The sequence below is a fragment of the Vibrio sp. ZF 223 genome (assembly GCF_003050585.1).
Classification (GTDB): domain Bacteria; phylum Pseudomonadota; class Gammaproteobacteria; order Enterobacterales; family Vibrionaceae; genus Vibrio; species Vibrio crassostreae.
In genome coordinates this window covers 230,687-288,357 of sequence record NZ_PIGB01000002.1, presented here as the reverse complement: position 1 = coordinate 288,357, position 57,671 = coordinate 230,687, and the positions used below count along the sequence as shown (strand labels likewise).

The 57,671-nt window shown below is 44.0% G+C and carries 47 protein-coding genes (2 of these 47 running past the window's edge); 19 read left to right on the top strand and 28 right to left on the bottom strand.

The features are described from left to right. Positions 1–1,711: the 5' portion of a methyl-accepting chemotaxis protein gene (locus tag CWO13_RS05995; protein ID WP_108082645.1), read on the bottom strand. 407 nt of this gene lie to the left of the window's left edge; only the first 1,711 of its 2,118 coding nucleotides appear in the window; it begins with the start codon at positions 1,709–1,711; its stop codon lies beyond the left edge, outside the window. A 498-nt stretch (positions 1,712–2,209) separates the two neighbouring features. Here CWO13_RS05995 and emrD point away from each other — a divergent pair, with 498 nt between their 5' ends. From emrD to xthA, 3 genes are all read left to right on the top strand, one after another. Further along, entirely contained in the window at positions 2,210–3,415 is a 1,206-nt protein-coding gene (emrD, locus tag CWO13_RS05990) for a multidrug efflux MFS transporter EmrD (RefSeq protein ID WP_108082644.1), read from the top strand. Positions 3,416–3,751: 336 nt separating this feature from the next. After that, a complete protein-coding gene (locus CWO13_RS05985) occupies positions 3,752–5,842 on the top strand; it encodes a S9 family peptidase (protein WP_181359911.1) in 2,091 nt (696 codons plus the stop codon). Positions 5,843–6,012: 170 nt separating this feature from the next. Further along, positions 6,013–6,819 (top strand): exodeoxyribonuclease III, encoded by an 807-nt coding sequence (xthA, locus tag CWO13_RS05980; RefSeq protein WP_019824400.1) that lies wholly within the window; start codon positions 6,013–6,015, stop codon positions 6,817–6,819. Positions 6,820–6,840: 21 nt separating this feature from the next. On the opposite strand, the gene CWO13_RS05975 is transcribed toward xthA, so the two are convergent. From CWO13_RS05975 to CWO13_RS05955, 5 genes are all read right to left on the bottom strand, one after another. Then, on the bottom strand, positions 6,841–9,720 hold the full coding sequence (locus tag CWO13_RS05975; RefSeq protein ID WP_108082642.1) for an ImpA family metalloprotease: 2,880 nt from the start codon (positions 9,718–9,720) through the stop codon (positions 6,841–6,843). A gap of 227 nt (positions 9,721–9,947) precedes the next feature. Continuing rightward, positions 9,948–10,625, bottom strand: a complete 678-nt coding sequence (locus CWO13_RS05970; RefSeq protein WP_048664666.1) for an ABC transporter permease — start codon at positions 10,623–10,625, stop codon at positions 9,948–9,950. 2 nt (positions 10,626–10,627) lie between these two features. Further along, on the bottom strand, positions 10,628–11,368 hold the full coding sequence (locus tag CWO13_RS05965; RefSeq protein ID WP_108082641.1) for an ABC transporter permease: 741 nt from the start codon (positions 11,366–11,368) through the stop codon (positions 10,628–10,630). 79 nt (positions 11,369–11,447) lie between these two features. Next, positions 11,448–12,218, bottom strand: coding sequence for an ABC transporter substrate-binding protein (locus CWO13_RS05960; protein ID WP_048659693.1), 771 nt, complete (start codon positions 12,216–12,218; stop codon positions 11,448–11,450). 136 nt (positions 12,219–12,354) lie between these two features. Beyond that, the gene (locus CWO13_RS05955; RefSeq protein WP_004736532.1) at positions 12,355–13,125 is read right to left on the bottom strand and encodes an ABC transporter ATP-binding protein; all 771 of its coding nucleotides are present in this window, start codon (positions 13,123–13,125) and stop codon (positions 12,355–12,357) included. 800 nt (positions 13,126–13,925) lie between these two features. Here CWO13_RS05955 and CWO13_RS05950 point away from each other — a divergent pair. From CWO13_RS05950 to CWO13_RS05930, 5 genes are all read left to right on the top strand, one after another. Further along, positions 13,926–15,467 (top strand): DUF3360 family protein, encoded by a 1,542-nt coding sequence (locus tag CWO13_RS05950; protein WP_108082640.1) that lies wholly within the window; start codon positions 13,926–13,928, stop codon positions 15,465–15,467. Between the two features lie 307 nt (positions 15,468–15,774). After that, positions 15,775–18,051 (top strand): formate C-acetyltransferase, encoded by a 2,277-nt coding sequence (gene pflB, locus CWO13_RS05945; protein WP_055319744.1) that lies wholly within the window; start codon positions 15,775–15,777, stop codon positions 18,049–18,051. A 200-nt stretch (positions 18,052–18,251) separates the two neighbouring features. Next, positions 18,252–19,253, top strand: a complete 1,002-nt coding sequence (locus tag CWO13_RS05940) for a lipid A deacylase LpxR family protein (protein WP_102432541.1) — start codon at positions 18,252–18,254, stop codon at positions 19,251–19,253. Between the two features lie 164 nt (positions 19,254–19,417). Beyond that, positions 19,418–20,158, top strand: coding sequence for a pyruvate formate lyase 1-activating protein (gene pflA / locus CWO13_RS05935; RefSeq protein WP_102432542.1), 741 nt, complete (start codon positions 19,418–19,420; stop codon positions 20,156–20,158). A gap of 221 nt (positions 20,159–20,379) precedes the next feature. Continuing rightward, on the top strand, positions 20,380–20,880 hold the full coding sequence (locus CWO13_RS05930) for a YfbU family protein (protein WP_017631241.1): 501 nt from the start codon (positions 20,380–20,382) through the stop codon (positions 20,878–20,880). A gap of 106 nt (positions 20,881–20,986) precedes the next feature. Here the strand turns inward: CWO13_RS05930 and CWO13_RS05925 are convergent, their stop codons facing one another. Beyond that, a complete protein-coding gene (locus CWO13_RS05925; RefSeq protein WP_108020650.1) occupies positions 20,987–21,742 on the bottom strand; it encodes a MipA/OmpV family protein in 756 nt (251 codons plus the stop codon). A 354-nt stretch (positions 21,743–22,096) separates the two neighbouring features. On the opposite strand from CWO13_RS05925, the gene CWO13_RS05920 reads away from it, so the two are divergent. From CWO13_RS05920 to CWO13_RS05910, 3 genes are all read left to right on the top strand, one after another. Then, on the top strand, positions 22,097–24,031 hold the full coding sequence (locus CWO13_RS05920; protein ID WP_048659697.1) for a PrkA family serine protein kinase: 1,935 nt from the start codon (positions 22,097–22,099) through the stop codon (positions 24,029–24,031). Positions 24,032–24,150: 119 nt separating this feature from the next. Further along, on the top strand, positions 24,151–25,422 hold the full coding sequence (locus CWO13_RS05915; RefSeq protein WP_108082639.1) for a YeaH/YhbH family protein: 1,272 nt from the start codon (positions 24,151–24,153) through the stop codon (positions 25,420–25,422). 11 nt (positions 25,423–25,433) lie between these two features. Continuing rightward, a complete protein-coding gene (locus CWO13_RS05910; protein WP_107898508.1) occupies positions 25,434–26,996 on the top strand; it encodes a SpoVR family protein in 1,563 nt (520 codons plus the stop codon). A 169-nt stretch (positions 26,997–27,165) separates the two neighbouring features. Here the strand turns inward: CWO13_RS05910 and sohB are convergent, their stop codons facing one another. Beyond that, a complete protein-coding gene (sohB, locus tag CWO13_RS05905) occupies positions 27,166–28,233 on the bottom strand; it encodes a protease SohB (RefSeq protein WP_181359908.1) in 1,068 nt (355 codons plus the stop codon). Between the two features lie 137 nt (positions 28,234–28,370). On the opposite strand from sohB, the gene CWO13_RS05900 reads away from it, so the two are divergent. The 4 genes from CWO13_RS05900 to CWO13_RS05885 all read left to right on the top strand — a co-directional run bounded on the left by CWO13_RS05900 (position 28,371) and on the right by CWO13_RS05885 (position 34,633). Beyond that, positions 28,371–29,111, top strand: coding sequence for a YciK family oxidoreductase (locus tag CWO13_RS05900; RefSeq protein WP_017629695.1), 741 nt, complete (start codon positions 28,371–28,373; stop codon positions 29,109–29,111). Between the two features lie 154 nt (positions 29,112–29,265). Next, the gene (gene imuA, locus CWO13_RS05895) at positions 29,266–29,973 is read left to right on the top strand and encodes a translesion DNA synthesis-associated protein ImuA (RefSeq protein WP_108082638.1); all 708 of its coding nucleotides are present in this window, start codon (positions 29,266–29,268) and stop codon (positions 29,971–29,973) included. A gap of 3 nt (positions 29,974–29,976) precedes the next feature. Then, a complete protein-coding gene (locus CWO13_RS05890) occupies positions 29,977–31,446 on the top strand; it encodes a Y-family DNA polymerase (protein ID WP_108082637.1) in 1,470 nt (489 codons plus the stop codon). 94 nt (positions 31,447–31,540) lie between these two features. Further along, positions 31,541–34,633, top strand: a complete 3,093-nt coding sequence (locus CWO13_RS05885) for an error-prone DNA polymerase (protein WP_108082636.1) — start codon at positions 31,541–31,543, stop codon at positions 34,631–34,633. Between the two features lie 328 nt (positions 34,634–34,961). Here CWO13_RS05885 and CWO13_RS05880 read toward each other — a convergent pair whose 3' ends face one another. Further along, complete coding sequence (locus CWO13_RS05880; protein WP_076656977.1) at positions 34,962–35,903, bottom strand: chemotaxis protein CheV; 942 nt, start codon at positions 35,901–35,903, stop codon at positions 34,962–34,964. Positions 35,904–36,070: 167 nt separating this feature from the next. Beyond that, the gene (mlc, locus tag CWO13_RS05875) at positions 36,071–37,288 is read right to left on the bottom strand and encodes a sugar metabolism global transcriptional regulator Mlc (protein ID WP_048607464.1); all 1,218 of its coding nucleotides are present in this window, start codon (positions 37,286–37,288) and stop codon (positions 36,071–36,073) included. Between the two features lie 319 nt (positions 37,289–37,607). Between mlc and pyk the strand changes: the two genes are divergently transcribed. Then, on the top strand, positions 37,608–39,053 hold the full coding sequence (gene pyk, locus CWO13_RS05870) for a pyruvate kinase (protein WP_048659705.1): 1,446 nt from the start codon (positions 37,608–37,610) through the stop codon (positions 39,051–39,053). Positions 39,054–39,200: 147 nt separating this feature from the next. Here pyk and CWO13_RS05865 read toward each other — a convergent pair whose 3' ends face one another. Together CWO13_RS05865 and cydH are read right to left on the bottom strand one after the other, a co-directional pair. Continuing rightward, positions 39,201–40,415, bottom strand: coding sequence for a patatin-like phospholipase family protein (locus CWO13_RS05865; protein ID WP_108020647.1), 1,215 nt, complete (start codon positions 40,413–40,415; stop codon positions 39,201–39,203). Positions 40,416–40,456: 41 nt separating this feature from the next. After that, a complete protein-coding gene (gene cydH / locus CWO13_RS05860) occupies positions 40,457–40,546 on the bottom strand; it encodes a cytochrome bd-I oxidase subunit CydH (protein ID WP_102432550.1) in 90 nt (29 codons plus the stop codon). Positions 40,547–40,691: 145 nt separating this feature from the next. Here cydH and CWO13_RS05855 point away from each other — a divergent pair, with 145 nt between their 5' ends. Next, entirely contained in the window at positions 40,692–41,285 is a 594-nt protein-coding gene (locus CWO13_RS05855; protein ID WP_048659707.1) for an outer membrane beta-barrel domain protein, read from the top strand. A gap of 93 nt (positions 41,286–41,378) precedes the next feature. Here the strand turns inward: CWO13_RS05855 and CWO13_RS05850 are convergent, their stop codons facing one another. From CWO13_RS05850 to yceD, 15 genes are all read right to left on the bottom strand, one after another. Next, complete coding sequence (locus CWO13_RS05850) at positions 41,379–41,783, bottom strand: hypothetical protein (protein ID WP_048659708.1); 405 nt, start codon at positions 41,781–41,783, stop codon at positions 41,379–41,381. A 228-nt stretch (positions 41,784–42,011) separates the two neighbouring features. Then, positions 42,012–43,442: a PTS glucose transporter subunit IIBC gene (gene ptsG, locus CWO13_RS05845; protein WP_017062145.1), complete on the bottom strand. Its 1,431-nt coding sequence runs from the start codon at positions 43,440–43,442 to the stop codon at positions 42,012–42,014. A 445-nt stretch (positions 43,443–43,887) separates the two neighbouring features. Continuing rightward, positions 43,888–44,655, bottom strand: a complete 768-nt coding sequence (locus CWO13_RS05840; protein WP_102530182.1) for a TatD family hydrolase — start codon at positions 44,653–44,655, stop codon at positions 43,888–43,890. Next, a complete protein-coding gene (locus CWO13_RS05835; protein ID WP_102530181.1) occupies positions 44,646–45,611 on the bottom strand; it encodes a DNA polymerase III subunit delta' in 966 nt (321 codons plus the stop codon). Before CWO13_RS05835 ends, CWO13_RS05840 begins: the two co-directional genes overlap by 10 nt. Positions 45,612–45,617: 6 nt before the next feature. Beyond that, the gene (gene tmk / locus CWO13_RS05830; RefSeq protein WP_048610583.1) at positions 45,618–46,250 is read right to left on the bottom strand and encodes a dTMP kinase; all 633 of its coding nucleotides are present in this window, start codon (positions 46,248–46,250) and stop codon (positions 45,618–45,620) included. A 10-nt stretch (positions 46,251–46,260) separates the two neighbouring features. Further along, on the bottom strand, positions 46,261–47,277 hold the full coding sequence (mltG, locus tag CWO13_RS05825) for an endolytic transglycosylase MltG (protein ID WP_017062149.1): 1,017 nt from the start codon (positions 47,275–47,277) through the stop codon (positions 46,261–46,263). After that, positions 47,274–48,152 carry an aminodeoxychorismate lyase gene (pabC, locus tag CWO13_RS05820; protein WP_102432554.1) on the bottom strand — a complete coding sequence of 293 codons (879 nt, stop codon included), beginning with the start codon at positions 48,150–48,152 and terminating at the stop codon, positions 47,274–47,276. Before pabC ends, mltG begins: the two co-directional genes overlap by 4 nt. Positions 48,153–48,256: 104 nt before the next feature. Then, positions 48,257–49,501, bottom strand: coding sequence for a beta-ketoacyl-ACP synthase II (fabF, locus tag CWO13_RS05815; RefSeq protein ID WP_019821243.1), 1,245 nt, complete (start codon positions 49,499–49,501; stop codon positions 48,257–48,259). 93 nt (positions 49,502–49,594) lie between these two features. Further along, on the bottom strand, positions 49,595–49,828 hold the full coding sequence (gene acpP, locus CWO13_RS05810) for an acyl carrier protein (RefSeq protein ID WP_004737381.1): 234 nt from the start codon (positions 49,826–49,828) through the stop codon (positions 49,595–49,597). Between the two features lie 166 nt (positions 49,829–49,994). Then, complete coding sequence (gene fabG, locus CWO13_RS05805) at positions 49,995–50,729, bottom strand: 3-oxoacyl-ACP reductase FabG (protein ID WP_029235138.1); 735 nt, start codon at positions 50,727–50,729, stop codon at positions 49,995–49,997. A 24-nt stretch (positions 50,730–50,753) separates the two neighbouring features. Further along, positions 50,754–51,677: an ACP S-malonyltransferase gene (gene fabD, locus CWO13_RS05800; RefSeq protein WP_017630537.1), complete on the bottom strand. Its 924-nt coding sequence runs from the start codon at positions 51,675–51,677 to the stop codon at positions 50,754–50,756. Positions 51,678–51,757: 80 nt separating this feature from the next. Next, a complete protein-coding gene (locus CWO13_RS05795; RefSeq protein ID WP_010437276.1) occupies positions 51,758–52,708 on the bottom strand; it encodes a beta-ketoacyl-ACP synthase III in 951 nt (316 codons plus the stop codon). Between the two features lie 5 nt (positions 52,709–52,713). Further along, positions 52,714–53,739 (bottom strand): phosphate acyltransferase PlsX, encoded by a 1,026-nt coding sequence (gene plsX / locus CWO13_RS05790; RefSeq protein WP_017062152.1) that lies wholly within the window; start codon positions 53,737–53,739, stop codon positions 52,714–52,716. A 9-nt stretch (positions 53,740–53,748) separates the two neighbouring features. Continuing rightward, complete coding sequence (gene rpmF, locus CWO13_RS05785) at positions 53,749–53,919, bottom strand: 50S ribosomal protein L32 (protein ID WP_004737376.1); 171 nt, start codon at positions 53,917–53,919, stop codon at positions 53,749–53,751. A gap of 35 nt (positions 53,920–53,954) precedes the next feature. Then, positions 53,955–54,482: a 23S rRNA accumulation protein YceD gene (gene yceD / locus CWO13_RS05780; RefSeq protein WP_046222705.1), complete on the bottom strand. Its 528-nt coding sequence runs from the start codon at positions 54,480–54,482 to the stop codon at positions 53,955–53,957. Between the two features lie 149 nt (positions 54,483–54,631). On the opposite strand from yceD, the gene CWO13_RS05775 reads away from it, so the two are divergent. Then, the gene (locus CWO13_RS05775) at positions 54,632–55,213 is read left to right on the top strand and encodes a Maf family protein (protein ID WP_102432555.1); all 582 of its coding nucleotides are present in this window, start codon (positions 54,632–54,634) and stop codon (positions 55,211–55,213) included. 266 nt (positions 55,214–55,479) lie between these two features. On the opposite strand, the gene rluC is transcribed toward CWO13_RS05775, so the two are convergent. Further along, entirely contained in the window at positions 55,480–56,424 is a 945-nt protein-coding gene (gene rluC, locus CWO13_RS05770; protein WP_102432556.1) for a 23S rRNA pseudouridine(955/2504/2580) synthase RluC, read from the bottom strand. 618 nt (positions 56,425–57,042) lie between these two features. On the opposite strand from rluC, the gene rne reads away from it, so the two are divergent. Beyond that, positions 57,043–57,671, top strand: partial view of a ribonuclease E gene (rne, locus tag CWO13_RS05765; protein ID WP_102432557.1) — the 5' portion only. 2,488 nt of this gene lie beyond the right edge of the window; only the first 629 of its 3,117 coding nucleotides appear in the window; it begins with the start codon at positions 57,043–57,045; its stop codon lies beyond the right edge, outside the window.

The following is a 57,671-nucleotide window of genomic DNA, read 5'->3' as shown; positions in this document are numbered from 1 at the left end:
CAAAACCTCGACCTTGTTCACCCGCCCTCGCCGCTTCAATAGCCGCATTCAATGCCAGTAAGTTAGTTTGCTCAGAGATCCCTTCAATAACACTTAATATCTCGGTGATGTTGCCGTTGTTTTTTGCCAATTCTTCAACAATAGGTACAGCGCTCGACATACGCTCCACCAGCTTTCTCATTTCACCAGCTGAGAGCTCAATGACTTGTTGCCCTTGTTGAGCTGAACGATTCGCTTCGCACGCTGCATCAACGGCCACTTCTGCATTTTGTACCACTAAGCCCGCAGTTTGAGTCATCTCTTCTGCCGCTGTTGCTACCAGATCGACTTCTTTAAACTGAGATTCACTACTCTCTCGAGTGCTTGATGCCGATGCTTTAGCCTGACTGGTCGTACTCGCCACTTGTTCAGTGGTATGGATAACTTCTTTGATCGTGTGTTGTAGCGTATCTAAGAATAAGTTAAACCCTTTAGATAACTGACCAATTTCGTCTTGAGATTTCACTTCCAAACGCTGAGTCAAATCACCTTCACCAGAAGCGATATCATTAAGTCGCTCGACCACTTGTCGAATAGGCTTAACAATTGAAAGTGAAGCAAATGCGATAATGGCTAGACCAAAGAAAGTGAACACGGTACCGGCAATTACTTCCGTCTTAATGCCTTCACTTAACTTAGTGCTAATGATGGAATCCAATTTATTTGCATCAGCGACAACACTCTCTCTTGGGATCTCGAACAACACGCCCCAAGTTTGGTTAGCCGCAACAACTGGAGCAAATGCGAGTAACCACTCACCGTTCTCACTCCATTGCGTTGTCACTTCGCCACCAAAGATAAAATCGGTCATCAAGTCGCTGTTTGTGTTGTTACTTTGGAAGCTCGAACCAACTGCAATGCTTGAATCATCAGAAGCAATAACAGAACCGTCTAGGCTCACCACGTAAACTGCACCTGCGCCACCGAACAAGCTTTGATCAGATTGAGTCACTACATTGGTTAAGCCATCTAACCTTAGGTCGATTCCTAAGAAACCAATCGCCATATCATCGACTAAGATAGGTACAGAGATTGAAGAGGTCAGTAAGGTTTTACCACCGCTGTTTACAACTCTTGGTGTACTAATACAGGTTTGCCCTGATGACAAAGGACAGTAGAAACGTTCACTGTTACTGTCATCACTCAATATAGATTCAGAAAGCACGTTCGGCAGAACATTCTCACCGTTGTCAGCCACCTTCCAATAAGGTGCAAAACGGCCTTTTTCGTTAGAGCCGACATAATCGGCATCCACATAGTTCGCGTCTTCACTATCGAGTAAGTCTGGTTTAAAGACTAAGTACGCTCCTTGAATCGAATCAAAGTTTAAAACTGAACGACGCACCATTTCGTCCAAAGCAGTACGAAGCTCTTCACTTGGCGTAAAGTTTTCATCTGCATTGTTCTTAAGAAACTGAGCATTCGCCGCTAGCATCTCAGCGCGATAAATCGCTTCGTCGACGTAACGTTGAGTTTCTTGAGCATTGAGCTGAGAAACAGACGCCAATAACTGCTGAGTTTTATTGATAACTGATTCTGAGCTTTGAGATTTGATGACTTGTTGATTACTCGTTGCGTTGTAGATCGAGAAACCAATAAGAGACAGTGAAGTAATGATTAGGCAACAACCTGCTAAGAGAGTTATTTTCCACTGTACCGATAGAGAGCGCATTTAATATCCTTATTTAAGCCAAAAGACTTCCATAACCATAACTATCACACCGACAACAAATTGCTGTACACAATGTAAAAGAGTTAGACGAATAGCTTAGCGAATAATTACAGCACAAATCGCTTACATATAAAACGAAAGTTTACATAAATGTTAACAAGCCATGCCTTTTACCTATTGCTTCTGCGATTTCAAAATAATCTACTCATACAATCATTGCCAATAGGCCTATTGCTCTAACATTTTGGGTATAACCTAGCATCGATATTTCAAGGAAGCTGACTCTCCCTACATCTTTAAAACGCCGCAATTTCGGATTACTTTTTCTAATCCAAGTTATAGATTTTTATCTTGATCAACTTCACATTTTTTGATTGCTAAGTCGGCAATCAAGCTCTAATATCTCGCGCCTAGATTCCCTGAATACTTTATTCTTTTGGCTCTCTTTAATGGAGTGCTAAGGCTTTTTACGTCTTTAATTTTTGGAGAGATACGCAAATGTCTGCCTCGTTTCCATTAGCGAAACTTACCTTTTTAATCGCTATTCTGACAGCCGTAGGTCAAATGACTCAAACGATGTACGTGCCTTCTATCGGTCATATGGCGGGTGAGTTCTTGGTTTCTGCGTCTTCACTTCAAGCTGTGATGGCGTGCTACTTGATCCCTTATGGTCTGTCGCAATTTGTCTACGGCCCGCTTTCTGATCGCCTAGGTCGTAAACCTATCATCGTGGTAGGTTTGATCATCTACATCATAGGTACTTTGGTAGCCTTATTCGCTCATGAGTATCAATGGTTCCTAGCGGGTAGCTTTATCCAAGGCTTAGGCATTGGTTGTGGCGGTGCGATGTCTCGAACATTGACTCGTGACTGTTTTGAAGGCGCAGAACTGCACCGTGCAAATAGCTTAATCAGCATGTGTGTGATTTTCTCACCATTGATGGCTCCTGTTTTGGGCGGTTACTTAACAGAAGCTTTCGGTTGGCGTTCTAGCTACTTGTTCCTCGCGCTGTTTGGTATCGCGGTTGTGATCACCATGATGACGAGCATGATGGAAACTCTGCCAAAAGAACGACGCAAAAATGAGTCTGTTGTAAACAGCTACAAATTCGTTCTGTCTGACAAACGCTTCCAAGGTTTCCTACTAGTTCTAGTAGCAACATTCGCGGGGGTCGCAGTATTTGAAGCCGCGGCTGGTGTATTACTTGGTGGCGTACTGGGCTTACCTGCAACCACAGTCAGCTTGTTGTTTGTTTTGCCTATTCCGGGTTACTTAGTGGGTGCTGGTCTATCGAGTTACATCGCACAACGTCGCTCTGAACGTCGCGCACTGAATATTGGCCTAGTGTCGATCTTAGTCGGTTCAGCCGTGGTGCTGATACCGGGTCTGTTTGGTCAAACAACAGCATTAACTTTGATTGGCGGTGCAACCATTTACTTCTTGGGCGCTGGTATCTTATTCCCAACAGCAACAACGGGAGCACTTTCGCCATTCCCATACCACGCAGGTACAGGAGGCGCGATCTTAGGGGGTATGCAGAACCTAGGTGCTGGTGTCGCAACACTATTGGCATCGTTCTTCCCAGCTCAAGATCAACTGCCGCTCGGTTGCCTGATGATTGCTATGTCATTTATCGTGATGCTTGGTTTACGTTGGGTCAATCGCAAGCCTGACCACTCAAACGAAATGCCATTGGCTATCTAAAGTAAAGCTCGAATCCAGCCCAAACGAAGAAAAGGGACATACTGATAAGTGTGTCCCTTTTTTGTTGCCCGTTTTCCCTCACCTCACGCCTTCCTAAATTTCATTTAACATTACTTTGATTTTTTGAAAACAATAACAGACACTTACGTTGAAAGTGCATATCCAGAATCCAATTATAAATAACATCACTGGAAGAAAACTAACCACTAACTAAAGGATGCTGGCATTAAAACGAGTAAGGTGCACACTAAGGATCTACAGATGCGTTTCGCTTTAACCACATTAGCCGTATCGGCCGCGCTTGTCGCCGGATGCAGCAATCAAGGAATAACAACCATGAAACACTACTCTCCATCGCAACTCGTCGCTCAGCAGACACAAGCTCCTGTTGCTAAGAAAGTCCCTCATGCAATGACGATTCATGGTGATACTCGAATCGATAATTACTACTGGATGCGTGATGATGAACGCCAAGATCCAGAGATCTTGCAACATCTTGAACAAGAGAACCAGTACGCAGAGACCGTGCTGAAGCATACAGAATCAACACAAAAACAGTTATTTGAAGAGATAAAAGGCCGAATCGCGAAAGACGACAATTCGGTACCGGTGCGCAAAGGCAGCTACTACTACTCGAATAAAGTTACAGGTGACAACGAATACCCAGTTCACTTGCGTGAAAAAGACTTTTTAGGCACAGACAAGCAAGTCATCTTAGACGTTAACGAACTAGCAAAAGAACATGAATTCTTCAGTATTGGTGGCTTAACGATCAGCCCAGACGAAAACTTGTTGGCCTATGGCGAAGATACGCTGAGCCGCCGCATTTACACCATCAAGATCAAAGACCTCACCACTGGTGAATACCTAAAAGATGAAATTGAAGGTGCTTCGAGTGCTATCGCGTGGCAAAACAATAACCAAGCCTTCTACTACATCAAGAAAGATCCACAAACGCTGCTGGGTTACCAAGTCTACCGCCATGTATTAGGCACACCTCAAACAAGCGATGAGTTAATCTACGAAGAAACCGACAGCGCTTACTACACCTCTTTGAGTAAAAGCAAAGATGGTGAACAGGTCTACATTTGGCACTCGAGCACAGAAACCAGTGGTGTTTCAGTCATAGATGCCAACAACCCAAAGGCTAAAGCCGAAGCTTTTTACCCAAAAGAGACAGGCATAGAGTACAGCATCGCTAAATTGAGTGATTGGTATTACATTTATACCAACTACCAAGCGGTCAACTTTCGTTTAATGAAAGTCGCAGCCGAAGAGATGCATGACCGCTCAAAATGGGTCGATGTCATTACAGCAGACGATAACACTCAGCTTGTTGATTTCGAGTTGTTTGATGACCATCTTGTTTACGAGCAACGTGCGGATGGCTTGTCTAAAGTCACGGTTCGCCAACTCTCAACAGGTAAAGAGTTCCCACTTAAATTTAACGACACCGCTTTCGCCGCTTACTTAACGAGTAACTATGAGTTAGATAACTCAAAAGTTCGAATCTATTACAGCAGCTTGACTACGCCTGGAACTTACTATGATTTCGACCTAAGCACGGGTGAGTATGAAATCAAGAAGCAAACACCAGTATTAGGTGATTTCGAAGCGGATAACTACCAATCAGAGCGAATCATGGTGACGGCTCGCGATGGTAAGCTAGTACCTGTTTCTTTGGTCTATCGCAAAGGTTTGTTCAAGAAAGACGGCACTAACCCAATTTACCAATACGGCTACGGATCTTACGGTTCAACCATTGAACCGACCTTCAGCTCGACTCGTCTCAGCCTGCTTGATAGAGGCTTCGTTTTTGCGATCGCTCACATCCGCGGTTCAGAAATGCTAGGGCGCCCTTGGTATGAAGACGGCAAAAAGCTGACCAAGCAAAACACGTTCAATGACTTTATCGATGTAACTAAAGGCCTAGTTGAAGAAGGTTATGGCGCTAAAGACAAAGTATTTGCGGTGGGCGGTTCGGCAGGCGGTCTACTTATGGGAGCGATCATCAACCAAGCTCCTGAATTATATAGAGGCATTGGAGCACATGTTCCGTTTGTCGATGTGGTAACAACCATGCTTGATGAGTCGATCCCTCTTACGACTAACGAATACGACGAATGGGGCAACCCTAACAATAAAACCTACTATGACTACATGCTGAGTTACTCACCGTACGACAACATTAAGGTACAAAACTACCCAAACATGTTGGTGACAACAGGCCTACATGATTCACAGGTACAGTACTTTGAGCCAATGAAATGGGTGGCGAAACTGCGTGAAATGAAAACAGACAACAATGTACTGGTGTTCAAAACCGATATGGAAGCCGGCCACGGTGGCGCTTCTGGTCGATTTAAGCGATTAAAAGAAGATGCTCTTGAATACGCCTTCTTTTTAGACTTACTAAAAACTCTGTAGACTCAGCGTAACTGTAGGTATTCACACAATTTAACGTCGCCATTTAGTCTCGACAAAATGGCGACAGAAATTACTAAGCATGGTTAAATACGATGAACCATGAAATCCACCAAATCAAAAAATCTTTGAAAACTCGCAGTGACAAAGGTTTACGAGAGGTATAAAAACAAATGAAAGTAATTAGCTTCAACATCAACGGCCTGAGAGCCCGCCTTCATCAACTGCAAGCTGTTATCGACAAACACCAACCGGACGTAATTGGTCTGCAAGAGATAAAAGTACACGATGAAGCCTTCCCTATTGCTGATGTTGAAGCAATGGGCTACAAGGTTTACTTTCACGGCCAAAAAGCGCATTACGGTGTGGCTATGCTGTGTAAGCAAGAGCCAATCTCAGTTCAGAAAGGTTTTCCAACCGACAATGAAGACCATCAAAAGCGTATGATCATGGCGACGTTTGAAGATGAAAACGGTGAAAAGGTTACCGTACTAAATGGTTACTTCCCTCAAGGGGATAACATCAAGCATGAAACCAAATACCCGTACAAGCGCGAGTTCTACAAAGACTTGATGACTTACCTAAACGATCACCACAACAAAGATGAACAAGTGATCGTGATGGGCGACATTAATATCAGCCCTATCGACGCAGACATCGGCATTGGTGAACCTAATGCAAAACGTTGGTTGAAAACCGGTAAGTGCTCTTTCCAACCTGAAGAACGCGAATGGCTAAAAACTCTAATGGATTGGGGTTTTGTGGATAGCTTCCGTCTACTGCACCCTGAAGTGAATGATCAATACTCGTGGTTTGATTACCGTTCAAAAGGTTTCGTAGACAACCGCGGTCTACGTATTGATGTAGTCCTAGCAACTCAGAAACTTGCTGATAAGTGTACTGAAGCAGGCATCGACTACGAACTACGTGGCATTGAAAAGCCATCTGACCACGCACCAATTTGGTCGACGTTTAAGTAGAAAATAGGGAGCTCATGCTCCCTATTTACTTTTTAGATTAGTTGATTGCCAAGGGGTTGTCCCGTCGATACTAATAGGTGCTGTGGCAAACTCATCGACACAATAACCTTGGTTTGAGCTCGCGAAGTACGTTAGTGGCATTAGTGGCAAATTCAGTGTCACTACTTGTTGTTTTGCTTTATCCGTAAAACTAAAGCCCCACATATCTAGATAATTCCGCATATCCCGCTCGTTGACATAACTCAGCGCAACCAACAGCCAATCGTCGTTCGTGATCTGATTTGCTTCCTCTCTTGAATAGCTGTCAAAGCCAATGGTTTGCCTATTTGCAACCCACAACTCGTCACTCGACTTTAAACGATTAAACTCACGCTCAATCAAGTGTAAACGCCCTAGCAAATGCCAACCAGAACTCAATACACCTTGCTGCTCAGTTAACATCATCATTTGAATGAAGACTCTCGCTCCCCAGCTCCAACCGGTTTGATTCTGAGCTGCCATAAAAGCATTTGGGTCAGATTGAGCTCGGCTCTGCTGCAAAAGTTCATACTGCCCTTTAAAATCTAAGCCTTGGCAAGACGATACTTTTCCGGTGTCTTTATAATATTTTGATTTACTAAAATACGAATAGTAGTTCGTTGTAGAGTGCCCATCCCAGCCGCTAAACCTAAATCGACCACGCTCTAAACCATGCCCTAACTCGTGAAGATCACCATGCCCTAATGGATGAAACGACCAATAGGCATCATACGGGTTTCCTGAACAACCATAGCCACAGTTAGCTTGGTCTGCATTCATATGCTTTACAATGTCAATGGTTGCAATTTCCCAGCCCTTGTCTTCCCCGTATTGGTGTATTTCAGCAATTTCATCAATACCCGGCCCTTTAAAGCCTGCAAGTGCATGAGGAAAGTTATGTACATAACGCTCTGTGGCAAGAGCCATATCATGAGGCTGAGCCCAATCAGCAGCACTGATAGACTCTTTCATTTTGTCTAGTTTAGAGTGGACTTCAAATCCAGGTGTTACCAGTTCTGCCCAGTCAAACTTTTCTTCTTCAAGTTGTGCCACAAAACTATCGTTGTCCGCCTCACTTCGCCAAACCGGGTGTTGAGCAACATTTTCAAAACGCAACTCCACATCGATATCATTGGTATCAAAATGAACCTGTAATGTTCCACCATAGGCTGAAGTGAGATAAATCGTCTCGCCTGGTTTCACTGGATAAGTTACCGAGGTTAAAAATTTCGGCCGAGCGTAACCGTCATTGCCTGAAAACTCGTGTGTCGCGCCACTACGCAATGTATTAAATGCAATAGACGTAGCCACTTCGTTACTGTCTAAGCGAGTCACCTTAATCGTCTCACCTGGCAATGCGTACACTCCAGCTGATCGAAAGTGTCTCTTGGACTCAAAGGCAATTGTTTTGGTGACGAGCGGTACGTTTTCAAAACTCTTGGTACTGAAATTGCCTAGACTTGGTTGCGCCGCGTTATACACGCGACTGTTGTAGGTCGCGTAATCACTGTAATAAGAGCGAAGAAAATCAATTCTCTCTGTCACGCCCTTACCCATTGGATACTGAACGTCTTGGCGATAGCGATCCGCAAGTAACAGTAACAACTTTTCATATTCGTAATCATCGGTTGAAAATAGGTCAACTTTGTTACTATCAAGTGATGTTAAGTGCGAACGAATACTGTTTGCTGCAGTATAGAACTCTTCATCCATATTGGATTCATCAGGGCAAGATTTGTCATCGCAGGTAGTCAAGTCAACGGTAAAACTATCATCTTTCAGTCTCTGTAAAAGCGCTTGTTGTTGAACAATGTTATCCGGCACCTGATTAATGAGCTGTGTAGAATCCCAATTAGACAGGCCAAGCTTGCGCCAATAGTTATCACCAACGTAGGTCATGTGCATTTCAGCAAACAAGGCATTACCTAAGTCCGTCAGACCGCCATCAAGATGTAGATATAACACTGGAATATTTTTGCTGAACGCCAAACGTAACCCTGAAATCACATCTTCAATGTCATCACCATCATTTAACTTTTGAGACAAAACTAGCAAGTCAGGGTTATTGGCTTCAATACATTGACTTAATTTACTACCATCACAAGTATTGTCAGCGTTGATAACCATAGAAGCATTAACATTGTCGGTTAACCAGTTTCGTGTTGCTTGATCATCAGGAAAATAATGAGACTGATCAAGCTGAGCTAACACAACATTTTGTGGCGAGTCAGTACTAGAAGTCCACCTAACTAAGTTCTTCAACCAAGTATCCATCTCTTCGTTGACAGAATCAGGAAAGCGCTGCTTAGTTCGAAACGGGTTACTTGCTAATGCTGCATAGCGGTTGTCGTCTGACGTATAACCCGCAATACCAATGACAAGCTCTTGGTTGGCATAGCCATCTTGCATCGCTTTATTGGTTTTTAAGATGACATCGTTAAAGCCATAGGTAGGTAAGATAATTGCCGTGTCATGTGTTGGATCCCAATGAAGATTACGTAGAGGTTCCCCTTCAGAGTTTTGGGATAAAGCTTGCTTAATATGATTGTAGTCCTCGTTGTATTGAGCAACTAATGCTTGGCTTGCCTCAATAAACTCCAAGGAATTATCAACATAAGAAGCATTACCAGTCGACAAGGCTTTTTGAACAGCGGTTTGCGGAATTGGGTTTATATCTGGCTCACCGCTTCCATCACCGTCATTACCTCCTCCTCCAGAACCTCCAGAACCTCCAGAACCTCCAGAACCTCCAGAACCTCCAGAACCTCCAGAACCTCCAGAACCAGTTTGGGCACTTTCACCGCCACTACCACCTCCGCATCCTAAAAGTGATAACGTGATAACACAAAGAACCAAGTTCGCTAGTAAGTTACTCTTTTTCATCATCATTCCGTACAACAACAAAATCTTTCCGAGTCTATCTATAGTTAAGTCTAAAGCAATTATTCTAATGAATGCGTGAACGCAATTTGAAGCAAGTTAACTGTTTTTAAAAATCTATAGTTAGTATTGACGAGTCTCTGCCCAAACCATGACTGTGTTACCTTTTCGATATAAAAAACGGCGCTATAGAAGCGCCGTTTTATTAATATGATTTGTACAGGGTGCGATTAACTAAGAGGCCTTAGGTAAGCAAGGAAACGTTTCTCTGCGAATTTGAAAATCGCGATGATGATAAACGTGAGCGCCATGTAAAACAGACCTGCCGTTAGGAAAGATTCAAATGGAGCGTAATAACGTGAGTTAACCAAACGAGCTGCACCAGTTAGATCCATAATGGTTACGATACCTGCTACCGCAGAGCCGTGAAGCATGAAAATGACTTCATTACTGTAAGCTGGCAGTGCGCGACGTAAAGCACTTGGTAAAATGATACGACGGTAAGTCTTCGGTGTACTCATGCCGTATGCTTTTGCAGCTTCCACTTCACCTTTCGGTAACCCGTTGATCGCACCACGAATGATCTCTGCGGTATAAGCTGACGTGTTAAGAATGAATGCCACTAAAGCACAGAACCATGCGTTTTCCCACAATGTGTCTTTCACTGGGAAAAACTGATCCATACCGTAGTAAATCAGGTACAGCTGAACCAATAATGGTGTGCCACGGAAGAAATAGATGAATGACCAAGCTGGAGCATTAATCATCATATTTGGACTGTTACGAGCGATAGCTAACGGTATGGCTACGAATAAGCCAATGACCAAAGCGACACAAACCATCCAAGCCGTTGTCCATAAACCACCAAGGTAAATCGGCAGGCTTTCAATTATCAATGAAAAGTCCATAACTACCTCGCGTGGATACTGAATTTACGTTCAACCAACTTAAGTAAGCCCGTCGAAACACTGGTGAAGAATAAGAAGATCAGCGCCACCGTCATATAGAAGGTAAATGGCATTTTGGTTGAACCTGCAGCTAATGCGCTAACGCGGACCATGTCTTCTAGGCCGATAATCGAAACCAACGCAGTCGTCTTAAGCAGAACCAACCAGTTATTACCAAAGCCCGGCAGTGCGTGACGAATCATTTGCGGTAATAGAATACGACGAAACGCTAAAACGGGTCCCATGCCATAGGCCTTTGCGGCTTCCATTTCACCGCTATCAACAGCCATGATTGCACCACGGAAGGTTTCAGCCATGTAAGCGCCAAAGATGAAGCCAATGGTTAAGACACCAGCAATGAATGGGCTGACATCAATATAATCTGGTAAGTAAGAGGTCCATTCGTGGTTAGGATCACTTGAGGTGAACCACTCATTGAGCCACTCATTGGTGGAATACAAACTGTTGTTTAAAAGGATTTGTCCACCAAAGAAAATCAGCATCATCAAGACGAGATCAGGAATGCCTCGAATAACAGTTGTATAGAGGGTTGCAATAGCACGAGCCCAGCGATAAGGCGCTAGTTTTGCTAAGGCACCTAGCATACCAAGAACCATAGCTAAAATTAGCGACAGCAAGGCAACTTCGATTGTAAGCACCGCCCCTTTCAGGATCGAAGCTTCATATCCTTGTAAATCAAACATAATGAATTCCAACAGAACTGCGAAAAAGTTGGTAAGACAGGGAGAGGAGAACCTCTCCCTTAAGAAGTGACGCTAGAAATTACTGACCGTATACGTCGTAGTTGAAGTATTTAGCAGCGATATCTTGGTAGATGCCTTTCTCACGTAGTGAAAGAATTGCAGCATCTAATTGCTTAGTCAGATCTTTGTCTTGCTTACGTAGAGCAATACCAAAACCTTCACCGAACCACTTAGGATCTGTTAGTGATGGACCAACAAACTCGTAAGCTTCACCACCAGCTTTGTTTAGTACGCCTTCTTCTAGAGCAGATGCATCACCCAGTACAGCAGCAACACGACCGTTAGCTAGATCAAGGTAAGCTTCATCGAATGAACCGTAACGAACGATTTCTACTGTGTCACCGTAGTTGTCTGTTAGATATTTATCGTGAGTTGTTGCACGTTGAACCGCAATTTTTTGACCGCTTAGATCATCGAAGTTAAGACCTGCACCTTTTTTAGCAATGAACTTGTTTGGGATAAGTGCGTATTTGCCAGTGAAATCGATCTTTTTCTTACGCTCTTCCGTGATAGACATTGCCGCGATGATCGCATCATATTTACGAGCAAGTAGAGAAGGGATAATGCCATCCCAGTCTTGTGCAACGATCTTGCACTTCACCTGCATTTCAGTACAAAGTGCGTTAGCCATATCGACATCGAAGCCTTTTAGTGAACCGTCAGCTTCTGTCCAGCTAAATGGAGGGTAAGCACCTTCAATACCGAAACGTACTGTTTTCCATTCTTTTGCTTGAGCTACGCCCGTTGCAGCAGTTGCAGCAAGTGCCGCGACTAATAACCACTTTTTCATATCCCTACTCCTGTGATTTAGGTTTTTATGTTTTGCTAATTTTAATATTGTGTTTGTTGTTACTTATTAACTTACTTGTTGTGTTTCATTGTTAACACTGTCGCCATTTACCTTAGCAACAGCATTTCAATTCTGATTAGTAAATCGATGAGATAAATTGTTGTAATCGCTCAGATTCAGGCTCAGTAAACAGTTTAGCTGGATCGCCCTGTTCTTCCACTAAGCCTTGATGCAGGAACATCACATGGTTTGATACGTCACGAGCAAAAGCCATTTCATGTGTTACCACAAGCATGGTTCTTCCTTCTTCTGCTAGATCACGCATTACACCAAGTACTTCCCCTACTAACTCAGGGTCAAGTGCTGATGTTGGTTCATCAAACAGCATCACCTCAGGATCAACCGCTAACGCTCGAGCAATTGCCGCACGTTGTTGTTGCCCACCTGATAAATGACCTGGGTAGTAATCTTTACGCTCATACAGGCCTACTTTTTTAAGTAGTAGTTCTGCATTTTCAATCGCTTGAGCTTTAGGTACACCTAAGACGTGAACAGGCGCTTCGATAACATTTTCGAGAACGGTCAGGTGAGACCAAAGATTGAAGCCTTGAAAAACCATCGCTAAGCGAGAACGGATTCGCTGTACTTGTTTTTCATTAGCAGGAACAGATACACCTTGGCGGTTGTTTTTCATTTGAATTAATTCGCCATTAACCCAAATTTCGCCTGCGGTTGGTGTCTCTAAAAGGTTGATACATCTAAGGAAAGTACTTTTACCCGACCCTGAAGATCCGATAATCGATACAACATCGCCTTTATGCGCAGAAAGTGAAATTCCTTTTAAAACTTCATTTTGACCAAACGTTTTGTGTAGATCCTTTATGTCCAGCGCTGGTACATCTTTCATGCGCTTTCTCTCCCAAGTTTGTGAAAATGCAAGGTACTCCGACCTTTTCATGCGATACAAACTAGCACCACACGAAAAAACATGCAACAAATTATTAACCTAATAAATTGGAATAAATAGCGATTCACTCTGACTTATTATGCAAAAGGTAGCGTTTTCACCTCAATTTAATGAATGAGTTCTATCAATAAGCTGTAATTACACCCCTTACATTGTTTAAATAAAGTTAACCAAAATGAGATTCTCGTAGCTTGATGTCTCACAAGAAAAACAGGTTTTGTGAACTTAGAAACATCGCGACCCACAAAATATAGCGCGAACATTCAGCACACCATCCTCACCATAATTCACAATTATTTTAAGGTTATTACATTGTAAGTATTTTACTCAGAGCGTGGGGCAAGCGAGTAATAGTGAGATAACTCAGTAAACATAAAGCATTCAGCCAATTCCATAGCGGTAAAGGCTCGGAGAAGATAAGAAAACGTCAATTTGTGAAAACTAATTACACGATTCATCAATGGAAAGTTAATGAATCGCTGCGTTTTGTAGCTTTCTTTCACATACACTCATAAAGTGATCAAGATCAATCACCCTAAAGGGTAAGCTTGTTAGACTCCTCAGCAAAGAATAAGGCATTAAAAATGCCAAACATTTCTTTTAACTTAGCTGCATAAAGCACATCAAGACCGTGCAACATAATGTTAATGAGTTATAACTAAGAAATAACGCAATTACGCAATTACGCGAACTTATAGAATTCAATTTTAGAATTACTAACATAAAAATATGAGGAATCTATGTCAGACGTTGTGAACAATGCGAACTCTGAAGTAGAAGAGAAAAGCTATAAAGAGCTACACCGCCCTGCTTCTGAATTTGAGAGCCGCTCAGATTATCTAGATCATGAGCTTCAAATCATGAAGCCTCGCCGCTTCGGTTTAAACCTTCCTGGTCGTGACTTCCGCTTTGAACTTGAAGACCTTGTTCCTGCACTTGCTGGTACCATTGGTATCATCGCGATGTACTCAGCAGTAATGATGTCTTGGGCTGATGGCCTAACTCAAGCTTGGGATCACGTAAACTTGGGTAAAGAGTTTGCGATTGAAGTCGCTCGTGTAGAAATGCTTATCCCTGCACTGCTGTTTTGTATCCTTGCTTCTGGTTTCTTTAACCCTAAAGCAAACCTTGCCGGTAACCACGGCCCAATGATTCCTCTTATTGGTACCATTGCTTTAGCTGGTGCTCACCCTCTTGCATTGGCAATTCTTATTGGTGTTTTCGGTCTAATCCTAAGTTTCCTAAAAGGCGGCTCCAAGCTGGTTAACCTAACTTCGGAAGGTACCGCTGGTGGCTTGCTCATTTTCTTAGGCCTAACGGGCACCATGAGCCAAATTAACTCAATTCAAACATGGGCGGTTGGTCTTCAATCTTCTACTGTTGAAGCGGGCAGTATGGGTTACGTTGGTTTAATTGTTCTTGCTATTACTATTGCTATCTACGCTTTCTTAGCAAAAGTAAACAAGCGTTGGTTGGCTATCCCAGTGTGTGCATTCACAGGCCTTGCTATTGCATTAGCACTAGGTGCAGGTTTCGATATCGTGTTCGAAACTGAAATGGGTATTCCAAACCTAAACCCAGTTTACTGGTGGGGTTCTACTTCTGAAGGTTGGATGCTTGGCTTGCCAAACGTTGAACACTTCATCGCTTCTCTACCATTCGCAATTCTTGCAGTAGCGATGTGGTCACCTGACTTCCTAGGTCACCGTATCTTCCAAGAACTGAACTACCCTAAAAAGTCTGAAAAAGTACTTATGGATGTAGATGACACAATGACTATGTGTTCAGTTCGTCAAATGGTGGGTACTGCGGTTGGTGGTGGTAACATCACATCTTCTTGGGGTACTTACATGATCCCAGCAGCTATCGCGAAACGTCCAATTCCTGGCGGCGCAATCTTGCTTGGTTCTCTATGTATTATTGTAGCGATTCTTGGCTTCCCAATGGACGTTGCGGTATGGCCACCAGTGATGCGTGTCGCGCTACTTGTAGGTGTATCTCTACCTCTACTTGAAGCGGGTATGCAAATGGTTAAGGATTCAAAAGATTCTCAAGCGGCTGGTATCTGTATCTTCGGTTCTGCGGTTGTTAACCCAGTACTAGCGTGGGCACTGACTATGCTTCTTGATAACAACGGCCTAATTGGTGATAAAGAGCGTGCGAAGCGTCTATCATTTGTAGACAAGATTGTTATCCCAGTTGGTGTTTTAGTTATCTGTCTAGTAGCAATGCTTACAGTTGGTATGCTAGAAAGCCAATATGGTCTAAAAGCTTGGCTATAATGGTCCTTACTACACAAAAGTAGTAATCGGATTAAAAAAAAGTTTGGGTGGCAACCCCTGTCACTCAAATTTTTTCAACTTTTTTTGGCATTTATTGATTTAGTTTAAGGTTTGCAGGAATTTTTTAGCGTAGTCTTGAATTCATAGAGTAAAGACAACATATAAAAAGTAGTGACAATATATATAACCATATGACGCTTATATGCTCATATATATTGTTATTAATAAGAGTGTACTACCCTTACGAGGGGCGCTGGCTCAACAGTGTTAATGTACGTATTTTTTCTACTAAAAAGGTAGGTATGTCATGGCAGAGCAATTTGCTAAAGCTTGGGAAGATTTTGCTGCAGGTGAGTGGCAAAGCGAAGTAAACGTTCGTGATTTCATTCAAAAGAACTACACGCCGTATGAAGGCGACGAGTCTTTCCTAGTTTCTGAGGGTACTGAAGCAACTAACAAGCTTTGGTCTTCGGTAATGGAAGGTATCAAACAGGAAAACGCAACTAAAGCACCTGTAGATTTCGATACTTCTGTTATCTCTACCATTACTGCTCACGATGCAGGTTACATTGAGAAAGATCTTGAGACTATCGTTGGTCTACAAACTGAGAAGCCACTAAAACGTGCAATCATCCCTAACGGTGGTGTACGTATGGTTGAAGGTTCTTGTAAAGCATACGGTGAAACTCTTGACCCAATGGTTTCAAAAATCTACTCAGAATACCGCAAAACACACAATGCTGGCGTTTTCGATATCTACACTCCTGATATCCTAAAATGTCGTAAGTCTGGTGTTCTGACTGGTCTTCCTGATGCATACGGCCGTGGTCGTATCATTGGTGACTACCGTCGTGTTGCACTTTACGGTATTGATTTCCTAATGAAAGACAAAGCTGCTCAATTCGCTTCTCTACAAGAGCGTTTCGAGAACGGCGAAGATCTTTCTGCAACAATGCAATTGCGTGAAGAGATCTCTGAGCAACATCGTGCTCTAGGTCAAATCAAGCAAATGGCTGAGAAATACGGTTTCGATATCTCTGAGCCAGCTCAAACTGCTCAAGAAGCTATCCAGTGGACTTACTTCGGCTACCTAGCTGCTGTTAAATCTCAAAACGGTGCTGCAATGTCTCTAGGTCGTACTTCGACTTTCCTAGACATCTACATCGAGCGTGATATCGCTGCTGGCAAAATCACAGAAGACCAAGCACAAGAAATGATCGACCACTTCGTAATGAAGCTGCGTATGGTTCGTTTCCTACGTACTCCTGAGTACGATGAGCTATTCTCTGGCGACCCAATCTGGGCAACAGAATCTATGGGTGGCATGGGTATCGACGGTCGTACGCTAGTAACGCGTTCGAACTTCCGTTTCCTAAACTCGCTATACACTATGGGTCCTTCTCCAGAGCCAAATATCACTGTTCTTTGGTCTGAGCAACTACCTGACGGCTTCAAGCGTTTTTGTGCGAAGGTATCTATCGATACTTCTTCTATCCAGTACGAAAATGATGACCTAATGCGTCCTGACCTTGAGTCTGATGATTACGCTATCGCTTGTTGTGTATCTCCAATGATCGTTGGTAAGCAAATGCAGTTCTTCGGTGCTCGTGCTAACCTTGCGAAAACAATGCTTTACGCAATCAACGGCGGTGTGGACGAAAAACTTAAGATGCAAGTTGGTCCTAAAGAAGCTCCAATGACTGACGCTGTTCTTGATTACGATAAAGTAATGGACCGTCTAGATCACTTCATGGACTGGTTAGCTAAGCAATACGTGACTGCACTAAACAGCATTCACTACATGCACGACAAGTACAGCTACGAAGCTTCTCTAATGGCTCTTCATGACCGTGACGTTCGTCGTACTATGGCTTGTGGTATTGCTGGTCTATCTGTTGCAGCTGACTCACTGTCTGCAATCAAATTCGCGACTGTTAAACCAATCCGCGACGAAGATGGCATCGCAACTGACTTCGAAATCGAAGGCGATTACCCTAAATACGGTAACAACGACTCTCGTGTAGATGACATTGCTTGTGAACTAGTTTCTACGTTCATGAACAAGATCCGTAAGCTTAAGACTTACCGTGATTCAATCCCTACACAGTCAGTTCTTACTATCACGTCTAACGTGGTTTACGGTAAGAAAACTGGTAACACTCCAGACGGTCGTCGTGCTGGCGCTCCTTTCGCTCCTGGTGCTAACCCAATGCACGGTCGTGATGAGAAAGGCGCAGTAGCTTCACTAACGTCTGTAGGTAAACTACCGTTTGCTGATGCACAAGATGGTATCTCTTACACGTTCTCTATCGTGCCAAACGCACTAGGTAAAGAACAAGACAGCCAACGTGCTAACCTTGCAGGCCTAATGGATGGTTACTTCCACCACGAAGCTGGCATTGAAGGTGGTCAACACCTTAACGTTAACGTTCTTAACCGCGAAACTCTTGAAGACGCAGTTAAGCACCCTGAGAAGTACCCTCAGCTAACAATCCGTGTATCTGGTTACGCTGTTCGCTTTAACTCTCTAACTGCAGAGCAACAAGCTGACGTAATCGCACGTACATTTACTGAGTCTCTATAAGCTCACGCTAAATAGACAGTAAATAATATTAGCCTCGCCAATGTGCGGGGCTTTTTTATATCCGTTGTAAATCGCACAAGCTTAACCCATCCCTCGAAGTGTTAGATTGAGCAAAAAAGCACCCTGCCATTCACTTTTTTTCCACAAATCCTGTCAAATTACGGTAATATCTCGGTTCATAATTTAAGAGTAACTGCTCCATGAAATACCTGCGTTGTTTACCCCTGATTCTCCTTTCTTTTTCATCTTTGGCATCTGATCGTTCTACGTTAACTTTCGCTTTAGATAACGATGGTATTTTTGGTGTCGACCAAGACTATACCAACGGCTTATTTCTGGGTTACACATCATCAAGTATTACACCATACAACTGGGTAAAACCACTGAGCCTTTCTTACTGGGGCGCAAGCTCTCTAGATAAGTGGGAAATCACCATTGGCCACAAAATGTATACGCCTTCAGATATTGAATTGGAAACACCATCTGCCAATGATCGCCCGTATGCAGGTTACCTACACACCGAATTCAACTACATCAGCTTAAATCCACAACAAGCTCAGCGTTTTAACATCACGTTTGGTACGACTGGTGAGCGTGCACTTTCAGAAGATGCTCAAAAGCTGGTTCACTCAATCACAAAATCAGATGAGCCTATGGGCTGGGAATATCAAGTTGATGATGAGTGGGCGGGAAGCGTTGGCTACCTAAGCCATTTCAACTTAATGCGTAATCAAGCTCTAGCGAATACTGACTACGAAATCTCTAACGTTTCAGAAATCAACGTGGGTAACTTTAGAAGTGATATCTCGACTGGTTTTATGTTCCGTTGGGGTACGGACTTGGGCGGTAACTTTGGTGCAGCCAACATCACCACAGAAAACCCATTCAAACCTGGCATGATCGGCGCATCAAACGCTGGTTGGTTTACCTATGCAGGCCTTGAAGGTCGTTACCGATTCAACGACCTAACAATTGAAGGCGATCGCTCAGGTGTTGATGAGTACGCTCATAAAAACAACGAAGATCCCGCTATCTACGATGTGACTTTAGAGAATATTCAAGCGACTGCTGTATTGGGTGTCGCTTGGTATAACCGATACGTTGGTGCCTCTTTCGCACTAACAGCAAAAACACCAGATTACGAAGAAGCAAAAGAGTCAGTGTACACCACTGGCGGTATCACAATGTTTGCTTTCTTCTAGCCACCAGTAAGAGCTTTCGTCCTTTACTTTCCAAGTTTAATAAAGGCAATCATCTTAACGGGTGATTGCCTTTATTTTTAAAGACCTCGTTACCATTTGACCCTATTTTATGTACCGTTTTTGTAATAAAATAAAGGGTATAAATTCCTCTACGAGAATAGCTCATGTCTACAACTGGTCGCATTCACTCATTCGAATCTTGTGGTACTGTCGATGGCCCTGGTATCCGCTTTATTGTGTTTCTTCAAGGCTGCTTAATGCGTTGTATGTACTGTCATAACCGTGATACATGGGATCTTCATGACGGAAAGGAAGTAACGGTCGAAGAGATCATCAACGAAGCAAAATCATACCGTCATTTTATGAAAGCATCGGGCGGTGGTATCACCTGTTCTGGTGGTGAAGCGATGCTACAACCTGAGTTTGTTCGTGACTTTTTCCGCGCAGCTCAAGCTGAAGGCATTCACACTTGTCTTGATACTAATGGCTACATTCGTAAGCACACTGAAGTGGTCGATGAAGTACTAGAAGCCTCTGATCTAGTAATGCTAGATCTTAAACACATGCGAGATGAAATTCACCACGATTTCATTGGAGTATCAAACCGACGTACTCTGGATTTTGCGCGCTACTTGCACAAAATCGGTAAGAAAACTTGGATTCGCTATGTGATTGTTCCTGGCTACACCGATACGCCTGAAGATGCTCATCTTCTAGGTGAATTCATCAAAGATATGGATAACATCGAGAAAGTAGAACTGCTTCCGTACCACAAGCTTGGTGCTCATAAATGGGAAGCGCTTGGTTTTGACTACCCGCTTGAAGGAACAAACCCACCAAGCAAAGAAAAAATGGACGAGATTGTTGAGGTTCTAAGCCAGTACCATTCAAACGTAAAATACTAATCTAGACTTACGTCCATAGCGATTTCAAACGCCTCAAGTTCGATTGGGGTGTTTTCTTTTTCGAGCAAAACAATCCTTTCACTTTTCTTTACAACTTTTGTTTATCAATTCAAAAAATCATATTAAATCCGTGTTGAGATCATGTTTCCACTCGTAGGAATGCTGTTACTCTTACTGCAACAAAAAAATACAACATTTAGTTTTTTAGTGAGGTTCCTCCCATGGAAATGACCAATGCTCAGCGTCTAATTCTATCAAATCAATACTACCTAATGTCTCAAATGGATCCTGAGAACTCCGCTAAATATCAACGCCTACAAACGATTGTAGAGCGCGGTTACGAACTCCAAATGCGTGAGCTTAACAAAGAGTTTGGTTGTTTGACTGAAGCAGAATGTCGCGAAATTATCGACATCATGGAGATGTATCATGCAATGCAAGAGTCAAACAAAATGCTTGCAGAGCAAGAACGTGCTGAAGTAGACCAACGTCGCCTACAGTTCTTAGGTTTTGATATCGCTTCTGAAGCGCAGATCGTACATTACGTGCGTTTCCTTGTAGATTCTGAAGGTCTTTACCCTCAGTTCGACAAAGCGGATCACCACTTCAATAGCCAAATGCCAATGCTAGACAAATACCGTCGCATGCTAACAACATGGCGCAACTGCCCTCGTCAGTACCACCTATGTGCGACAGAGCTATCTCAAATCTTCAGTGCTTAATGCATCAAAAGATAAGCCTCAGCTGGCTTAAAAAATTTCAAAAAAGGGTTACTCATCACGAGTAACCCTTTTTTAATATTCGTATACAAAGAGAAAACCAAAGTAACTAGAAAACGTAAGCAACACCGACGTTTGCAGCCATGTTGATACCACTTTCAAGTATTGGGCTGTTCTCAATACTCCCTTCTAGATTGGTATAACGAACGCCACCCGTCACTCGGATATTTGGCGTCACATGCAAGTAACCACCTAAACCAATAAAGTACTGGCCATCCCAGTCTGCGTCGAATTCATTGAGGTTTGTTCTTGCCGCTTCAGCTGAACTCACACCATATAAGTGATTGTTCAAACGCTCACTGTTATAGGCGTAACCAATAGAAGGAGTAATCGCCCAACCATTTCGGCGAATAGGTAGGCGCCATGCCGCTTCTGCGTAAATACCGTTATGCTTAAAACCTAAGTCCGAACCTGCTGTCGCTTCAAACATCCCAACCAGAGTAATCACTTGATAACTGATACCACCCAATACAGAGGCATCACGTTCATCCAACTTTTGAATATCAACGTTATCAGAGTCACCCGGCTTTAATGTTCTTGAATCATAAACGGCTCGAAACACAATATTTTGCGGTGAACCTGCAGGTAATAAGCGATAGCCTGCACTGAAACCACGCATAAAGAAGTGCTCACCTTCATAACCAATCATAGGGATCACGGCACGGTTTGACGGAGTGTCTTTGTAAACAGCAGGAGAATAAGAGGCAGCAACGCCTAGTGACCACTGCGAGATTTTTGCATGTGTTGCTGTCGAAGCCAGTAACGCAGCACTGATAGCCACTATTTTTAACCCATTGTTCTTCACTACATCTACCTATTTATTGAGCAATTTTTGATAACGCCGCGTATTATATGGTACTTCGTTCCAGAAAATCAATAGAGCCCAGTTATACATCTAATACACATAAATCCAGTGTGAGTATTGTTAAGCGACCTAAAATCACAAAACAAACGGCTAGATCCCCTCGAATGTAAAATAATTTGATTCTACACGCCTCAAGTTGCCTATTGAGCTCGCTACGTTTTTCACACACAAAATTGTAAATAAATACATAATTGTTAAGCAAAATTGTCGAAGCGGGTCTAACCTTAAAATGTAGGGAGAGCCTATTTTTCAATCGCTCGTCAGTTTTGACTGGTTAACAAGGGGAATGTGACTATGAGTATTTTTGACCACTATCAATCACGTTATGAAGCAGCCAAGGAAGAAGAGCTGACATTGCAAGAGTTCTTAGCGCTGTGTAAAGACGATAAAAGTGCTTACGCGAATGCTGCCGAGCGCTTATTACTAGCCATTGGCGAACCTGAGGTCATTGACACCGCTCAAGACCCTCAACTGAGTCGTATTTTCTCGAACCGTGTCATCTCACGCTACAGCGAATTTAAAGATTTCTACGGCATGGAAGATGCGATTGAACAGATTGTGTCTTACTTAAAACATGCTGCACAAGGTTTAGAAGAACGTAAACAAATCCTTTACCTACTTGGCCCTGTGGGCGGTGGTAAATCATCTCTTGCTGAAAAACTCAAAGCCCTGATGCAGAAACTACCAATCTATGTATTGTCTGCTGACGGTGAACGAAGCCCAGTAAACGATCACCCATTCTGTCTATTCGATGTCAACGAAGACGGTGACTTATTGAAGAACGAATATGGCATTGAGAAACGCTATCTTCGCTCAATTATGTCTCCGTGGGCTGCAAAACGTCTGCACGATTTTGGCGGTGATATTTCCAAATTCAAAGTCATCAAACTGCGCCCTTCGATTCTCGATCAAGTTGCGATCGCTAAAACAGAGCCTGGTGATGAAAACAACCAAGATATTTCGTCTCTGGTTGGTAAAGTGGATATTCGTAAACTTGAGCACTTCTCTCAAGATGATCCTGATGCCTACAGCTACTCTGGTGCGCTATGTAAAGCCAACCAAGGTGTGATGGAATTCGTGGAGATGTTTAAAGCGCCAATCAAGGTATTACACCCACTACTAACGGCAACACAAGAAGGTAACTTCAACGGTACCGAAGGGCTTTCTGCACTGCCATTTGACGGTATGATTCTGGCTCACTCGAACGAATCTGAGTGGCAGACCTTCCGTAACAACAAAAACAACGAAGCCTTCCTTGACCGTGTGTACATTGTAAAAGTCCCTTACTGTCTACGAGTCTCTGAAGAAGTTAAGATCTATAAGAAGCTGCTTGAACACAGTGAGCTATCCAAAGCCCCTTGTTCACCAAGCACGCTCGACCTTCTATCGCAATTCAGCATCCTATCGAGACTGAAAGAGCCTGAAAACTCTTCTCTGTTCTCAAAAATGCGGGTTTACGATGGTGAGACTCTAAAAGACACCGATCCAAAAGCGAAGAGCTACCAAGAGTACCGAGACTATGCTGGCGTTGACGAAGGTATGTCTGGGCTATCAACACGTTTCGCCTTTAAGATCCTGTCTCGCGTGTTTAACTTCGACCAAGCCGAAGTGGCCGCTAACCCAGTGCACCTGTTCTACGTTATTGAGCAACAAATCGAACGTGAGCAGTTCCCTCAAGAAACCGCCGAGAAGTATCTAGAGTTCTTGAAAGGATACCTAGTACCACGCTACGTAGAGTTCATCGGTAAAGAGATTCAAACCGCTTACCTAGAGTCTTACTCTGAGTACGGTCAAAATATCTTCGACCGCTACGTGACCTACGCAGACTTCTGGATTCAAGACCAAGAGTACCGCGATCCAGAAACAGGCCAGCTATTTGACCGCGCTTCTCTGAATGGTGAACTTGAGAAAATAGAGAAAACAGCCGGTATCAGCAACCCTAAAGACTTCCGAAATGAGATTGTGAACTTTGTGCTTCGTGCCAAAGCCAACAATAACGGTCAAAACCCTGTGTGGACGAGCTACGAGAAACTGCGCACTGTGATTGAGAAGAAAATGTTCTCTAACACAGAAGAGCTACTTCCTGTTATCTCATTCAACGCTAAGACCTCAACGGATGATCAGAAAAAACACGACGACTTCGTTGCTCGTATGATGGAAAAAGGCTACACCGAGAAACAAGTGAGACTGCTATCCGAATGGTACCTAAGAGTTCGTAAATCCTCATAACCAAACTGTATTGAGCTGCTTAAGTGAGCAGCTCGTACAAAGCAATAACTCTTATATCCTAATAACTCTTATACCCTAATAAAAAGTAGGATCGTGACATCAGCTGAGAGGGAGTTCTTATGGCACAATTTATCGATCGGAGGCTCAATGGCAAGAATAAGAGTGCTGTGAATAGACAGCGTTTCTTACGACGCCATAAAGAGCAAATCAAAGAATCTGTGGCCGATGCAGTTAACCGACGCTCAATCACCAATACTGAAACTGGTGAAGACGTCACTATTCCCCATAAAGACATCAAAGAGCCAAGCTTTCACCAAGGTCAAGGCGGCGTAAGAGAACGCGTTCACCCAGGTAATGACCAGTTCATCACTGGCGATAAAATCGAACGTCCCAAAGGGGGCGGGCAAGGTGGTGGCTCAGGCCAAGGTGACGCAAGCCCTGATGGCGAAGGCCAAGATGAATTTACCTTCCAAATTTCAAAAGATGAGTATCTTGATATTCTCTTTGAAGATTTAGCTCTACCTAATCTAGAGAAGAATCAGGTCAATAAAATCACCGAATGGAAAACACACCGCTCTGGTTATCAAAGCGCGGGGATTCCATCCAACATCGCTATCGTTCGTTCACTTCAGCAATCTCTAGCTCGTAGAACCGCGATGACAGCAGGTAAAAAGCGCGAGCTTAACCTACTGATGGAGCAACTTGACCAAGTTAAAATGACGGAACCGGCACAACCCTTCGAAGAGGGTCGCTTAAAAGAAGAGATTGCCGAGCTACGCAAAAAAATTGAAAACGTTCCATTCATTGATACCTTCGACTTACGTTTTAAAAACTATGAGAAGCGCCCTATTCCATCTAGCCAAGCCGTGATGTTCTGTTTGATGGATGTGTCCGGATCTATGGATCAAGCCACCAAGGACATTGCAAAACGCTTCTACGTACTGCTTTACTTATTCCTCAATCGCACCTATGAGAATGTCGATGTGGTGTTTATTCGTCACCATACTCAGGCAAAAGAAGTCGACGAGCATGAATTCTTCTACTCGCAAGAGACCGGCGGCACCATCGTTTCTAGTGCATTGAAACTAATGAAAGAAATTGTTGCAGATCGCTACCCAGCTAACGAGTGGAACATCTATGCGGCACAAGCTTCTGATGGCGATAACTGGGCTGATGACTCGCCTCGTTGTAAAGAGCTATTGGTGAATACGCTTCTGCCAACTTGTCAGTATTACTCTTACATCGAAATCACACGCCGCTCTCACCAAACGCTTTGGCACGAGTATGAGAAGTTAGAAGCAAGCTTCGACAACTTCGCAATGAAAAACATTAAAACGGTGGATGATATTTTTCCTGTGTTTAGAGAACTGTTCCAGAAAGAGACAGCGTAAGGGAGTTTGCCATGACAGCGAAATCAAACGTTGCAGAGAAAGACAAAGCTGCAAAAAAGAAAAACAACAAGATGCTGCCTGATGGTCCAGATTGGACATTCAATCTCTTGGAACAATATCACGTCGAAATTAAGCGTGTGGCGCAGCATTACCGTTTAGATACTTACCAGAACCAAATTGAAGTGATCACTTCAGAGCAGATGATGGATGCATACTCAAGCATTGGTATGCCTATCAATTACAACCATTGGTCATTTGGTAAGAAATTCATTCAAACCGAGCAAAACTATAAGCATGGTCAGATGGGCTTGGCATACGAAATTGTGATCAATTCAGACCCTTGTATCGCTTATCTGATGGAAGAGAACACGGTCACGATGCAGGCACTGGTAATGGCACACGCTTGTTACGGCCACAACTCTTTCTTTAAAGGCAACTACCTGTTCCAGACCTGGACAGACGCTAGTTCTATCATCGATTACTTACTGTTCGCTAAGAAGTACATCAGTGGTTGTGAAGAGAAGTATGGCGTCGCTGAGGTCGAGCAACTCCTTGATTCTTGCCATGCATTAATGAATTACGGCGTAGACCGATACAAACGTCCTGAGAAGATTTCCATTGCCGAAGAAACCGCAAGGCAGGAAGAGCGAGAGGCTTATCTGCAATCTCAAGTCAACGAGCTATGGAGAACTGTGCCAAAAAATCAAGACAAGGAAAAAGAGACCAAAATCCGCTTTCCTAGCGAACCTCAAGAGAACATTCTGTACTTTATTGAGAAGAACGCCCCACTGCTTGAACCTTGGCAACGTGAGTGTGTTCGTATTGTTCGCAAGGTAAGCCAATACTTCTATCCTCAGAAACAAACTCAAGTAATGAATGAGGGTTGGGCAACCTTCTGGCATTACACCATTCTTAACCACCTTTACGACGAAGGCTTGGTGAGTGATAAGTTCATCTTAGAGTTTCTACACAGTCACACCAGTGTGGTTGCTCAACCCGCCTACAACAGCCCTTATTTCAGTGGGATAAATCCTTATGCACTTGGCTTTGCGATGTTTAGAGACATCCGACGCATCTGCGAAGAGCCCACCGATGAAGATAAAGAGTGGTTCCCTGAATTAGCCGGAAGTGATTGGTTAGAAGCGGTGCACTTTGCGATGCACAACTTCAAAGATGAAAGCTTCATCAGCCAGTACCTTTCTCCAAAGATCATTCGTGACTTTAAGCTGTTCTCAGTACTCGACGACGACCGTAAAAATACCATTGAAGTCAGTGCGATTCACGATGATCCGGGCTATCGCCTGATTAGAGAAAAACTCGCGGCGCAGTACAATCTAAGCAACCTTGAGCCGAATATTCAGGTATTTAATGTTGATGTTCGTGGTGATCGCTCAATGACACTGCAATATGTGCCTCATGACCGTATCCCGCTAGATAAAGGCTACGATGAAGTATTAAAACACCTTTATCGCTTATGGGGCTTTGATGTGATTTTGGAAGAGCTCAAAGACACAGGTCATAGAGAAATATTGACCACCTGTCCGAAACGAAATGATTATGGAGCCAAGATTTAATGCTAATCACAATAAGTAAGTGATTGGTATAAGACTCCGCTCCCCCTACAACATAGTGGTTAAACCCGCTCGGAAGTGGAGCAATAAAAAAGCGCATAAGTCTGATGACTTATGCGCTTTCTTTTTAAGGCTTAAGCGTCTTTAAATGAAAAACTAGAACTAAATAAGCTTAAACAATCGGCTTTTGACCGCGTTCAATCAGCTTCATCAGCACGTTGTCTGCAGATTTACCTGCAACGCCTGCTAGCTTATCTGACAGCTTTTTCTTCTGTACATAGTGAATCGCTAGCACTGTCTTGTCTTTGCATGCTTCAACAACTAAATCATCAGAAGTGCGGAGCTCATCCACCAGCCCAAGTTCATGAGCTTGCGTACCAAACCAGTGTTCACCCGTCGCCACTTTATCAAGATCAAGTGCTGGACGATGGTCGCGAATGAAGTCTTTGAATAGACCATGTGTCTCTTCTAGCTCTTCTTTAAACTTCTCACGTGCTTTATCGCTGTTCTCACCAAACATAGTCAGTGTGCGCTTGTACTCACCTGCTGTTAGCTGTTCAAACTCAATATCATGCTTCTTAAGCAGTTTGTTAAAGTTTGGCAGTTGAGCGATCACACCAATAGAGCCAACGATAGCGAAAGGCGCTGACACAATTTTGTCTGCAATACATGCCATCATGTAACCGCCGCTTGCCGCCACTTTGTCTACCGAGATAGTCAGAGGCAGACCTGCTGCTTTGATACGATCAAGTTGAGAAGACGCCAAACCATAGCCGTGAACCATGCCACCGCCAGATTCAAGTTTAAGTAATACTTCATCGCCTTCACGAGCAACAGCCAGAACCGCCGTTACCTCTTCACGTAATGAAGCCACTTCTTTCGCATCAATGCTGCCGTTAAAATCAAGAACGAATAGATGTGGTTCACGCTTGCTATCAAGCTCACCCTCTTTCGCAGCTTTCTTCACTTCTTTACCGCGTGATTTTACTTTCTCTTTTTCCGCTTTCTTTTCTGCTTTATCACGGGCTTTGATGAAAGCATCATCGTGTAGATGGTGCTCTAGTTGTTCAATCGTCTGTTTATGGTGTTCAGATAGGTTCGTGATTTCCAGCTCACCTTTAATTGCGTTTGATTTCCCACCCACAGATTTAGCAATCACTAAAATTGCGATGATGGCGATTACAACGGTCGCAATCTTGGCTAAAAACAAGCCGTAGTCCAACAAAAATTCCAATGTCATATCCCCTATTGTATGAATTAGTGTATTGTAACCATCTTGTCACGATTACCAAGAATTTCTCATCATTCCTGCGGTTATCTGTGTGATTAAACATCAATGGAATGACGAACATAATAAAAGAAAGAAGGATAAGCACAGTGGATTACCCAATCTCTACAGATGCCCTCAAAGATAAAGTAATTTTGGTTACAGGTGCCGGTGCTGGCATTGGTCGCCAAGCAGCACTAAGCTTCGCTCAACATGGTGCAACTGTCATTCTGTTAGGCCGCAATGTTAAAAACCTTGAATTCATTTACGATGAAATCGAAAGTGCTGGTTACCCACAGCCTGCGATCATCCCATTGGATCTAAAAGGCGCGACAAAGCAGAACTACATTGATATGGCTGAAACCATTGAGTCACAGTTCGGTCGTTTAGATGGCCTACTTCATAACGCTGGCGTTCTCGGTACTCTGAGCCCGTTTGAGCAGATTGATGAAGAAACCTTTGATGATGTTATGCAGATCAATGTGAAGTCTGAGTTCTTGATGACTCAAGCACTACTGCCTGCACTTAAGAAAGCAGAAGCGGGTCGTATCGTATTTACCTCTTCAACGGTTGGTCACTCTGGCCGTGCATTCTGGGGCACTTACGCAATTTCTAAGTTTGCTACCGAAGGTATGATGCAAATCCTAGCGGACGAGCTTGAAGACACAAATATCCGTGTTAACGCAATCAACCCAGGTGGCACTCAAACACGTATGCGTGCAAAAGCGTACCCTGGAGAAGATGCGAATAAGCTAAAAACGCCACTCGACATCATACCGCTGTACCTACACTTAATGAACCCAAGTGTGACGGACATTAATGGCCAATGTATCGATGCTCAACCTAAGTAGTTGATATTATAACCAATCGTAAAAAGTCGCTTTAATAGCGGCTTTTTTTGTATCTAAATCAAGCACCTAAAACTTAGTTCCTCTGATTTTCATCATTTTGCTTTGCATCTTTTTCATTGTTAAATATACTGTATAAACATACAGGTATTTAGTTATGCATGAACTCATAAAAAACTTACAAGACCGCCAGCTAATCTGGAAAGGGCTACAATCAACAACGCTAGGAAGTACCACTTCTACAGGCTATCCGCAATTGGATAAACAGCTTGATGGTGGCTTTCCGACACACGGCGTTATTGAAGTTGAATCACAGCAAGGGATCGGTGAACTTCGCCTTCTTACGCCCTATTTAGCTCAGAAAAACTCGCAAAAACTGGCCATATTCATTAACCCGCCAGGGAAGATTTGTGCCGAGTTTTTTAGCAGCCAAGGCATTGAATTAGAGAACATTCTCATTATCCAGCTGCAACGCGAACTCGATGCGTTGTGGGCGGCTGAGCAGTGCCTCAAAAGCGGCGCTTGTCACTCTGTATTGCTATGGGGAGCCGATCTAGAAATCCACCAAACCAAGCGCTTACAAGCAGCCAGTGAAACCGGTAAGTGCCTGCAGTTTCACTTTAAAGCCACCAGCCATAATCAACTATCCCTACCCGTTTCTTTGAGCATGAAGCTGTCTTCTCACGCCCAAGGATTGAAGGTAGAGGTAACAAAAAGAAAAGGCAGTTGGTCATATGGCAGCTTTATTCTAGACATGACACACAACTGGCCGTTACTCACAGAGAAAGTCGTTTATGAAGACAGTTCAGACCGCGCTTTGTCTGGTAACACTGTGCTGGCTTTTCCTATTGCGAAGCAAGGCTAGCGTATGTTGTGGCTTTATATTCACTTTCCATCTCTGCAGCTGGATACCTTGTTTAACTCTAATGAATTGGGTTCGAGCGAAGACTCACGCGAACAACCTATTATCATCGTGGATGAAAAAGATCATCGTGTGCTGCAAGCTAATCCAGCTGCGCTGCAATCGGGAATTTCGCTTGGTATGGGCTTAGGCTCTGCGGCGGCGCTGTGTCACAATTTACACGTCCACCCTTACAGTATTGAACTGGAGAAAAGTAAGCTCAAAGAGATCGCTCAATGGGCTTATCTAGTCACTTCCGACATGGCACTATTGCCACCTAATGGTTTATTGATTAAAGCCTCTAACATGCTGTCACTTTACGACGGGTTAGATAACTACTGGCATGAACTCAAAAACCATATTGCAGCCCTCAACATTAAGTTCAGTTTTGCCACAGGTTACTCGCCGCTTGCTGCGACCCTTTTGGGTAAGCAAGCGATCAACCAAGCAACAAACAATGTTGAGCAAATGAAAGCTTGGGTCAATCAGCAAGCATTGAGTTCCAGTGAACTACCGACCAAGCAAGTTGAACGCCTGAACCGTGTCGGTATCAATATCGTTGAAGACCTATTAAAGCTGCCTTTGCAAGAGGTCGCGCGTCGCTTTGACATCGACTTGGTCAATTATGTTGGTCGTCTTAATGGACAGTTCAAGCACCCGATTGATTTTTATCACCCGCCAGAGAATTTCCAACAATATCTGGAGCTGTTGTTTGATATTGAAAATATTCTGTTCATTGAAAAGCCGTTACTGAAATTACTAAATCAACTCGAGTGTTTTTTGAAGCTACGCGACCGAGTGGCTTTCGAGTTAACACTGACTTTGCACCTAAGAGATAAAGACGACCACCCTGTCTCTTTTTATTCGGCACAAGGTGATTACCTTGCTGGAAAATGGGCGAACCTTACCCATCTAACTTTAGAATCACTAAAGCTCACAGCGCCGGTTCAAGGGCTCACTCTCTCGTTAACTCGTCATGGTAAGCCTCAAATGGCCTACCATGATCTTTTTGATGGCAATACCGGAACACTTGCTGCGCTAGACCTGCTTTCACTGTTACAAGCGAAGCTTGGGCAGGCCAGTATTCAAACACCGAAAATACAGCATGACCCAAGGCCAGAAAAAGCCAATCAGTACTCGATCCCAACACTGAGTAAATCTGTGTCAAAGAGTAAAACTCCCTCAGAGTTCGAGCAACAAACCACAGTTCTCAGCGTCAATCAGCAGCGACTCAGGCCCAGTATTTTGCTGCCGGAGCCAGAAGCCTTAACCGAGAAAATTACCTTATCTCAGGGCCCTGAACGTATTGTTTCTGGCTGGTGGGATGGCGAGAAAATCATTCGTGACTACTTTATTGCTCACAGTGAAAACGGTCGATGGCTATGGGTATTCAGAACACCCGATAAACAGTGGTTCTTGCACGGTTTGTTCAGTTAGTAAGGCAGTTTGGTAAGTCGTTCTTGCCACTTGTCCCATTTAAACGCCCCTTTTTCAATCATGTTTACTCACAATGATTAAGTGAGATTACGTTATGTCTCAGCAGTACTCAGAGCTTTTCTGCCAAAGTAATTACTCCTTTCTTGAGGGAGCTTCACACGCGGAAGAGCTGGTTTTACAGGCCGACTTTTTACGTTACAAAGCACTCGCGGTCACTGATGAGTGCTCGGTCGCGGGTATCGTTAAGGTTCACTCTGCAATCAAGCAACACAAACTGTCGCTCAAGCAGATTGTCGGAAGCATGTTTTGGTTAAATGAAGAGTGCCAAGTTGTCTTGTTATGTCCAAATAGACAAGCCTATGCCGAACTGTGCCGTATTATTACCAACGCTAGACGTCGTAGCAGCAAGGGACATTATCAGCTCTCTGAGTGGGATATCATGTCGGCTAAGCACTGCTTCATCCTGTGGTTGCCTCAACAGAAAAATGAAGACGCACATTGGGGGCAGTGGCTTTCTCAGCACCACTCAGGTCGGTTATGGATTGGCTTACAACGACACCTGAAACAGACCGATCAACAGTACATTGATTACTGCGTTGTTCTGTCACAACATCACCAACTGCCTATTACAGCTTGCGGTGGCGTGTTGATGCACAATGCTAACCGCCTGCCCTTACAGCACTCACTCACTGCGATTAAATACCAAAAGCCAATAACCGAAGTGGGAAGCCATCTGTTGGCGAATGCCGAGCGCTGTTTACGAAGCATCAATAAGCTCTCTCATATATTCAAAGCTGAGTGGCTGGAAGAGAGCAACCGAATTTCTGAGCTGTGTGAATTTGATTTAGGTAGCCTACGCTACGAATACCCAAGTGAACTGATTCCTCAGGGTGAGACACCCATGAGTTATCTGCGCATGTTGGTCGAGAAAGGGAAACAGGCTCGCTTTCCACAAGGTGTGCCTAATGACATTCAACAAATCATAGATAAAGAACTCGGGCTGATTGGTGAGCTTGACTACCCTTTCTTCTTTCTCACCATTCACGACATCGTCATGTTTGCCAAAAGCCAAGGCATTCTTTATCAAGGTCGAGGTTCAGCGGCCAATTCTGTAGTCTGTTACTGCCTAGAAATCACCTCTGTTGACCCAAGGCAGATCTCAGTACTGTTCGAACGCTTCATCAGTAAAGAGCGTGATGAGCCGCCTGATATTGATGTCGATTTTGAACACGAACGCCGTGAAGAAGTCATCCAATACATCTACCAGAAATACGGCAGAGAACGGGCTGCACTTGCTGCAACTGTCATCTCTTATCGCTTCAAAAGTGCGGTCAGAGATGTCGGTAAAGCATTGGGACTACAAGAAACTCAGCTCGACTACTTCATCAAGAACACCAATCGCAGGGACAAAAACCTAGGTTGGCAAGCTCAGTTAACTCAATTGGGGCTACAACCTGATTCTTTGAAAGGGCAACAGTTTATCCACTTAGTCAATGAGATCATCGGCTTCCCACGTCATCTGTCTCAGCATGTGGGCGGCTTTGTGATCTCTTCTGGGCCCTTGTATGAATTGGTTCCTGTCGAGAACGCTGCTATGCACGATCGCACCATTATTCAATGGGATAAAGATGATCTTGAAACCTTGGGGCTACTAAAAGTGGATGTGCTCGCGTTGGGTATGCTGTCTGCGATTCGTAAATGTTTCGACCTGATCAAACGCATTCACGGGCGATCACTGACTATTGCTGAGATCACTCGCCTTAAAGACGACCCTCAGGTTTACGGCATGATTCAGCGAGCAGATACCGTCGGGATATTCCAAATTGAGTCTCGCGCGCAAATGAGCATGCTGCCAAGGCTTAAACCGAGAACTTATTACGACTTGGTGATTCAAATCGCTATCGTACGCCCAGGTCCTATTCAGGGCGATATGGTGCATCCATTTCTCAAGCGTCGAGATGGCATTGAGCCAATCAGTTATCCATCTAAAGACGTGGAATCAGTACTGTCGCGCACCTTAGGTGTACCTATCTTCCAAGAGCAAGTGATTAAACTCGCGATGGTGGCTGCAGGGTTCACTGGTGGTGAAGCAGATCAACTCAGACGCGCAATGGCCGCTTGGAAGAAAAATGGCAACGTCTTTAAGTTTAAAAACAAACTCATCGAGGGAATGCAAAAGCGCGGCTATGAGACAGAGTTTGCCGAACAGATCTTTAAACAGATATGCGGCTTCGGCGAGTACGGATTTCCGGAAAGCCACTCGGCTTCGTTTGCGGTGTTAGCGTATTGCTCAGCTTGGTTGAAATGCTACTACCCTGAATGTTTCTACGCTTCTTTGTTGAACAGCCAACCCATGGGCTTTTATAGCCCATCACAGTTGGTACAAGATGCACAGCGACATAATGTGGTGATACTTCCGGTATGTGTGAACGCTTCTCAAAACGACCACACGGTTGTCTCTCATCAGAATGGTCTAGCGATTCGCTTAGGGCTGCGACAAATCAAAGGGTTCAGCGAGCATGGGATTCAAAGCGTGATCGCCAATCGTCCACCATCCGGTTATCGCCACCCTAGCCAGGTGAAACAGTTATCGATGAATAAGAAAGATATCGAGCTACTGACATCGGCCAATGCGCTACATAACGTCTCTGGAGACCGCTTCCAAACTCGCTGGGCGATAATGGATTCCGCGTCTGATCTACCTCTGTTTAGCCAGGTCTATGACGATACTGAGGATGAGCATGGCGAACACACACTGCACAAGCCCAACGAAATGCAAGATCTACTCGAAGACTTCACCAGTGTCGGAGTTTCACTGAACAAGCATCCAATCACTTTGCTCGCAGAAGCGGGACGATTAGGTCGATTCACACACATGAAAGATTTAATACAACAAAGACACAAATCGATGGTCACCGTTGTCGGATTAGTCACAGGAAAACAATCTCCCGGAACCGCGGCAGGTGTCACCTTTGTCACACTAGAAGATAGCACTGGTAATATTAATGTCGTGGTATGGGGAGCAACCGCGCGCGCTCAACAGCAAGCCTACCTCACAGCCAAGGCGTTAAAAGTACAAGGGATATTAGAAAAAGAAGGAGAGGTCGTGCATGTTATCGCGGGGAAACTTATCGATATTACCGATGAAATTGTTGGTTTGAAAACCAAATCACGAGATTTTCATTAACGATTCAAATCGCCCTACCAGAAACGCTAGAAACGCTAGAAACGCTAGAAACGAAAAAGGGAAGCATCTGCTTCCCTTCATTTCAAATTGTTGAGTTACACCTCAACGTCAGCTTCCGTACGTCTTTTCTTAAATTCCCTATATAGTAATAAGCTCAAAGTCATAACGACTTTAGACGTTAACCATATCATTAAAAGGAACTACCTTAGATTGTGTGTGAAAAGTTACGTGAGTAATTGAGCATATTTTGTTACGAGAAATATGCCACATCAATAATAGCAAACGTTTTCTATAAGGTCACTCAAAACAAACTGCATGTCGGTATAAATTACAGGATCTGACGCATACGCTCTTGAGTTACCTCAACCAGCAAATCTGGTTGGAACTTAGAAATAAAGCGGTTACACCCTACTTTCTCCACCATCGCCTCATTAAAACTTCCACTTAATGAAGTATTTAGCGTAATGAACAGATCATGCATTCTAGGGTCAGTACGTACTTCGTGTGTCAGTTTATAGCCGTCCATTTCAGGCATTTCAGCATCGGTGATCATCAACAATATTTCTTGATTGATGTCTTTGCCTTCATCACACCAGCCCTTAAGTAAGGTCAGTGCTTCTAAGCCATCACAACACTCAATAATATTCAACCCAAGCTGCGACAAGGTGCCTTTGATTTGATTACGCGCTGTTGAAGAGTCATCAACGATAAGCACGTTACGTCCTATCATTTCCTGAGCTAACTGCTGATCTAACACACCTTCAGAGATCGATACATCGTAATCAATGATCTCAGCCAACACTTTCTCAACATCGATGATCTCGACGATCTTGTGCTGCTCTTCTTCTTGAATATGCGTGATAGCGGTTAGGTAGTTTGCGCGGCCTGTTGTCTTTGGCGGCGGTTGGATTTCTGTCCATGTCGTATTGACGATATTACGAACTTGCCCAACCAAGAAACCTTGTACGGTTCGGTTGTATTCAGTAATGATCAGGTTACTCTCTTGAGATTCCGCACGAGATGGCGGAAAGCCAATGGCACTTCGCAGATCAATCACAGGTACCGATTCACCACGTAGAGAAGCAACACCCGTAATATGGTGGTGAGAGCCCGGTAAGCGAGTAAGTACTGGCACTTTTAGGACTTCTTTCACTTTAAATACGTTAATCGCAAATAGTTGACGACTATTTAAGCTGAATAATAAGAGTTCCAGACGGTTTTCACCGACTAGCTTGGTTCTCTGATCAACCGAATTTAAAACGCCAGACATACAACACCTTAGTGACAAATAATAACTGTGGCTACAATAGCCTACTTCAATAGGTTAAAGCAAAGCGCTAATGCACAGAATGCTTAAACTAAGTACAACAAATGATGTTATACAAAGCTTAAGTACATGGAAAGGTTCGGGGTAAGGCTTAAAGAAGAGAAAAAGAGTTAGCCTTCAATAACTTTCATTAGCAGTTGACCATCATATAAAGCCTGCTTGATGAGAGCAGCACCTGGCATGGTTGCCTGCTTATAAAAACGAGATTCCACCAGCTCTAAGTCTTTATGGTAAACCGATAGGCTCTGCTCTTCGATGCACTTTTGAATCGCTGGGTATAACACGCTCTTCGCCTGATTGATAACACCACCCACCAAGATTTTCTCTGGGTTGAATAGGTTAATCACAATCGCAATCGCAGAGCCTAGATAACGGCCTAACTGCTCAATCACTTCGACAGCCAATGGATCACCATCAGCAGCGGCAGCGCAGATCTGTTCAATAGTGACGTCTTCAAACACAGTTAGCGTTGATTCTTCACCATTTGCCAGTCGCTCTTTGACTTGCTCACGGATCGCTTGAGAACTCGCCACCGTTTCTAAACAGCCTCGGTTACCACAATGACAAAGCTTACCCTCTTTATCGATCTGGATATGACCCAGTTCACCGATATTACCGTGACGCCCTTGCAGAACGCGACCATCGAGAATGATCCCGGCACCTAAACCGTGGTGAATAGAGATAAGAACAGAGTTGTCGTTATCTTGTGAGTTACCAAACAGCTTCTCTGCTAATGCCCATGCTCGGGTATCATTGGCAATAAAAACTGGCAGACCGGTTTCTTTGTAGATCTCCGGCCCTAACGCTAAATTTTCAACGTTGTAGTGCGGCATTTGCAACACAATACCCTGCTCTGAATTCACAAGGCCTGGCAGTGTGATAGCGATACTCGTCACCCTGTCGAGTTGCTCAGCATAGGTTTGGAAGAACTCATCGATTTCATGAAGAAGACGCGCCAGCACATCATCTTGATCACGTTCGTGAATATCAATTTTGGTATCGATAAGCACGTCGCCGCCCAATTCATGGAGCGCGATCGTCAAGTATCCGCGACCAAGACGCATCGACAAAAATTGCCAACCTTCGTTATTGGTTTGTAGACCGACAGCAGGACGTCCACGAGTCGTGGCTTCTTGAACCGTGGTTTCGTGAATAAGGTGAGCTTCAATGAGTTCACGGGTAATTTTAGTAATACTCGCCGGAGCCAACTCACTTTGCTTGGACAGATCGATACGAGAAATAGGACCTTTAAGGTCAATTAGTTTATATACACGACCAGCATTGACCTGTTTGATATGATCAATATGGCCCGGTTGAGCCATGTACATTTTACGCTCCAGAAATCATCAACGAGGTAATTTTTTTACTTTGCGAAGTAATTGTGAAGTCACTTGGTATATCGCCGTGACCAGTATCACGTATATACATGAATCTTTGTGTATCGAGTCAAATTGTTCGAGGAAAATTAACACCCACATCGATAAATCGAGACTTAATTTTCATAAAAAAACATCGCGCTTGAGTGCTAAATACAATAAATATCAGTAAATACAGAAATATCTTCCTAGCTCCCAATAAATTATCAATTAATGCATATACTTAATTCAGTCTTGTAAAAGATTACTTGGTCTCACTCTAGGAGTATTCATGACAGCCGAATTAAGAAAAACGAAAATCGTCACAACGCTAGGCCCTTCAACAGATAAAGGTAACGTGCTTGAAGAAATCATCAAAGCAGGTGCCAATATCGTCCGTATGAACTTCTCTCACGGCACCAGCGACGACCATATACAACGCGCAGAAAAAGTCAGAGCAATAGCAAAAAGACACGGTACTCAAATCGCCATTCTCGGAGACTTACAAGGTCCCAAGATTCGTGTGTCGACATTCAAAGATGGCAAAATCCAACTTGCCGTAGGCGACCTGTTCACTCTCGATAGCAGCCTAGGTTTAGGCGAAGGCAATCAAGAAGCCGTTGGCCTTGATTACAAAGAACTGCCTAACGACGTATCCGCCGGCGATATCTTGTTGCTTGACGATGGTCGTGTTCAACTCAAAGTAACCAAGGTCGAAGGTTGCCGTGTTCACACCGAAGTTATCATTGGCGGCCCACTCTCAAATAACAAAGGCATCAACAAAAAAGGCGGCGGCCTTTCCGCAGAAGCGCTAACAGAAAAAGACAAACGCGACATCGTCACCGCCGCACAAATCAAAGTGGATTACCTAGCGGTGTCTTTCCCTCGTAATGGTGAAGACATGCACTACGCTCGTCAGCTTGCACGAGAAGCCGGCTTAGAAGCTCACCTCGTCGCAAAAGTGGAGCGAGCAGAGACAGTCGCCACTGTTGAGAACATGGATGACATCATAATGGCCTCAGATGTGGTCATGGTGGCTCGTGGTGACCTCGGAGTGGAAATTGGTGACCCTGAGTTGGTCGGTGTACAAAAACAGCTTATACGCCGTGCCAGAGCGCTTAACCGAACGGTGATCACCGCAACTCAAATGATGGAATCAATGATTTCTGCGCCAATGCCCACTCGTGCCGAAGTGATGGACGTTGCCAATGCAGTACTCGATGGCACCGACGCAGTCATGCTTTCCGGTGAAACTGCTGCCGGTGATTACCCAGTCGAAACCGTAAAATCGATGGCAGAAGTGTGTATTGGAGCTGAGAAGATGGCGGGGGTTAACCAATCGAATTACCGTATTGACCGCACCTTTGTTACCGCTGAAGAAACCGTTTCTATGGCAACCATCTATTCGGCAAACCATATGGAAGGCATTAAAGGTGTAGTCACTCTCACCGAATCTGGCCGTACTGCGTTGATGATGTCTCGCTTAAGTGCTGACATGCCTATCTACGCGCTGTCTCGTAACGAAGGAACGCTCAATCGCTGTACCTTGTACCGAGGTGTTACACCTATTTACTTTGAGACAGAAGCCAAAGACAGCTTTGATATTGCGCTATCAACACTCACTTGCCTGAAGGAGAAAGGACACCTTAAGTTTGGCGACCTAGTGATCGTCACTCAAGGTGATATCATGGATGTAGCAGGCTCAACCAACTGTATGAGAATCTTGCCTGTCACTTAGTGTGTGGCCGTAAGGCGAAACGATTTGCCTAGTCTCAAAAGCAAAAAAGGGTTATCGAACCACGTTCAATAACCCTTTTTCATTTCAGAACATTCTTCGTTAATGACACGGCTAACTCGCGGTATGCTAACTCATCAAGATTGAGTACTACTTGTCAGCAGCAATGGTGGCCAACTGTGGCATGTGTGAATTGCGAGCGTTTTCCGTTGAAGTGTAGGTTTCTACAAATCGGTAACCGGCTTCTAAGCCCAATTCGTAATCGTGCAACAGATCTTCTTTGTCACTCATTAATGAACTCGATTTTAGCGGCTGACTTGGCGCTATTTGCACCACAAACGCATCGTCCGGTGGCGAATTCAAAAAGTCCTGAGTTAATGAATAAGTTTGGTAATGCACCATCAACATATCAGCTAAGCCTGAATCAAACTTATCCCCAATTAAATGACTCAAACGATAAATGTCATCCGCTCCAAATAGCCAGCGACCACCGTTCAGCAGGTCCAAATGCCCACGGTCACGCTTCTGCTCTTTTGAGCGCATAATTTGTTGTTGGAAGAAAGAGGCCCAGTCGTTTTTCCACTGTTCCACTTTCTGTTGCCAATGACCTTGAACACTGTCAAAAGATTCGCGGAACCATTCCAATTCTTCGGCAGATATCGGTTTAGGTGCTTTAATTGAAGACTTAGTCACCTGAGCTTCAGCTAAATCCACATCTTCATCCTCTAGCACGGGCTCAGTACGAATCACAACAATGGAACGAGCTTGCCTGCGCCATGCTTCTTGGACCGGTATGCATGCTGATACGCCACCGTCCACATAAGCACTGTCACCAATATAAATTTCATCATTGTACAAACGAGGAATGGCGCAGGTCGCAATCATCACCTTATACCAATCTTCGCCCAATAACGGAAAGTAGTGATCTCGCAGATCTTTAGAATCCGTTACAGCCGCATAGAAGTGGCGATCACCTAGCGTTTGTCGTCCCAAATCCAGATCGAGTTTGTATGGATAAGCCATGATTTGTTCTAAGGCCCACTCTAATCCAAGGTTCTTTCTGTGGCGTATATAGGAAAAGAGATTAAAGAACTCCGGTGCAGTAGTGAGGTCGAGAACGAAAGAACGACCAAGGCCTTTATCGCGGCACAGATAAGCACATAAATTAAGAGCGCCTGCTGAGGTGCCAAAAAATTCGTCGAAGGGGTCAAAATTAGAAAGAAGAAAGGCATCCAGCACTCCAGAAGTAAAAATACTTCTCTGTCCGCCACCTTGAGCGACCAGTGCTGTTTTTCCAGCAATAAACTTAGCGTAATAGTCTAAGTCTATTGCTGTATCAATATTGGTTATAATCCCACTATTCATTATTCCCTGAGTATAAAAACTCAGCCTCGAATTGGAAGGTATTAACTACCAATCGCAATAAAGCCAAATGAAAGAATGACTGTGTAGATAAACGCTGTTATTTGTAGGGCATTTTTCAGATTATGGTCCATAGACACCTCTGGCTTATTATTAATTTGTCGAGTCTCTATTTAAGTACTATCAGGTGTGTGAAGTATCTTCAAGAATCGTCGAAATTAGTCGCACAATATTGATGTAACCATCACAATTAGTAAGTGTATGGATAAGGATATACTCATGAATAACAAAGCAAATATGATGGCACTGATTGCGTTTCTCTCCGTTTCAAGCGCACATGCTTCGCCGGAGATCATCATTACTCCGATGGTGGGTTATACCGGCGGTGGCAGTGTCGAAGACCAGGACGGTAAAACCTATGACATGAAAGGCTCTGAAAACTACACCTTTGCAATTGAAACGCCACTTGAAAAAGGACGCATCGGCTTCTTCTATTCCAATCAGAGCTCGGAATTAGAAACACTCAACCTAAGCTCCTCCATCCAATACCTACACTTTCAAAGTAGCATCTACTACCCGGCCTCCCCCGTGTTGTCGGGTTATCTAGGGTTAGGTCTTGGGGCTTCTTACGTCGATGTAGACTGGGCAAAAGATAAGTATGGGTTCTCAACCTCAATCTTTGGTGGCTTAGAGTACAAATTTAGTGATCGATTAGCGTTGAACACACAAGTACGTTGGTTAGGTACCGTCGTGGATAACGACACAACTGGCGTGTGTAACATCCCAAGCAATGGACAAGAGTGCATTATTCGCTTTGATACCGACTGGATGAACCAATTCCAAGCCAATATCGGACTCAGTTTTACTTTCTAAGCGGCTCAATGAAGCAAAAATATAAGATCGGCCCAAATGAAAAAACCAGCTAAGTGCTGGTTTTTTTCATTATTAAAACGGTTTCGGTTCAGATTAAAACTTGTAGGTAACACCTAAAGCGCCACCTACTTGCAACTCAACACCTTTATACATATCGAGCTCAGGGTGCACTTGTGCGTAAGCATTCCAACCTTCGTAGAAGTTCACTTTTACGCCTAACGGCAAGCGTAAGCCAAAGTCGTCATTCCATTCAGCCCAAGCACCAGCACCGACGTACCAACTCAATGGAGCTTCAGTCTCGAACTGACCACGCTTCCAAATGTAGTCAAATGCAGCACCGTCATTCCCAATCGTAGCACGGTATTTCTGATCAAATTCCACAACGACACTCAGGTCTTGGTCAATGGCAAGTCCAACTTCCAAAGCTGGAGCTTCAGAAGCGTGAGCAAACGAGGCTCCGCTGCAGCACATAAGGCCGATCAAGTAACGATGTTTCATAATATTCTCAGACTGTGTTTAAAAGCGGTAGTTTACTGGAATAATAACGAAAGGTGTCATCGCTAGGTAAAAGATAAAAGACACGAAAAATTTAAGAGCAACCATCAACTGATCGAGTTGAATGATAAGTATCTGAGTTAATGGAGATTAAGCATAATAGGTCTTTCATAGAGCTGAAAATAAAAAAGGAGGCCTTTCGGCCTCCTTTCAATTTATTGAATCAGTGAATTAACCGTTGTTACGGATCCACTCATCCATGTCTGTCTTAAGGTTGTCAGACTTAGTACCGAAGATAGCTTGTACGCCACCAGCAACTACAACAACACCTGCAGCGCCTAGTTTCTTCAGTTTGTCTTGGTCAACAAGAGCTGTATCAGCTACTGCAACACGTAGACGAGTAATACAAGCGTCAAGACCTGTGATGTTCGCTTTGCCACCGAATGCAGCAACTAGCTCACCAGCAAGTTCAGAACCAGTCGCAACTGACTCTTCTTCAGTCTCGTCTTCACGGCCTGGAGTTTTAAGGTCTAGAGCTTTAATCACAGTGCGGAATACGATGTAGTAGATTGCAGCGTAAGCAATACCACATACAACCATTAGACCCATCTTAGACGCGTTGCCAGATAGAACTAGGAAGTCGATTAGACCGTGTGAGAAAGATGTACCGTGTACAAAACCTAGAGTGTTCGCAAGAACGTAAGCAGAACCAGCTAGTAGAGCGTGGATTGCGTACAGAACAGGAGCAACGAATAGGAATGAGAATTCGATTGGTTCAGTGATACCCGTTAGGAATGAAGTCAACGCAGCAGAAGCCATGATGCCCATTACTTTAGCGCGGTTTTCAGGCTTAGCTGAGTGTGCAATCGCGATTGCAGCAGCAGGTAGACCGAACATCTTGAACATGTAACCACCAGCTAGCTGACCGAAGCCATTGCCCGCTGCACGAGATGCGTCATCAGCAACTAGGTAACAAGTAAGAACACCGTTTTGAGTTTCGCCAGCAGCGTTTACACAAGTACCAGCTTCAAAGAAGAAAGGTACGTTCCAAACGTGGTGAAGACCAAATGGAATTAGAGAACGCTCAACGATACCGTAGATACCAAACGCCACTTGTGGGTTTTGGTGAGCAGCCCAATCAGAGAACGCAGAGATAGCGCCGCCAACTGGTGGCCATACTACAGATAGTAGGATTGCTAGACCAATCGCAGAGAAACCTGTGATGATTGGCACAGCACGCTTACCAGCGAAGAAGCCAAGGTACTCTGGTAGTTGAATACGGAAGAAACGGTTGAATGCCCAAGCAGCAACACCACCGACTAGGATACCACCTAGTACACCAGTATCGATTTTATCAACGCCCATTACACCAGCCATTACGCCAAGTGTAGCAGTCATGATGCCGTAACCAACGATAGCAGCTAGACCAGCCACACCATCGTTGTTAGTAAAGCCAAGTGCAACACCTACTGCGAACAGTAGTGCCATTTGACCAAATACTGAACCACCAGCTTGTTCCATTAAGTTTGAAACGATTTCTGGAATGAAAGGAAGATCTGCTGCACCGACACCTAGCAAAATACCCGCAACTGGTAAAACTGATACTGGAAGCATCAGAGACTTACCAACTTTCTGCAGGCTAGCAAAAAGGTTCTTAAACATGTTTATGCTCCTGATAAAGATAAAATAATTATATTGGGTTCTAACGGCACACCCCCGTAGCCTATATGTTAGCACCCTGCGAAAATGTAACCATGTATTGCATTATATTTTCTGCCGCTAAATATATATTGATGGGGAACTAACTTTCTAGTCACTTACGAAATTTAGTTTCAAAACACGTCTTGGATCACATGTCAAATCTAGAAATGCAATGCTTTACAATTATTTAATTAATTGAAATACATAGATATTTTTCAAGAGCCCTATTATTTTACTGGGTAAATAAAATAGGAGCTAATGTTATTTTTAGTAACAAAATTACAAATGTTATAATTAGCGCTCTCAAGTTCAACATAATTCGTAAACATTAAAAAAAAACGCATTTTTGGTGATCAAAAACACAAAAAGGGAGCTTTCGCTCCCTTTTATTTGTTTAGTTAGATTTTTATCGCAAAAAAAGTTTCTGGTAATTTTTGGTCGTTTGTTCAGCAACCTCTTTCATCGACATACCTTTTAATTGCGCAATATAGGCCGCCACTTCCACGACATATGCAGGTTGATTCTGCTTGCCACGATATGGAATTGGCGCCAAGTATGGAGAATCCGTCTCGATAAGCAACCTGTCTAGCGGTAGGTTCTTAACAACTTCTTTAAGTTCTGTAGCCTGCTTAAAGGTCACAATACCTGAAATTGAGATATAGAAACCCAGTTCCATTGCCGCTTCAGCAAACGCTTGATCTTCAGTAAAGCAGTGAATCACACCACCACACATCTCAGCTCCGCCATCACGTAAAATAGCTAATGTGTCTTCACGCGCATTACGAGTGTGGATGATCAAAGGTTTATTAAGCTCAACGGCCAATTCAACATGCTGCTTAAATCGTAGCTGTTGTAGCTCTGCAGTCTCTGGTTGATAGTGATAATCTAAACCTGTCTCACCAATCGCCACCACTTTAGGGTTACTCGCGTACTCACGCATTGTCTCTAGACAGAAATCACTTTCAACATCGAGAGGGTGAACGCCACAAGAGGCTTTAACGTTATCAAACGGCGAGATCATCTCGAGCATATTTTCAAACGAATTCAGTGTCACACCAACAGACAACAGCTGGTCTACGTTTGCTGCCTTCGCTTTGTTCACAACGTCTTCTACGCTTGTGTGTAAATCTTGATAATCCAGTTTGTCTAAATGACAGTGGGAATCTACGAACATGTTTCCTCGCAAGTGGCTATCAGCCAATTCATTATGAGTAGCTCCGTATTGAGCCCAGGGTGTTGCTTTAACTGCTCAATCAATATCAGCAGTTTATTCGATGCTGCGTAAGCACTTTGATAAGACATCACCTCAACCAGAGCTTTCGCGCTCGGAGTGATAGCCTGATTCGCCAAACCAAAATGCAGCTTCTGTACATCTGACAATAAATGCCAAAGCCAGCCAAGTTGAATCAAAGGGTCTTTGCTAAGCTCTGTCGAGAATTTTAGCATGTCAGGTTGAGTGCCCTTAATGACATTAACAAAGCCATCAAGCGCTTTGGTCGAAGCCTCTACCCCACCCTGCTCAAACATCGCCTTTGCTTTTAAAGGCGCGTTGTCATTAAGCGCTAAAATATATTGTGGGACAGCCTTACCAACTTCACCATCTAACCAAGCAGACCCCACCTCCAACTGTGGGCTTACCACATTAAATTGTTGGCAACGGCTAATGATAGTCGGCATCAAACGGTTACTATTACGAGTAGAAAGAATGAAGATACATTTGCTTGATGGCTCTTCCAGAGTTTTCAGTAGTGCGTTGGAAGCCGATTCGTTCATTGCTTCAGCAGGGTTAAGCAAGATAACGCGCAAACCACCTAACTGAGAAGACTCTTGAGCCCAACGGTTACTGGCACGCACTTGATCAACCGTGATCGACTTACCTTCTTTCTCTGGTGAGATCACATGAAAATCAGGATGGCTGCCCGACTTCATTAATTCACAGCTGTGGCAAAACCCGCACGACTCGCTTTCATAGTTCGTACACATCAATGCGTCGGTAAGTTGGCTAATCAACGCATCAACGCCTAGCCCTTCCGGCGCATTAACAATTACAGAGTTAGGAAAACGCTCCGCATCGAGACTTTTTTTCCACTCACTCCATACCGGTGTGAGCCAAGAATACACTTCAGCCATGACTACCTACTGTTTATCGAGCCAAGCAGTTAGCGCGACTTTAATATCAGCGGCTACTTGCTCAATTTCTTGCTGCGCGTTAATCACAAGTACAGAATCATCTTGTTCTGCAATTTCTAGATAGCGCTCACGCGTACGGTCAAAAAACGAGATATCCATCTTTTCAATTCTATCTAGCTCACCACGACCTCTAGCACGCTCTAGCCCTACTCTAGGGTCTAGGTCCAAATATAGCGTTAGATCGGGTTTAAAGCCGCCTAGCGTGGTTGCTTTCAGTGATTCCATAGTAGTGCGTGCAATCTGGCGACCACCACCTTGGTATGCCTGTGAAGACATATCATGACGATCACCCAATACCCATTGACCACTGTCTAGTGCAGGCTTGATAACGTTTTCTACTAATTGAACACGTGCTGCGTACATCAGCAGCAACTCAGTCATGTCTTGAAGCTTCTCACCTTCGTGCTCTTCTTTAACCAATGAACGCATCTTTTCAGCTAAGACAGTACCACCCGGCTCGCGAGTATTAACAATATCCTCAACACCCGATGCTTTTAATGTCTCAACGATGGCATTGATCGCTGTACTTTTGCCAGCGCCTTCAAGGCCTTCAACCACGATAAATTTCGACTGATTCATAATTATTTCTTTATCTGTTTTTTCTTAATTGTTTTAAGTAAGCTCGTACTGCACGGTTGTGCTCAGTCAAACTCTTTGAAAATACGTGACCACCTGTTCCACTCGCAACGAAATACAAGTAGTTACTCTTCTCTGGATTCAACGCCGCGTTGATAGACGCTTTGCCTGCCATAGCGATAGGGGTCGGTGGCAAGCCACTCATTGTATAGGTGTTGTATGGCGTTGGCGTGCGTAAGTCTTTTTTACGGATATTGCCATCGTAGCTGTCACCCATGCCGTAGATAACCGTTGGGTCAGTTTGCAACCGCATACGCTTGTTCAGACGGTTAACAAATACAGAAGAGACACGCTCACGTTCTGACGCAACAGCGGTCTCTTTCTCAATGATAGACGCAAGAATTAACGCTTCGTATGGCGATTTCAGAGGAAGCTTATCCGCTCGATTTTCCCACTCTTCATTCACCACGCTCATTAGGTCGCGATGCGCGCGCTTCAACAAATCTAAATCAGTGGTGCCGTAGGTGTAATGATACGTTTCTGCTAAGAAAAGACCTTCTAGCTTCTCGTTTTCAATACCCAACTTTTCAGCGATCTCTTTTTCAGAAACACCGTCCAACGTCTGTTGAATGAATTCGTTGTCTTTTAGCTGGACAAGCCATTCATCAAAGCGACTGCCTTCAACGAAGGTAATAGTGAATTGGTGCTCTTTGCCCTCAACAAGCACTTGTAGTGCCTGCTCTAATGTTAAACCCGGTTCAAGCAGGAAAGTCCCCGCTTTTACGTCTACAAGCTCAGGGTGTAATTTACGAATTAACTTCTCGTAAGGAGAAGCCTCAAAAAGCCCCTCGTTAATCAACTGGGCTAGAACGCGGTTAAAGCTGCTACCTGAAGCAACAGTCACGACTTGTGGTTTTTCTAATTGAATAACTTGTTTCAGGTTATCTTGTGCTTGGTTGTAAACATAAAAACCAGCAGCACCAGCTGCGATTAAGCACAAGATAATAAAAATAAATAACTTTTTGATCACGAGTTTAGTTGTCCTTGAAGGCTACGAGTAACGGTTCCAATGTTAAATTGGGTATCACTAATACGGGTAACTGGGGCAACCCCTAAAATGGAGTTGGTCATGAAAACCTCATCAGCTTGCATGAGTTGAGATAAGCAGTAGTCACTAATTGTAACGGAAAGTTCAGCTTGATTCAGCGCGGTTAACACTTGCTTACGCATAACCCCTGCTACACCACTTTGAGTGAGTTGAGGTGTGTATATCGCCTGACCTTTGCGCCAAAACAGGTTGGCCATTGTGGTTTCAATCACATTGCCTGAAATATCAAGAACCACACCATCCACTTCATTGGTTTGGTCCATTTCGTCTTTCATCAAAATCTGCTCAAGACGATTATTATGCTTATGGCCAGCAAGTAGTGGGCTCAAACCTAGCGCTTGATGGCAAACACCGAGTTCAACACCAGAATCTTGCAACGCTGAATAATGGCTTGGGAAATCAAAAGTACTGATGGTGACCGTAGGTTTAGCGATATTCTTGGTGCTGTAGCCACGCCCACCCGCTCCACGGCTAACGTGCAGCTTAATCCCTGCTTTTTCATTATGAGGTTTGTTTGCGTTATGGAACTTCTTTGAGCCAGAAAGGTTCTTTGTGCCATGAAGAGCGTTATGTTGGATGTGTTGAAGCGCAGTATCGAGCCAAGGACTAACAACATCCCAATCAAGAGCAGAAATGCGTAGCGCTTTCAGGCATTCATCTACACGATGCTGATGATCGTGAAAATGTTGAATCTGGCCACCTTTTACAAGCATGGTTGTAAAACAGCCGTCTCCGTACTGAAATGAGCGATCCAATATATCGACAGTTTGCTGGCTTTCTCCATCAACCCAAAACATGTTTTTCCCCATAAAAAGAAACGGCTCAATGCTAAAGCATCAAGCCGTTTAAAAACAAGTCTAATTGTGACTATCTACGAGTGTTTATGTCTTTAATAAGATGATTAAATCTTTTTGAAGATCAAACAGCCGTTTGTACCACCGAAACCGAATGAGTTACATGCAGCATATTCCATGTTGCTAACTTCACGCGCAGTGTGAGGTACTAAGTCAATATCTAAGCCTTCTTCAGGATCATCTAGGTTGATTGTTGGTGGAACAATTTGGTCAACCAGAGACATAGCCGTGATGATAGCTTCAGCAGAACCTGCAGCACCTAGAAGGTGACCAGTCATTGATTTCGTAGAAGAAACCAATACTTGCTTGCTGCCTGCTTCGCCAAGAGCACGCTTAATGCCCTTAACTTCCGCTACGTCACCCGCAGGAGTCGACGTACCGTGTGCGTTAACATAACCGATTTGTTCACCAGTAATGCCAGCATCACGCATAGCCGCTTCCATCGCTAGTGCGCCACCAGAGCCATCTTCACTTGGAGATGTCATGTGGTAAGCATCACCCGACATACCGAAGCCAACTAGCTCACAGTAAATCTTAGCGCCACGCGCTTTTGCATGTTCGTACTCTTCAAGAACCATCATGCCGGCACCGTCACCAAGAACGAAACCATCACGGCCTTTGTCCCATGGACGAGAAGCTTTTTGAGGCTCATCGTTACGAGTAGACAGTGCTTTAGCCGCACCAAAACCGCCCATACCTAGTGGTGTAGATGCTTTTTCAGCACCACCCGCTAGCATTGCGTCTGCATCGCCGTATGCAATCATACGAGCCGCGTGACCAATGTTATGTAGGCCAGTCGTACATGCAGTAGAAATCGCGATGTTTGGACCGCGTAGGCCACGCATGATAGACATGTGACCAGCAATCATATTCACGATCGTCGACGGTACGAAGAACGGGCTGATCTTACGAGGGCCTTTTTCAGTTAGAGCTTGGTGACCGGCTTCGATCAAACCAAGACCACCAATACCAGAACCGATAGCAACACCCACACGTGGAGCGTTTTCTTCAGTAATAGTTAGGGCTGAATCATCTAAAGCTTGAATACCTGCTGCGACGCCGTACTGGATGAACAAGTCCATCTTACGAGCATCTTTTTTAGTCATATACTCTTCGCAGTTAAAGTCTTTAACTAGACCTGCAAAACGAGTTGAGAAATTGGTTGCATCAAAGTGCTCGATATTAACGATACCACTTTGACCAGCTAGCAGGGCTTTCCAAGAAGATTCTACAGTGTTGCCTACCGGTGACAACATACCCATGCCAGTGACAACTACACGACGCTTGGACACGATTTTACACTCCGGGGATTGAGGTGATTTAAGATGAGGATAGATGAGTTAGATAAAACACAGGCGGTCGAGGTGACCGCCTGGGAGAGATTATTACTGAGCGCTAGTTACGTAATCGATAGCTGCTTGAACAGTAGTAATTTTCTCAGCTTCTTCATCTGGGATTTCAGTGTCGAATTCTTCTTCTAGAGCCATTACTAGCTCAACTGTGTCTAGAGAATCTGCACCTAGGTCATCAACGAAAGAAGCTTCGTTTTTAACTTCAGCTTCGTCTACACCTAGCTGTTCAACAATGATTTTCTTTACGCGTTCTTCGAGGTTGCTCATTTTTTCTTTTCCTTTACAGAGTTCGCTTTATGCGATGTTTTCCGTAGTTTATTCAATCTATTGAAAGTTGCAAGGTCAACTTTTCTGGTCAAACCACAATTTTCACGATTTTAACCGAAATTACGTATGATCTTGACTTAAATCATGCACAAATGTTGCACATAATTTACACCATGTACATACCGCCATTGACGTGAAGTGTTTCACCTGTGATATAAGCTGCCGCAGGTGACGCCAAAAATACCACAGCTTCAGCGATTTCGCGAGGGTCACCTAGTCGACCTGCTGGTACATTCGCCAAAGTTGCTGCACGTTGGTCATCATTTAGCGCTTTAGTCATGTCAGTTTCGATGAAACCAGGAGCTACAGTGTTCACTGTAACGCCACGAGACGCAACTTCACGAGCCATTGATTTAGTAAAACCAATTACGCCAGCTTTTGCAGCTGCGTAGTTAGCTTGACCAGCGTTACCCATAGTACCTACTACAGAACCAACGTTTACGATACGACCTTGACGCTTCTTCATCATGCCACGCAATACAGCTTTAGACATGCGGAAGATAGGCGTTAGGTTAGTGTCGATGATGTCATTCCATTCGTCGTCTTTCATACGCATAAGTAGGTTATCACGAGTGATACCTGCGTTGTTAACTAGAATGTCAATCGCACCGAATTCATCGTTGATGGTTTTCAGTGTAGCAGCAATTGAGTCAGTATCCGTTACATTAAGAGCAAGACCTTTACCGTTCTCACCAAGGTACTCGCTGATTGCAGCAGCGCCGCCTTCAGATGTAGCAGTACCGATAACTTTAGCACCACGCTCAACTAAAAGTTCAGCGATTGCACGACCGATGCCACGGCTTGCGCCTGTAACTAGTGCAACTTTGCCTTCTAAATTCATCATAACTTCTCTATTAAGTGGTTATTACTTAGCAGCTTCTAGTGATGCAGTGTCATTAACTGCAGCAGCTGTCATAGTTTTTACGATTCGTTTTGTTAGACCAGTAAGAACTTTACCAGGGCCTAATTCAAGTAGCTTCTCGACACCTTGTTCATTCATCGCTTGTACACCTTCAGTCCAACGAACTGGACTGTATAGCTGACGAACAAGTGCGTCTTTAATTTTTGCAGGGTCTGTTTCAGCAATAACATCAACGTTATTGATAACAGGCAATGCTGGCGTGTTGAACTCTAGAGCTTCTAGAGCCACTGCTAGCTTGTCTGCTGCTGGCTTCATCAGTGCACAGTGAGACGGCACAGAAACAGGTAACGGAAGTGCACGCTTAGCGCCCGCTTCTTTACAAAGCGCACCTGCACGCTCTACTGCCGCTTTGTTACCCGCGATAACAACTTGGCCAGGAGAGTTAAAGTTAACTGGAGACACAACTTCGTCTTGCGCAGCTTCTTCACACGCTTTAGCAATCGCTTCATCGTCTAGACCAATGATTGCGTACATTGCACCAACACCAGCAGGAACCGCTTCTTGCATCAGTTGGCCACGTAGTTCAACCAGCTTGATCGCTTCTTTAAAGTCGATAACGCCCGCACATACGAGTGCAGAGTATTCGCCTAGGCTGTGACCTGCTAAGTTTACAGGTTGCTCTAGACCAAGCTCTTGCCATACACGCCAAATTGCAACAGACGCTGTTAGTAGAGCCGGTTGAGTACGAAAAGTTTCATTTAGATTTTCTACTGGACCATCTTGAACCAATGCCCATAGATCGTAACCAAGTGCTTCTGAAGCTTCAGCAAATGTTTGTTTAACAACATCATACTGTTCGCCTAGGTCAGCAAGCATACCGATAGCTTGAGAGCCTTGGCCTGGGAATACGATAGCAAACTTGCTCATTGTAATTATCCTTTAAGCAAAGCAAAAAATTGAATAAGGCACATAAGTTATGTGCCTTGTTTGTTGATTATCGCTTGAGGTTAGAATTTAACTAACGCAGAACCCCAAGTGAAGCCGCCACCAAAGGCTTCAAGAAGAAGCGTTTGACCACGTTTAATTCGCCCGTCGCGAACAGCCTCATCAAGGGCCGTTGGTACGGTCGCTGCTGAAGTGTTGCCGTGCTTATCAAGGGTAATAACTACTTGATCAAGCGACATCGTCAGCTTTTTAGCCGTTGCCGAGATAATACGGTAGTTCGCTTGGTGTGGAACTAACCAATCAAGCTCTGACTTATCCATATTATTCGCAGCTAATGTGTCTTTAACTAGCTTAGAAAGCTGAGTTACCGCCACTTTAAATACTTCGTTGCCCGCCATGTGCAACCATTTGTCTGCATCACCGCCGCGCTCTGGTACTTCTAGGCTTAGAAGCTCACCGTATTTACCGTCAGAGTAAATGTGAGTAGACAAAATACCTGGCTCTTCGCTTGCGCCTACAACCACCGCCCCTGCTGCATCACCAAATAGGATGATAGTAGAGCGGTCAGTCGGATCACAGGTTTTTGACAGTGCATCCGCACCAATTACCAAAACGTTCTTACACATGCCAGTCTTGATGTGTTGATCAGCAACAGACAGTGCGTAAACAAAACCAGAACACGCTGCAGCCAAATCAAACGCAGGGCAGCCTTTAATACCAAGCTTACCTTGTACCTGACATGCCGAAGACGGGAATGTGTGGCTACTGCTGGTTGTCGCAACGATGATTAAATCAATATCTTCTTTGTCGATACCTGCCATTTCAATGGCATTTTCAGCAGCGTAAAACGCCATATCAGCAACGGTTTCGTTTTCCGCTGAAATGCGACGCTCTTTAATACCTGTTCTAGCAACAATCCACTCATCGCTAGTCTCTACCATTTTCTCTAAGTCTGCGTTTGTACGCACCTGAGATGGCAAGTAGCTGCCAGTACCTAAAATTTTGCTATACATGAAGACTAATAATGCCTCTCGAGTAAAACCGCTTCCAAACGATCGCTAATGCGGCTGGGGACTTGTCGTTTGACCTCGTGTACTGCTTCACCAATCGCGTTGACGACTGCAGACACATCAGCACTTCCATGACTTTTAATGACAATGCCGCGCAATCCTAACAAACTTGCGCCGTTATACTGGTCGGGGTTCAAGGTTTTTAATTCAGTAAATAGCTCAGAAAACAACATTCTGGCTATCCAACCCTTTATTGTTGAAGCCATCATGCGCGTTTTTAGCTTATCAATAAAGAGCTGAGCTGTACCTTCGCACGTTTTTAAGCAGACATTGCCCACAAAACCATCACATACGACGACATCAGCAGCATCTTGAAGTAATTGATTACCTTCAATATAGCCTATGAAGTTCACAGACTGAGTGTTCGACAACATTTCAGCGCATCGTTTTACAAGGTCATTACCTTTGATTTCTTCTGCACCGATATTCAAGATAGCGACACGTGGAGCGCGACCTAAATGTTGTTCCGCTAATGCACTGCCCATGACAGCAAACTGAAAGAGTGAATCCGCGTCACTAGACACGTTTGCCCCTAAATCAAGCATCCATGTGCGATTCCCTGATGCGGTAGGCAAAGCTGAAACCAATGCAGGTCTATCAATACCGGGGAGGAGCTTGAGTCGGAAACGGGATAAAGCCATCAGTGCGCCAGTGTTACCACCACTCACACAAGCATCAGCCTGTGATTCGGCAACTAGATCGATAGCGGCACGCATAGAGCTACCCTGACTATTACGTAAGGCTAGTGAAGGTTTTTCAGAATTGGAAATAACTCGATCACAATGCTGGATACTCAAACGAGAATCAGGCATTCGACCTAATGAAGATAATTGAGATGTGATCGCGTTTCGATCACCTATGAGAATGACTTTTAGCTCTGGGAAATACGACAGTGCCTGCACGGCGGCAGGCACTGTTACACGAGGACCGAAGTCCCCGCCCATTGCATCAAGCGCAACGGTTAGATTTTGCAAAGGTCAACCTTACTTGTTGATAACCTTTTTGCCGCGGTAGAAACCTTCGGCAGTCACGTTGTGACGTAGGTGAGTTTCACCTGAAGTTGCGTCTACAGAAAGTGCAGCTGTAGTTAGTGCATCGTGTGAACGACGCATGCCACGCATTGAACGTGATTTCTTGCTCTTTTGTACGGCCATTGACCCTACTCCTATGTAAATTCTTAAAGAAGCAATTACTTCTTTAAGCTTTTTAAAACATCAAATGGATTCGGCTTTTTATCTTCCTCAATTTCTTCAGGAAGTTCACCAAATACCAAATTATTTGAGTTAACGCTACAGTCCGCATCGTCGTGCATTGCTATTTGTGGCAATCCAAGGATGAACTCGTCTTCAACTAATTGAATCAGGTCTAACTCACCGTACTCGTTCAGATCTACCAAATCGTACTCTTCCGGTGCTTCCTCTTCACTTTTCTCACTGTAAACAGGAGTATAAGTAAATTGGACATCGCACTCATGTGCGAAAACCTCATTACAACGTTGACACTCTAAATCGACTTCGACGTTAGCTTTACCAGAGATAACGACTAATCGTTGTTCATCAAGCCCAAATGACATTGAGACTTGCGCGTCACGTTTTACGCCTTCAGTTGCTTCGGTTAAACGCTTTAAAAGACTGACCTGAATGATACCATTCACATCGAGTCGTTTTTGAGCCGTTCTTGCCGGATCAACTGTACGCGGTATTTTTTCCTTTTGCATAGGGCGCGAATCTTATCTTCCAAATCATGTTTAGTCAAAGGAAATGGCAAAAAAAATGTACTTTCCTGCCTTTCCTATTCAGAGCATTATGAATAGCAGGACAAGTTACGTTATCCTGAGATAAATGCTTCCTTGAATTGTAAATTAAAATGAGAAATTACCAACTAGTTTTAGCCTCTACATCACCATTTAGGCAAGAGATCCTCAAAAAACTACAGTTAAGCTTCATTACAGCCAAGCCAGACTGCGATGAAACGCCGCTTCCAGAAGAGACACCTCAACAGTTAGTGATGCGCCTTGCCGAGGCCAAAGCTAAGTCGTGCATGGTACAACAACCAAGCTTGGTCATTGGTTCTGATCAGGTTTGTGTTATTGATGGAGAGATCATAGGTAAGCCTCATACTCGAGAAAAAGCAATTGAGCAGTTATCGCGCCAAAGCGGTAAGAGCATCACTTTCTATACTGGCCTTTCTGTTTGGAACAGCGAGACCAACAAAGCTGACACGCGTCTCGACACCTTCATTGTGCATTTCCGTGATTTAACCGAACAGCAGATCATCTCTTATGTTGAGAAGGAACAACCTTATTACTGCGCGGGCAGTTTTATGTGTGAAGGATTAGGTATCGCGTTGTTTAAACAGATGGAAGGAAAAGACCCGAATACTTTGATCGGCTTACCGCTGATCGATCTGGTCGATATGTTAGAAGCGCAAGGAATGAATGTGCTGTAACGGATACGCTCTCTTTGTTAGAGATTCCCTACTCCTTCCTTCGTCAGTCTAGGGAATGACGGAACACGCAATTTTATCTAACCAGCTAATGATATAGAACGTGATTTTAAAAAGTCGTCATCCTCAAGAGCGAGGAACGAGCGACTTGGGGATCTTCAACAACAGATGAAAACAAAAAAGGTTGACGATATTCGTCAACCTTTCTCATTTATGGATACTGAAGAACAAATTTAGAGGCACTCTATGCCTTCGTATCTCGTATCTTCTTAAAGCTTACGTAAACCAGTTAGGGCTTTCTCTAGCCTTCTTTCCATTGGCGCCGAGATATCCATCTTCTCTTCACTACCTGGGTGCGTGAACTTAATGTTTGCTGCGTGTAGGAACAAACGATCCAGACCAACCTTACCCGTGTAAGCATCAAAACGACGATCACCGTAGCGATCATCCCAAGCAATTGGGTGGCCAGTATATTGAGTATGTACACGGATTTGGTGTGTACGCCCCGTAATTGGACTTGCTTGAACTAACGTCGCATCTTTGAATTTTTCTAAAACTCGAAAACGCGTCTCAGAGGCTTTACCGTTCGGGTTCACGCGAACAATACTGTTCACTTCATTTTTCAATAATGGAGCGTTAACAACCTTACAGCTGTTCTTCCATTCGCCCATGACTAGAGCGAAGTAATATTTTTGAACCGTTTTTTCACGGAACTGTGCTTGAAGGTGTCTTAGCGCCGAGCGCTTCTTAGCAACAAGCAGAATACCAGATGTATCTCTATCGATACGATGCACTAACTCTAGAAAACGAGCATCAGGACGAAGTGCACGCAATGCTTCGATTGCGCCAAACTTCAGCCCACTGCCACCATGAACGGCAGTACCCGAAGGTTTGTTTAGAATCAGCATGTGATCATCTTCATAAATGATGCACTGTTCTAATTCTGAGACCTTGTTGAGTTTCGTGCTTGGCACGTTCTCTTCTGTTTTCTCTTCAATAGTAACCGGAGGGATACGAACTAAATCGCCAGCTTTTAGTTTGTACTCAGCCTTGATACGTTTTTTGTTAACGCGGACTTCGCCTTTACGCACGATTCGGTAAATCATGCTTTTCGGGATGTTTTTTAATTGGTTGCGTAAGAAGTTATCAATACGCTGACCAGCCATATCTTCGTCAATGTCGACGAATTGGACTTGGGTTCTAATTTCGCTCATTGGGCTATTGTATCACTGTCACTTTTGATAATTGAGATTTTCTTAGCTCTATTCCGAACTTATTTATTCATAATCCCTGCCGATCTATCCTCAAATGCTCAATGAAGTTCTATATTTCTTTGATTCTTCGAACAAAAAAGCACCAAGATTCCTGCAAATTAAAATATCAATTGATAAATTATTTATAGACAGTGAGTTAGAGCTATCAAAACCCAAACAAAAACTGTTTTTTTTACAGCATTCCGACAAAGCAGATTGCTGTGTTTACCGACCGCTGCTATAGTTCACAGCTGCTATTAGTGGTTTGACTATTATTTAAACAGCTAACCATTCATAAGCAAGTAAATGAGTAGATAACTCAGATTAGACAGTGCTGCAATCGGCGTAAGACACGGTCAACTGAGTTCCTTATCGCTCTACTCACGTACGCTCATGTTGAGTATTCACCGCCACATCGCGGATCATAGGCTAACTCCCTATGATGACTGACGTGCCCCAGAGCATCCCTCTCCAGCCGGGAGGCTGCACCGATAAAGCCATGGGATCTGGCACCATGAGAAACGAAATAAAGCGATAAGAACAATGATGAAAATAAGAAAAGACAATGAGAATTTCTAAATGAAAAGAATGTTAATTAACGCAACTCAAAAAGAAGAGTTGCGTGTCGCTTTGGTTGATGGCCAGCGACTGTTCGATCTAGATATCGAAAGTCCAGGTCACGAGTCAAAGAAAGCGAATATCTACAAAGGACGTATTACCCGTATTGAACCAAGCCTAGAAGCGGCATTCGTTGATTACGGAGCAGAACGTCACGGTTTCCTCCCTCTTAAAGAAATTGCCCGCGAATACTTCCCTGAAGGTTATACATACCAAGGCCGTCCTAGCATTAAAGAAGTGCTAAAAGAAGGCCAAGAAGTAATCGTGCAAGTAGAGAAAGAAGAACGTGGTAGCAAAGGTGCTGCACTGACAACTTTCATCTCTTTGGCTGGTAGTTACTTAGTTCTTATGCCTAATAACCCTCGTGCTGGCGGTATTTCTCGTCGTATCGAAGGTGATGAACGCACTCAACTGAAAGCAGCATTAAGCACTCTTGAGCTTCCTCAAGGTATGGGCCTAATCGTGCGTACAGCGGGTGTTGGTAAAAGTGCAGAAGAGCTAGAGTGGGACCTGAATGTTCTATTGAATCACTGGGGCGCTATCAAGCAAGCTTCTGATTCAAATGCGGCTCCTTTCCTAATTCACCAAGA

What these genes read in the sequence shown, in the direction of transcription:
- emrD (WP_108082644.1), top strand. Translation starts at nt 2,210, where the DNA reads ATGTCTGCCTCGTTTCCATTAGCGAAACTTACCTTTTTAATCGCTATT.
- CWO13_RS05985 (WP_181359911.1), top strand. Translation starts at nt 3,752, where the DNA reads ATGAAACACTACTCTCCATCGCAACTCGTCGCTCAGCAGACACAAGCT.
- xthA (WP_019824400.1), top strand. Translation starts at nt 6,013, where the DNA reads ATGAAAGTAATTAGCTTCAACATCAACGGCCTGAGAGCCCGCCTTCAT.
- CWO13_RS05975 (WP_108082642.1), bottom strand. Translation starts at nt 9,720, where the DNA reads ATGAAAAAGAGTAACTTACTAGCGAACTTGGTTCTTTGTGTTATCACG.
- CWO13_RS05970 (WP_048664666.1), bottom strand. Translation starts at nt 10,625, where the DNA reads ATGGACTTTTCATTGATAATTGAAAGCCTGCCGATTTACCTTGGTGGT.
- CWO13_RS05965 (WP_108082641.1), bottom strand. Translation starts at nt 11,368, where the DNA reads ATGTTTGATTTACAAGGATATGAAGCTTCGATCCTGAAAGGGGCGGTG.
- CWO13_RS05960 (WP_048659693.1), bottom strand. Translation starts at nt 12,218, where the DNA reads ATGAAAAAGTGGTTATTAGTCGCGGCACTTGCTGCAACTGCTGCAACG.
- CWO13_RS05955 (WP_004736532.1), bottom strand. Translation starts at nt 13,125, where the DNA reads ATGAAAGATGTACCAGCGCTGGACATAAAGGATCTACACAAAACGTTT.
- CWO13_RS05950 (WP_108082640.1), top strand. Translation starts at nt 13,926, where the DNA reads ATGTCAGACGTTGTGAACAATGCGAACTCTGAAGTAGAAGAGAAAAGC.
- pflB (WP_055319744.1), top strand. Translation starts at nt 15,775, where the DNA reads ATGGCAGAGCAATTTGCTAAAGCTTGGGAAGATTTTGCTGCAGGTGAG.
- CWO13_RS05940 (WP_102432541.1), top strand. Translation starts at nt 18,252, where the DNA reads ATGAAATACCTGCGTTGTTTACCCCTGATTCTCCTTTCTTTTTCATCT.
- pflA (WP_102432542.1), top strand. Translation starts at nt 19,418, where the DNA reads ATGTCTACAACTGGTCGCATTCACTCATTCGAATCTTGTGGTACTGTC.
- CWO13_RS05930 (WP_017631241.1), top strand. Translation starts at nt 20,380, where the DNA reads ATGGAAATGACCAATGCTCAGCGTCTAATTCTATCAAATCAATACTAC.
- CWO13_RS05920 (WP_048659697.1), top strand. Translation starts at nt 22,097, where the DNA reads ATGAGTATTTTTGACCACTATCAATCACGTTATGAAGCAGCCAAGGAA.
- CWO13_RS05915 (WP_108082639.1), top strand. Translation starts at nt 24,151, where the DNA reads ATGGCACAATTTATCGATCGGAGGCTCAATGGCAAGAATAAGAGTGCT.
- CWO13_RS05910 (WP_107898508.1), top strand. Translation starts at nt 25,434, where the DNA reads ATGACAGCGAAATCAAACGTTGCAGAGAAAGACAAAGCTGCAAAAAAG.
- sohB (WP_181359908.1), bottom strand. Translation starts at nt 28,233, where the DNA reads ATGACATTGGAATTTTTGTTGGACTACGGCTTGTTTTTAGCCAAGATT.
- imuA (WP_108082638.1), top strand. Translation starts at nt 29,266, where the DNA reads ATGCATGAACTCATAAAAAACTTACAAGACCGCCAGCTAATCTGGAAA.
- CWO13_RS05890 (WP_108082637.1), top strand. Translation starts at nt 29,977, where the DNA reads ATGTTGTGGCTTTATATTCACTTTCCATCTCTGCAGCTGGATACCTTG.
- CWO13_RS05885 (WP_108082636.1), top strand. Translation starts at nt 31,541, where the DNA reads ATGTCTCAGCAGTACTCAGAGCTTTTCTGCCAAAGTAATTACTCCTTT.
- CWO13_RS05880 (WP_076656977.1), bottom strand. Translation starts at nt 35,903, where the DNA reads ATGTCTGGCGTTTTAAATTCGGTTGATCAGAGAACCAAGCTAGTCGGT.
- mlc (WP_048607464.1), bottom strand. Translation starts at nt 37,288, where the DNA reads ATGTACATGGCTCAACCGGGCCATATTGATCATATCAAACAGGTCAAT.
- pyk (WP_048659705.1), top strand. Translation starts at nt 37,608, where the DNA reads ATGACAGCCGAATTAAGAAAAACGAAAATCGTCACAACGCTAGGCCCT.
- CWO13_RS05865 (WP_108020647.1), bottom strand. Translation starts at nt 40,415, where the DNA reads ATGAATAGTGGGATTATAACCAATATTGATACAGCAATAGACTTAGAC.
- cydH (WP_102432550.1), bottom strand. Translation starts at nt 40,546, where the DNA reads ATGGACCATAATCTGAAAAATGCCCTACAAATAACAGCGTTTATCTAC.
- CWO13_RS05855 (WP_048659707.1), top strand. Translation starts at nt 40,692, where the DNA reads ATGAATAACAAAGCAAATATGATGGCACTGATTGCGTTTCTCTCCGTT.
- CWO13_RS05850 (WP_048659708.1), bottom strand. Translation starts at nt 41,783, where the DNA reads ATGAAACATCGTTACTTGATCGGCCTTATGTGCTGCAGCGGAGCCTCG.
- ptsG (WP_017062145.1), bottom strand. Translation starts at nt 43,442, where the DNA reads ATGTTTAAGAACCTTTTTGCTAGCCTGCAGAAAGTTGGTAAGTCTCTG.
- CWO13_RS05840 (WP_102530182.1), bottom strand. Translation starts at nt 44,655, where the DNA reads ATGTTCGTAGATTCCCACTGTCATTTAGACAAACTGGATTATCAAGAT.
- CWO13_RS05835 (WP_102530181.1), bottom strand. Translation starts at nt 45,611, where the DNA reads ATGGCTGAAGTGTATTCTTGGCTCACACCGGTATGGAGTGAGTGGAAA.
- tmk (WP_048610583.1), bottom strand. Translation starts at nt 46,250, where the DNA reads ATGAATCAGTCGAAATTTATCGTGGTTGAAGGCCTTGAAGGCGCTGGC.
- pabC (WP_102432554.1), bottom strand. Translation starts at nt 48,152, where the DNA reads ATGTTTTGGGTTGATGGAGAAAGCCAGCAAACTGTCGATATATTGGAT.
- acpP (WP_004737381.1), bottom strand. Translation starts at nt 49,828, where the DNA reads ATGAGCAACCTCGAAGAACGCGTAAAGAAAATCATTGTTGAACAGCTA.
- fabG (WP_029235138.1), bottom strand. Translation starts at nt 50,729, where the DNA reads ATGAATTTAGAAGGCAAAGTTGCACTAGTTACAGGCGCAAGCCGTGGC.
- fabD (WP_017630537.1), bottom strand. Translation starts at nt 51,677, where the DNA reads ATGAGCAAGTTTGCTATCGTATTCCCAGGCCAAGGCTCTCAAGCTATC.
- CWO13_RS05795 (WP_010437276.1), bottom strand. Translation starts at nt 52,708, where the DNA reads ATGTATAGCAAAATTTTAGGTACTGGCAGCTACTTGCCATCTCAGGTG.
- rpmF (WP_004737376.1), bottom strand. Translation starts at nt 53,919, where the DNA reads ATGGCCGTACAAAAGAGCAAGAAATCACGTTCAATGCGTGGCATGCGT.
- yceD (WP_046222705.1), bottom strand. Translation starts at nt 54,482, where the DNA reads ATGCAAAAGGAAAAAATACCGCGTACAGTTGATCCGGCAAGAACGGCT.
- CWO13_RS05775 (WP_102432555.1), top strand. Translation starts at nt 54,632, where the DNA reads ATGAGAAATTACCAACTAGTTTTAGCCTCTACATCACCATTTAGGCAA.
- rluC (WP_102432556.1), bottom strand. Translation starts at nt 56,424, where the DNA reads ATGAGCGAAATTAGAACCCAAGTCCAATTCGTCGACATTGACGAAGAT.